The sequence below is a fragment of the Elusimicrobiota bacterium genome, assembly GCA_016182905.1.
Classification (GTDB): Bacteria; Elusimicrobiota; Elusimicrobia; order UBA1565; family UBA9628; genus GWA2-66-18.
The window spans coordinates 1-56,758 of the sequence record JACPFR010000051.1 but is presented as its reverse complement, the minus strand read 5'-3'; the positions used below and the strand labels follow the sequence as shown (position 1 = coordinate 56,758).

At 68.3% G+C, this 56,758-nt stretch carries 50 protein-coding genes, 3 tRNA genes and 1 pseudogene (1 of these 54 cut by a window edge); 22 read left to right on the top strand and 32 right to left on the bottom strand.

The features are described 5' to 3' along the window. On the top strand, positions 1 to 439 hold the 3' end of the coding sequence (locus tag HYV14_15470) for a hypothetical protein (protein MBI2387388.1). It extends 605 nt beyond the left edge of the window; the window shows 439 of its 1,044 coding nt (coding positions 606–1,044); the start codon falls outside the window, past its left edge; it ends in the stop codon at positions 437 to 439. Here HYV14_15470 and HYV14_15465 read toward each other — a convergent pair. From HYV14_15465 to HYV14_15400, 14 genes are all read right to left on the bottom strand, one after another. Further along, complete coding sequence (locus HYV14_15465) at positions 436 to 2,877, bottom strand: M1 family metallopeptidase (GenBank protein MBI2387387.1); 2,442 nt, start codon at positions 2,875 to 2,877, stop codon at positions 436 to 438. The genes HYV14_15470 and HYV14_15465 overlap by 4 nt on opposite strands. Further along, the gene (locus HYV14_15460; GenBank protein MBI2387386.1) at positions 2,878 to 4,131 is read right to left on the bottom strand and encodes an acyl-CoA dehydrogenase family protein; all 1,254 of its coding nucleotides are present in this window, start codon (positions 4,129 to 4,131) and stop codon (positions 2,878 to 2,880) included. After that, entirely contained in the window at positions 4,128 to 4,802 is a 675-nt protein-coding gene (rnc, locus tag HYV14_15455) for a ribonuclease III (protein MBI2387385.1), read from the bottom strand. The genes HYV14_15460 and rnc overlap by 4 nt, the downstream gene beginning before the upstream one ends. Before the next feature lie 14 nt (positions 4,803 to 4,816). Then, positions 4,817 to 5,062 (bottom strand): acyl carrier protein, encoded by a 246-nt coding sequence (acpP, locus tag HYV14_15450; GenBank protein ID MBI2387384.1) that lies wholly within the window; start codon positions 5,060 to 5,062, stop codon positions 4,817 to 4,819. 16 nt (positions 5,063 to 5,078) lie between these two features. Further along, positions 5,079 to 5,870: a 3-oxoacyl-[acyl-carrier-protein] reductase gene (gene fabG, locus HYV14_15445; protein ID MBI2387383.1), complete on the bottom strand. Its 792-nt coding sequence runs from the start codon at positions 5,868 to 5,870 to the stop codon at positions 5,079 to 5,081. Continuing rightward, on the bottom strand, positions 5,867 to 6,889 hold the full coding sequence (plsX, locus tag HYV14_15440; protein MBI2387382.1) for a phosphate acyltransferase PlsX: 1,023 nt from the start codon (positions 6,887 to 6,889) through the stop codon (positions 5,867 to 5,869). Before plsX ends, fabG begins: the two co-directional genes overlap by 4 nt. Before the next feature lie 19 nt (positions 6,890 to 6,908). Further along, on the bottom strand, positions 6,909 to 7,130 hold the full coding sequence (rpmF, locus tag HYV14_15435) for a 50S ribosomal protein L32 (protein ID MBI2387381.1): 222 nt from the start codon (positions 7,128 to 7,130) through the stop codon (positions 6,909 to 6,911). Positions 7,131 to 7,161: 31 nt separating this feature from the next. Continuing rightward, positions 7,162 to 7,662: a DUF177 domain-containing protein gene (locus tag HYV14_15430; GenBank protein MBI2387380.1), complete on the bottom strand. Its 501-nt coding sequence runs from the start codon at positions 7,660 to 7,662 to the stop codon at positions 7,162 to 7,164. 75 nt (positions 7,663 to 7,737) lie between these two features. Next, on the bottom strand, positions 7,738 to 8,385 hold the full coding sequence (locus tag HYV14_15425) for a hypothetical protein (GenBank protein ID MBI2387379.1): 648 nt from the start codon (positions 8,383 to 8,385) through the stop codon (positions 7,738 to 7,740). A 45-nt stretch (positions 8,386 to 8,430) separates the two neighbouring features. Beyond that, on the bottom strand, positions 8,431 to 8,922 hold the full coding sequence (locus HYV14_15420; GenBank protein ID MBI2387378.1) for a hypothetical protein: 492 nt from the start codon (positions 8,920 to 8,922) through the stop codon (positions 8,431 to 8,433). Between the two features lie 4 nt (positions 8,923 to 8,926). Further along, positions 8,927 to 9,253 (bottom strand): hypothetical protein, encoded by a 327-nt coding sequence (locus HYV14_15415; protein MBI2387377.1) that lies wholly within the window; start codon positions 9,251 to 9,253, stop codon positions 8,927 to 8,929. Between the two features lie 70 nt (positions 9,254 to 9,323). Next, positions 9,324 to 12,299, bottom strand: coding sequence for a hypothetical protein (locus tag HYV14_15410; protein ID MBI2387376.1), 2,976 nt, complete (start codon positions 12,297 to 12,299; stop codon positions 9,324 to 9,326). Between the two features lie 75 nt (positions 12,300 to 12,374). Then, a complete protein-coding gene (locus HYV14_15405; protein ID MBI2387375.1) occupies positions 12,375 to 12,701 on the bottom strand; it encodes a hypothetical protein in 327 nt (108 codons plus the stop codon). Positions 12,702 to 12,766: 65 nt separating this feature from the next. Continuing rightward, entirely contained in the window at positions 12,767 to 13,720 is a 954-nt protein-coding gene (locus tag HYV14_15400; GenBank protein ID MBI2387374.1) for a glycosyltransferase family 2 protein, read from the bottom strand. A 149-nt stretch (positions 13,721 to 13,869) separates the two neighbouring features. On the opposite strand from HYV14_15400, the gene HYV14_15395 reads away from it, so the two are divergent. Both HYV14_15395 and HYV14_15390 read left to right on the top strand, forming a co-directional pair. After that, on the top strand, positions 13,870 to 14,118 hold the full coding sequence (locus tag HYV14_15395; protein ID MBI2387373.1) for a type II toxin-antitoxin system HicB family antitoxin: 249 nt from the start codon (positions 13,870 to 13,872) through the stop codon (positions 14,116 to 14,118). Next, positions 14,111 to 14,314 (top strand): type II toxin-antitoxin system HicA family toxin, encoded by a 204-nt coding sequence (locus tag HYV14_15390; GenBank protein ID MBI2387372.1) that lies wholly within the window; start codon positions 14,111 to 14,113, stop codon positions 14,312 to 14,314. Before HYV14_15395 ends, HYV14_15390 begins: the two co-directional genes overlap by 8 nt. Before the next feature lie 66 nt (positions 14,315 to 14,380). Here HYV14_15390 and icd read toward each other — a convergent pair whose 3' ends face one another. The 8 genes from icd to HYV14_15350 are packed head-to-tail and all read right to left on the bottom strand — an operon-like array spanning position 14,381 to position 24,217. Continuing rightward, complete coding sequence (gene icd, locus HYV14_15385; protein ID MBI2387371.1) at positions 14,381 to 15,730, bottom strand: NADP-dependent isocitrate dehydrogenase; 1,350 nt, start codon at positions 15,728 to 15,730, stop codon at positions 14,381 to 14,383. Positions 15,731 to 15,779: 49 nt separating this feature from the next. Continuing rightward, entirely contained in the window at positions 15,780 to 17,288 is a 1,509-nt protein-coding gene (locus HYV14_15380) for an FAD-dependent oxidoreductase (protein MBI2387370.1), read from the bottom strand. Between the two features lie 19 nt (positions 17,289 to 17,307). Beyond that, entirely contained in the window at positions 17,308 to 18,135 is an 828-nt protein-coding gene (locus HYV14_15375) for a patatin-like phospholipase family protein (protein ID MBI2387369.1), read from the bottom strand. Between the two features lie 10 nt (positions 18,136 to 18,145). After that, positions 18,146 to 19,285: a glycosyltransferase family 4 protein gene (locus tag HYV14_15370; GenBank protein MBI2387368.1), complete on the bottom strand. Its 1,140-nt coding sequence runs from the start codon at positions 19,283 to 19,285 to the stop codon at positions 18,146 to 18,148. A gap of 13 nt (positions 19,286 to 19,298) precedes the next feature. After that, complete coding sequence (locus HYV14_15365; protein MBI2387367.1) at positions 19,299 to 21,470, bottom strand: SpoIID/LytB domain-containing protein; 2,172 nt, start codon at positions 21,468 to 21,470, stop codon at positions 19,299 to 19,301. Next, positions 21,467 to 21,928 carry a hypothetical protein gene (locus HYV14_15360; GenBank protein ID MBI2387366.1) on the bottom strand — a complete coding sequence of 154 codons (462 nt, stop codon included), beginning with the start codon at positions 21,926 to 21,928 and terminating at the stop codon, positions 21,467 to 21,469. The genes HYV14_15365 and HYV14_15360 overlap by 4 nt, the downstream gene beginning before the upstream one ends. A 5-nt stretch (positions 21,929 to 21,933) precedes the next feature. Continuing rightward, the gene (locus HYV14_15355; protein MBI2387365.1) at positions 21,934 to 22,485 is read right to left on the bottom strand and encodes a hypothetical protein; all 552 of its coding nucleotides are present in this window, start codon (positions 22,483 to 22,485) and stop codon (positions 21,934 to 21,936) included. A gap of 1 nt (position 22,486) precedes the next feature. Beyond that, positions 22,487 to 24,217, bottom strand: coding sequence for a hypothetical protein (locus HYV14_15350; protein ID MBI2387364.1), 1,731 nt, complete (start codon positions 24,215 to 24,217; stop codon positions 22,487 to 22,489). A 142-nt stretch (positions 24,218 to 24,359) separates the two neighbouring features. On the opposite strand from HYV14_15350, the gene HYV14_15345 reads away from it, so the two are divergent. The 8 genes from HYV14_15345 to HYV14_15310 all read left to right on the top strand — a co-directional run bounded on the left by HYV14_15345 (position 24,360) and on the right by HYV14_15310 (position 32,599). After that, positions 24,360 to 24,431 (top strand) — tRNA-Lys (locus HYV14_15345). A gap of 56 nt (positions 24,432 to 24,487) precedes the next feature. Then, positions 24,488 to 24,568 (top strand) — tRNA-Leu (locus HYV14_15340). Positions 24,569 to 24,592: 24 nt separating this feature from the next. Beyond that, a complete protein-coding gene (tig, locus tag HYV14_15335; GenBank protein MBI2387363.1) occupies positions 24,593 to 25,873 on the top strand; it encodes a trigger factor in 1,281 nt (426 codons plus the stop codon). A gap of 162 nt (positions 25,874 to 26,035) precedes the next feature. After that, entirely contained in the window at positions 26,036 to 26,662 is a 627-nt protein-coding gene (locus HYV14_15330) for an ATP-dependent Clp protease proteolytic subunit (protein ID MBI2387362.1), read from the top strand. A gap of 80 nt (positions 26,663 to 26,742) precedes the next feature. Beyond that, positions 26,743 to 29,085, top strand: a complete 2,343-nt coding sequence (gene lon / locus HYV14_15325) for an endopeptidase La (GenBank protein MBI2387361.1) — start codon at positions 26,743 to 26,745, stop codon at positions 29,083 to 29,085. Continuing rightward, the gene (locus HYV14_15320) at positions 29,082 to 30,170 is read left to right on the top strand and encodes an alanine--glyoxylate aminotransferase family protein (GenBank protein ID MBI2387360.1); all 1,089 of its coding nucleotides are present in this window, start codon (positions 29,082 to 29,084) and stop codon (positions 30,168 to 30,170) included. Before lon ends, HYV14_15320 begins: the two co-directional genes overlap by 4 nt. Position 30,171: 1 nt before the next feature. After that, positions 30,172 to 31,767 carry a phosphoglycerate dehydrogenase gene (locus HYV14_15315; GenBank protein MBI2387359.1) on the top strand — a complete coding sequence of 532 codons (1,596 nt, stop codon included), beginning with the start codon at positions 30,172 to 30,174 and terminating at the stop codon, positions 31,765 to 31,767. 13 nt (positions 31,768 to 31,780) lie between these two features. Further along, entirely contained in the window at positions 31,781 to 32,599 is an 819-nt protein-coding gene (locus tag HYV14_15310; protein ID MBI2387358.1) for a hypothetical protein, read from the top strand. 12 nt (positions 32,600 to 32,611) lie between these two features. Here the strand turns inward: HYV14_15310 and HYV14_15305 are convergent, their stop codons facing one another. From HYV14_15305 to HYV14_15295, 3 genes are read right to left on the bottom strand one after another with little or no spacing between them, the layout of a single operon-like run. Next, positions 32,612 to 34,168, bottom strand: a complete 1,557-nt coding sequence (locus HYV14_15305; protein MBI2387357.1) for a hypothetical protein — start codon at positions 34,166 to 34,168, stop codon at positions 32,612 to 32,614. Further along, entirely contained in the window at positions 34,152 to 35,261 is a 1,110-nt protein-coding gene (gene ald, locus HYV14_15300; protein MBI2387356.1) for an alanine dehydrogenase, read from the bottom strand. The genes HYV14_15305 and ald overlap by 17 nt, the downstream gene beginning before the upstream one ends. A gap of 28 nt (positions 35,262 to 35,289) precedes the next feature. Beyond that, positions 35,290 to 35,757, bottom strand: coding sequence for a hypothetical protein (locus HYV14_15295; GenBank protein MBI2387355.1), 468 nt, complete (start codon positions 35,755 to 35,757; stop codon positions 35,290 to 35,292). Positions 35,758 to 35,818: 61 nt separating this feature from the next. Between HYV14_15295 and HYV14_15290 the strand changes: the two genes are divergently transcribed. The 4 genes from HYV14_15290 to HYV14_15275 all read left to right on the top strand — a co-directional run bounded on the left by HYV14_15290 (position 35,819) and on the right by HYV14_15275 (position 40,687). Beyond that, the gene (locus HYV14_15290; GenBank protein MBI2387354.1) at positions 35,819 to 37,579 is read left to right on the top strand and encodes an OPT/YSL family transporter; all 1,761 of its coding nucleotides are present in this window, start codon (positions 35,819 to 35,821) and stop codon (positions 37,577 to 37,579) included. Positions 37,580 to 37,622: 43 nt separating this feature from the next. Then, a complete protein-coding gene (locus HYV14_15285) occupies positions 37,623 to 39,044 on the top strand; it encodes a tetratricopeptide repeat protein (protein MBI2387353.1) in 1,422 nt (473 codons plus the stop codon). 88 nt (positions 39,045 to 39,132) lie between these two features. Further along, on the top strand, positions 39,133 to 40,224 hold the full coding sequence (locus tag HYV14_15280) for a Fic family protein (GenBank protein MBI2387352.1): 1,092 nt from the start codon (positions 39,133 to 39,135) through the stop codon (positions 40,222 to 40,224). Positions 40,225 to 40,339: 115 nt separating this feature from the next. Next, entirely contained in the window at positions 40,340 to 40,687 is a 348-nt protein-coding gene (locus HYV14_15275) for a hypothetical protein (GenBank protein ID MBI2387351.1), read from the top strand. Positions 40,688 to 40,933: 246 nt separating this feature from the next. On the opposite strand, the pseudogene HYV14_15270 reads toward HYV14_15275, so the two are convergent. From HYV14_15270 to HYV14_15250, 5 genes and pseudogenes are all read right to left on the bottom strand, one after another. Next, positions 40,934 to 42,321 (bottom strand): annotated as a pseudogene (locus HYV14_15270) (putative DNA binding domain-containing protein). Then, positions 42,318 to 42,905 carry a plasmid pRiA4b ORF-3 family protein gene (locus tag HYV14_15265; GenBank protein ID MBI2387350.1) on the bottom strand — a complete coding sequence of 196 codons (588 nt, stop codon included), beginning with the start codon at positions 42,903 to 42,905 and terminating at the stop codon, positions 42,318 to 42,320. Before HYV14_15265 ends, HYV14_15270 begins: the two are co-directional and overlap by 4 nt. 295 nt (positions 42,906 to 43,200) lie before the next feature. After that, a complete protein-coding gene (locus HYV14_15260; GenBank protein ID MBI2387349.1) occupies positions 43,201 to 43,521 on the bottom strand; it encodes a helix-turn-helix domain-containing protein in 321 nt (106 codons plus the stop codon). Beyond that, on the bottom strand, positions 43,518 to 43,853 hold the full coding sequence (locus HYV14_15255; GenBank protein MBI2387348.1) for a type II toxin-antitoxin system RelE/ParE family toxin: 336 nt from the start codon (positions 43,851 to 43,853) through the stop codon (positions 43,518 to 43,520). The genes HYV14_15260 and HYV14_15255 overlap by 4 nt, the downstream gene beginning before the upstream one ends. Before the next feature lie 112 nt (positions 43,854 to 43,965). Then, positions 43,966 to 44,037 (bottom strand) — tRNA-Asn (locus HYV14_15250). A 107-nt stretch (positions 44,038 to 44,144) separates the two neighbouring features. Here HYV14_15250 and HYV14_15245 point away from each other — a divergent pair. The 5 genes from HYV14_15245 to HYV14_15225 are packed head-to-tail and all read left to right on the top strand — an operon-like array spanning position 44,145 to position 48,127. Beyond that, positions 44,145 to 45,203, top strand: a complete 1,059-nt coding sequence (locus HYV14_15245) for a PilT/PilU family type 4a pilus ATPase (GenBank protein ID MBI2387347.1) — start codon at positions 44,145 to 44,147, stop codon at positions 45,201 to 45,203. Positions 45,204 to 45,205: 2 nt separating this feature from the next. After that, positions 45,206 to 45,652, top strand: coding sequence for a cyclic nucleotide-binding domain-containing protein (locus HYV14_15240; GenBank protein ID MBI2387346.1), 447 nt, complete (start codon positions 45,206 to 45,208; stop codon positions 45,650 to 45,652). Next, the gene (locus HYV14_15235; GenBank protein MBI2387345.1) at positions 45,652 to 46,536 is read left to right on the top strand and encodes a hypothetical protein; all 885 of its coding nucleotides are present in this window, start codon (positions 45,652 to 45,654) and stop codon (positions 46,534 to 46,536) included. The genes HYV14_15240 and HYV14_15235 overlap by 1 nt, the downstream gene beginning before the upstream one ends. After that, positions 46,533 to 47,300, top strand: coding sequence for an enoyl-CoA hydratase/isomerase family protein (locus HYV14_15230; GenBank protein MBI2387344.1), 768 nt, complete (start codon positions 46,533 to 46,535; stop codon positions 47,298 to 47,300). Before HYV14_15235 ends, HYV14_15230 begins: the two co-directional genes overlap by 4 nt. Next, complete coding sequence (locus HYV14_15225; GenBank protein MBI2387343.1) at positions 47,300 to 48,127, top strand: SDR family oxidoreductase; 828 nt, start codon at positions 47,300 to 47,302, stop codon at positions 48,125 to 48,127. Before HYV14_15230 ends, HYV14_15225 begins: the two co-directional genes overlap by 1 nt. A gap of 51 nt (positions 48,128 to 48,178) precedes the next feature. On the opposite strand, the gene HYV14_15220 is transcribed toward HYV14_15225, so the two are convergent. Next, positions 48,179 to 48,454 (bottom strand): YtxH domain-containing protein, encoded by a 276-nt coding sequence (locus HYV14_15220; protein MBI2387342.1) that lies wholly within the window; start codon positions 48,452 to 48,454, stop codon positions 48,179 to 48,181. Between the two features lie 83 nt (positions 48,455 to 48,537). Then, a complete protein-coding gene (locus HYV14_15215) occupies positions 48,538 to 51,015 on the bottom strand; it encodes a hypothetical protein (protein MBI2387341.1) in 2,478 nt (825 codons plus the stop codon). 142 nt (positions 51,016 to 51,157) lie between these two features. Here HYV14_15215 and HYV14_15210 point away from each other — a divergent pair, with 142 nt between their 5' ends. Continuing rightward, positions 51,158 to 52,063, top strand: a complete 906-nt coding sequence (locus HYV14_15210; GenBank protein MBI2387340.1) for a hypothetical protein — start codon at positions 51,158 to 51,160, stop codon at positions 52,061 to 52,063. Between the two features lie 142 nt (positions 52,064 to 52,205). Next, on the top strand, positions 52,206 to 56,758 hold a 4,553-nt coding region (locus HYV14_15205), incomplete at its 3' end, for a hypothetical protein (protein MBI2387339.1).

Below are 56,758 nucleotides of genomic sequence, written 5' to 3'. Positions count from 1 at the left end.
CGGCGGCGTGGTCTACCGGCCCTCGACGCGGCCCGCTCTGGCCCTGGCCTGGGCCTTCCGCAACGCCGGAGGCAAGCTGCGCTTCATCGGCCAGTCGGAGCCCCTGCCGTTCGAGCTCTCCCTGGCGGCGGCGCACGACTGGGAGCCCGAGCGTGGGCGCGTCGTGACGGCGCTCGAGGCGGTGGCGCCGCTGCACGCCCGTCCGTACGCGAAGCTGGGCGCCGAATGGGACCGCGCGGTGTCCAAGGGCGTGCATGCCGTCGGCCGCGTCGGCTTCCAGGGGCGCTCCGTCCCCGATCTCGGCGTCCTGTCGGGGCTGACGGTCGGCGCGGGCGCGCGCGTCAACGGCTTCTCCTTCGACCTCGCGTTCCAGCCGCTCGGCCAGCTCGGCGAGGCGTTCCGCCTGAGCCTCGGGTGGCGCTTCGGACGGAAGAGCTAGACGAGCTTGGACTTGGTCTTGGCGCCGGCCTTGATGCGCGCGACGGCTTCCGTCGCGTAGACCCGGATGCGGGGGTTCCCCGCGGACTTCGCGGCCTTCTCGAGGGCGGGCAGGGCGCGCTCGTCGTTCGTCCGGCCCAGGGCGGCGCAGGCGATGAGGCTGACGCGCTCGTCGGATTCCGTCAGCAGCCCGACCAGGGCGGGCACGGCGTCCGGCGTCGCCGGCGCGTACTCGGCCAGCGCGCGGATCGCGGCGACGCGCGCGCCGAAACGGTGCGCGGGCTTCACGATCGCGAGGAGCTTCTTCGCCGCGCCCGGGTCGCGGGACGCGGCGATCGCGGCGACGGCCGCCGCGGCGACGCCGTCGCGGTAGGTCTTCGCCTTGAGGTTCGTCTCGATGATCCCGCGGTACCGGCGGTAGTCGAGGCGGCCGAGGGCCCGGGTGGCCTCGGCGCGCACGAGCAGGCTGCGGCCGGAGCGCGCGAGCGGCGCGAACAGGGCGGCGTCGGCGGGCCCGCCCCGGCGTCCGAGCTGGTCGACGATCACGCGGCGGACCTTGGGGTTCGCGGGCCCCGAAGCCAGGAGGCGCCGCAGCGCCGGGGCCGTGCGCGGGCCGGCGACGGAGCCCAGGGCCTCGACGATCTCGGCCGCGGCGCCCCAGAACTTCTCGCGCTTGGCGGCGGCCTCGAGCTCGGCGACGGCCTTCTCCCCGCCCCAGGCGGCGACGGCGGAGGCCGCCTGCGCGCGGGAGGCCGAGGTCTTGCCTGCGCGCAGCTGGCGGAGCCACATCGCCTGCGGCTTGGCGAACTTTATGGAAGATAACAGTTCCAGCTCTGGATCGAACTCCACGTCGAGCGGCTCGCCGGGCAAGGTCCAGACGAAGCGGTGCTCCTTCGCTTCGACCGTCTCGGTGAAGTCCCGGGACCAGCCCCGGCCCGTCACCCGGATCTTCGCCTTGAGCTTGTACGCGGGGTGGGCGTCGGAGACGTCCTGCGTCTGCGTGAGGTGGAGTTCCCCGCGCTTGCTCTTCTCGTCCCAGGACCAGCGCAGGCGCAGGGCAGGATGGCCGCCGCGGTACACCCATTGATCGAAGAAACCCTGCAGGTTTCTTCCAGTCGCTTCCTCGAACGCGGCGACCAGGTCCTGGGTTTCCGCGATTCCGTCCTTGTGCTTTTTGAGCCAGTGCCCGACGCCCTTCCAGAACAGCTTGTCGCCGAGCTCGAGGTGGAGCATGCGCAGGACCCAGCAGCCCTTCTCGTACAGGTGCCGGTCGAAGATCGTCCACGGGTCCGTGTAGGTGCGGCACACGATCGGCCGGCGATAGCGTCCCGAGTCCTCGTCGAGGTACACGCGCCGGTTCAGGAGGAGCTCGTACAGGGCCTCGTCATGGCCGCGGTCGGCCTCGAGGAATACGACCTCGGAGTAGGTCGCGAAGCCCTCGTTGAGCCAGGCGTGAGGCCACTCGGCGCAGGTGACGAGGTCGCCGAACCACTGATGGGCGAGCTCGTGCGCGACCAAGGTGTCGAGGTCGTGGTCGGCGAACGCCTGCTCGTCGATGAGGCAGGCGTCGGTCTGCGTCGTGGCCGTCGTGTGCTCCATCCCGCCCGGATACTCGGCCACAGCGACCTGCGCGTAGCGCGCGTACGGGTAGCGCACGCCGGTCTTCTCGGAGAAGATCCTCATCGCCGCGGCGGTCTTGCCGAAGCCGCGGCGGGCGTCGCCCTCGCGCCCCTTCTCGCAGTAGTAGACGACGGGGATCCCGTCCCAGTCCTCCACGACCTCGGCGAAGCGCGCGACGGCGAGCGTGATCAGGTAGATCGAGTGCGGCCGGTCCAGCTTCCAGTGATAAACGTGCTTCGTCCCGCCTTTCGACTCGTCGATCAGGATCCCGTTGGAGACCGCCCGGAAGCCCGCGGGCACCGTGGCCCGCACTTCCGAGGTGGCCTTCTCTCCCGGGGTGTCGTGGCAGGGGAACCATCGGCGCGCGTCCTCCGGCTGGCTCTGGGACCACATCTGCTCGGGGCTCTTCACGAAATGGAGGCCGGCCTCGGGGTTCGTGACCGAGTAATGCACTTCGACGTCGTGCGCCTCGTCCTCGGCGAGGATCTTCGGCGAGGTGACGACGAGCTTCTTGTCGGCGTTCTTGAAGCGGGCGGGCTTGCCGTCGAAGAGGACCTTCGTGACCTTGAGATCGATCGCGTCGAACGACAGGGACCGCAGCCCGGCGCGGCGCGCGCTGACGGTCGTACGGCAGAATCCCGAAAGACGGCGGCGATCGAAGTCGACGCTCAGATCGAGATAGATATGGCGCGTGTCGAAAGGCCGGTCCGGCGCGTAGACCGGCGGCGCGCCCAGGAGGGCGGCCTGCACCCCCGGGCCGGAGCCCCCGGCCGCGATTCTTCTTCCGCAGCCGAGGAACTCCCGGTCCAGGTTCGGCATTTAGGCGGCCACGGCTTCCGGCTTCGTCGCGGAGGCGGCTTCCTTGATCATCATCGCGGCGATCTCGTTGCGCTGGATCTGGTTGGTGCCTTCGTAGATCTGCGTGATCTTCGCGTCGCGCATGTACTTCTCCACCGGGAAGTCCCTCATATACCCGATGCCGCCGCACATCTGGACGCACTCGTTGGTGACGAACATCGCGGTATCCGAGCAGGAGAGCTTGCACATAGCCGACTCCTTCGTCCAGCGCTTGCCGTCGCCGGCCTGCAGGACGTCGTAGACGATCGCGTTCTCGTCGATCGCCTTCTTGTAGACGGGGAGCATGTACTTGTCCATCGCGTTCGCCGTGGTGTACAGCAGCGCGCGGCTCATCTCGATCTGCGTGGCGCAGTTGGCCATCATGTGCTGGATCGCCTGGAAGCTCGAGATCGGCTGGCCGAACTGGCGGCGCTGGCGGATGTAGGCCACCGTCTCGTCGAGCGCGCCCTGCGCGATGCCGAGGGCCTGCGCCGCCACGCCGGGGCGCGAGCAGTCGAAGGTGGTCTGCGCCGTGAACAGGCCGTAGCCTTCCTTGTACAGGCGGTTCTTCACCGGGACGCGGCAGTTGACGAAGTCGATCTGATAGGTCGGGTTGGCCCGGATGCCCATCTTGTGCTCCTTCTTGCCGAAGCCGAAGCCCGGCGTGCCTTTCTCGACGACGAAGGCGGTGACGCCGCGGGCGCCGCGGGAGCGGTTGGTGGTCGCGAAGACGACGTAGGTCTCGGCGACCTCGCCGTTGGAGACGAAGATCTTCGAGCCGTTCAAGACGTAGTGGTCGCCGTCGAGCTTCGCCGTGCACTCCGTCGCCGTCGCGTCGGAGCCGGCGTTGGCCTCGGTGATGGAGAAGGCGGCGAGCTTCTTGCCGGACGCGAGGTCGGGGATGAAGCGGGCGCGCTGCTCGGGGTTGCCCAGCAGCAGGATCGGGAGCACGCCGAGGCCGGAGGCCGCGAAGGCGAGGGCGATGCCGCCGCACGCGCGGGAGAGCTGCTCGATGACGAGCACCTGCTCCTTCAGGCCGCCGCCCATGCCGCCGTACGCCTCGGGCAGGTAGACCGAGTACAGGTCGGCCGCGGCCATCTTCTTGACCACGTCCCAGGGGAACTTCTCCTGCTCATCGAACGACTCGCGGACCGGCTTGATGTCGCGGAGCGCGATCTGCCACGCCAAATCCTGGATCTCCTTCTGCTGCTCGGTCAATTCGTAGATGTAGCTCATGACTCCCCCCTGTCCATCTTCCGGAGCGCGTCGCTTGCCGCGGCCTGCTCCGCTTCCTTCTTGCTCTTGCCGGCGCCCCGGCCGAGCTCTCGCTCGCCGAGCCGGACCGAGATCTGGAAGACCTTGTCGTGGTCCGGGCCCGTCGACGAGGTCGTTTCGTACGTCGGCGGCGACTTGTGCCGCTTCTGAAGGAGCTCCTGAAGCCGGCTCTTGTGATCGGTCTCGAGCAGGCTCCCGTGCCGGTCCGCGTACCACTTGCGGATGAACTTCGCCGCCGTCTCGTAGCCGCCGTCGAGGTAGATCGCCCCGATCAGGGCCTCGACGGCGTTCGCGAGAAGGCTTTGCCGCGTGCGTCCGCCGGTGTTCTCCTCGCCGACGCCGAGGTGGAGATAAGCTCCGATGCCCAGCTCCTCGCCCCACAGGGCGAGGCTTGGCCTCGAGACGAGCAGGGACTTCTTCTTAGAGAGGTTCCCCTCGGGCTCGTCCGGATAGCCCTCGTAGACCGCGTGCGCGACGACCGAAGCCAGCACGCTGTCGCCCAGGAACTCCAAGCGCTCGTTGTAGACCCCGGACCCGCTCTCGCTGGCGTAAGACTTATGCGTCAGCGCCTTCTTGAGCAGCCCGGCGTCCTTGAACCGGTACCCGACGACCTCTTCGAGAGGTCGAGGCATCGGAGCTATCGCCCTTACTTCTTGGCGTGAGCCGAGATGTAGTCGATCGCCTGGCCGACCGTCTGGATCTTCTCGGCCTGCTCGTCGGGGATCTCGGTGTCGAACTCTTCCTCGAGCGCCATGACGAGCTCGACGGTGTCGAGCGAGTCCGCGCCGAGGTCGTTGACGAAATGAGCCGTCGGGGTCACTTCAGCGGCGTCCACGCCGAGCTGCTCGACGATGATCTGCTTCACGCGGTCCGCGATGTTGGCATCAGCCATGATGTCTGTCTCCTTGTTACATGTATCCGCCGCCGTTCACGTTCAGCACGTGGCCGGTGACGTACGACGCTTCGTCCGACGACAAGAACAGGACCGCGCGAGCGACGTCCGAGGGCTCGCCCATCCGTCCGAGAAGGATCTTCTCGATGAGCTTCGCCTTCATCTCCTCGGGGATGACCTCGGTCATCCGCGTCTTGATGAATCCCGGAGCGACCGCGTTCGCCGTGATGCTGCGGGAGGCGAACTCCCGTGCGACCGACTTCGTCATCGAGATCAGGCCGCCCTTCGAGGCCGAGTAGTTGGCCTGTCCGGCGTTGCCTTCCTGCCCGATCACGGACGCGATGTTGACGATGCGTCCGTAGTGGGCCTTCATCATCGGCCGGATGCAGGCCTTGATGAAGTTGAAGGCGCCCTTCAAGTTCACGTTCATCACCACGTCCCAGTCCGACTCGGACATCCGCATCAGCAGGTTGTCCTTGGTGATTCCCGCGTTGTTGACCAATATATCAATTTTCCCGAATTTTTCAACCGCGGCCTTCACGACGGCCTCGCACTGGTCGAACTTGGTGACGTCGCAGGCGACGCCGAGGGTCTTGGACGCGTCCCCTCCGGCGAGCGCGGCGGCGGACTTGGCGGTCAGCTCGGCGTTGACGTCGACGACGACGACCTTGGCGCCTTCGGCGATGAAGAGCTCGGCCGTGGTGTAGCCGATGCCTTGCGCGGAGCCGGTGATGATCGCGACCTTGTCCTTCAGGCGGATCCCCGTCGTCGGGACGGGGCGCGGAGCGGTTTCGGTGGTCGTATTCATAGAGTCACTTTCTCCTCGGGCGCGCCCGTCCGGGCCACGACCTCCTTCAAAGCTGCCGGCACGCCGGCCTCGGCGATCTTGGCGGCGACGCGGATCGCGTTGGCGATCGCGCGCGCGTTCGACGACCCGTGGCTGACGATGGCGACGCCGTTGACTCCGACCAGGGGCGCGCCGCCGTACTCATCGTAGCTCATTTTCCGCTTCAGGCGCGAAAACGGACCGCGCAGGAAGAGCAGCGGCAGGCGGTAGGCCCAGGACGCCATCAGCTCGGTCTTGAGCTGGGCCATCATGGCCATCGCGGTGCCTTCCATCGTCTTGATCAGGACGTTGCCGACGAACCCGTCGCAGACCACGACGTCGGTCTTGCCGGCGGGCACGTCCCGTCCCTCGACGCAGCCGTAAAAGTTCACTCCAGCGCCTCTAAGCAACGGAAAGGCCTCTTTGGCCAGATCGTTGCCCTTCCCCTCCTCTTCGCCGATGGACAGCAGGCCGACGGTGGGCTCCTTGATCCCGTAGACGTGGCGGGCGAGCAGGGATCCCATCATCGCGAACTGCACGAGGTGCCAGGGCTTGCAGTCCACGTTGGCGCCGGCGTCGAGCATGACGGTCACGCCCTTCGCCGTCGGGATGGGGCACGCGATCGCGGGCCGCAGGACGCCGGGCACGCGCTTGAAATGGAACAGGGCCGCGACCATCGTCGCGCCGGAGTTGCCCGCCGACACGAAGCCGGCGGCGCGTCCTTCGGCCGCCATCTTCGCGGCGATCATGATGGACGCGCCGGGCTTGGCCCGGCAGGCCGCCGCGGGGTCCTCGTCCATGCCGACCGTCGACGGAGCGTCGACGATCTCGAACCGAGGGTCGCCCTCGGCGATGCCGCGCGCGGAGAGCTCCGCGCGGATCTTGTCGGCCGGTCCCGTGAGAAGCAGCTCGACGCCGAAGGCGTTCGCGGCCTGGATCGCCCCTTCGATGTTGGGGGGCAGTCCGAAGTCGCCGCCGACGGCGTCGAGCGCTATCCTCACGCGAGGTCTGTGTAAAGTCTTACTGCTTTCCTTCTTCGCCGCCTTCGGGCTGCGCGCCCTTCTTCTTCGTCTTCGGCGGGCGCACGAGCACGCCGTTGTAGTAGCCGTCGGCGCTGATCGTGTGCGGGCGGTGCCAGCGGCCGTCCTTGTCCTTGCTCAGAGGCACGGCCTCGAGCTTCCAGTTGGCGGAGCGGCGGCTGTCGCGGCGGGAACGCGTGTGTTTACGTTTCGGATTGGGCATTGTATTCCTCTATTTGTGGAGAAGGCTGATTTTAGCCTTTATGAGGGCGAGGGGTCAATCGGGGCTTTCGCGTATTGGAGAATCCCCCTCCCGGGACGCCGTCCCCGGCGCCGCCCTCGGGGTGGCCGCATTCCGCCACGTTGCGGTCCTTCCTGCAGACCTCGCACAGCCCCTTGCAGTCGGGCTTGCACAGGATCTTCATCGGCTGGATGAGGGCGATGGACTGGCGCACCTCGTCGGTGAGGTCCATCGGGCCGCCGTCGATGGGCACCATCACCTCGATCGGCGTGCTCCAGGCCTGCTCGACGGGCTTGAGGCAGCGCGTGCACTCGAACTTCCATTTCCCCTTCGCGGTGCCGGTGAACGCGGCCTCGTCGTCGACGGCGAGGATCTCGCCTTCGAGCTTGACCGGGCCCACGAGGGCCCCTTCGCTCAGGGCGTCGGGGAAGGTCTCCGGCGGCGTCTTGGCGTTCACGGCCAGGCGGCCGTTCTCCTTCACGTCCGTCAGCGGGAACTTGAAATCCGAGCTCATGAGCCCATGTTATCACTTATCTACGGGGATAGATATTCGCTCGTCCCGGGAAGAGCGAATATCACCGAGAATAGATCAGGGGAGAGGGGGCGGGCACTTGAGCGTCTGCCCGAGCGGGATCCAGGTGAGCCCCGAGGGCTCGCGCCGGCGCGGCAGCGCCCGCAGGCCGAAGCAGCGCGTCGTCCCGGGGGCGTCGCTCTCCAGGCGGTAGGTCAGCACCCACTCGAGCCAGTTGCGCTTGTCCTCGGGGCCGTCGAGGAGGTAATCGAAGACCTCGGTTGTGACGGGCAGGCCGAAGTAGGAGTCGGCGCCGGGCGCGAGCCTTTGTCCGGGGCCGCTCTCGGCGCGCTCCATGACCTCGCCCTTCACTCGGGCGGCCACGGTCAGCCGCACGCCCTCGGCGCGGACCTCGGCGTGGTTCTTGCGCAGCACCGAGACGACGTAGCTCTCCCCCTCCACGGGGAACATCGAGCGCGAGCGGTAGGTCGCGATCGTCACCGGCGACAGCGGGACCGCGGCGCGAGCGGGGGCCGGAGCGGGTTCGGCGACGGGCGCGGCGACGGGCGCGGCGACGGGCGCGGGCGCCGTCACGGTGGACGCGACGGGCGCGGCCGGAGCAGCGGGGACCGGCAACGTGGACAGGTCGGACGGCAGGTCCGCGCACATCGGCGCGAGCCAGACGACGGTGACGACGGCGATCACGAGCGCGAAAAATTTACCCATAACGCGCCGAGTATAGCCGATTTGGGACGGGCGCGATAGAACGGGTTACAGCTCCGCCGCGAGAAGGCCGGTTTGCTCTGCCAGGTCGTCGTCGGAAGTCCACTCCAAGGGGCGAAGGCCCAGGCGCGCGACGGCGGTCAGGTAGCGGCTTCGGCTTCCAGTTTCCAATACTTTGAACTCGTCTTTCGTGATCGTCGCGACGGACGAGTGGTGCAGCGCCCAAAGCCGAATCTTCTCTTTCTTCAGGAAATCTCGCCGGTCGCAAAGCAGGATCAACTCATCGTAGGTCGTCTGCATCTTGGCCAAGGGCGGCCAGTAGAGGACGACGTCCGTCACTTTATGGCGCAAGAGCCGGTCGAACTTCTCGATGAGATCTTCACCGATGCGGTCAGGATCATCCTCCATCAAAACGACTTGATGACCGTTCGCCCCGAGAGTCTTCGCGATAGAGCGGCGGACCAGCAGCGGGCTCTGATCGTCAGACGTCCGCTTCCCTCCGTCCCACATGCCCGGCCCGAGAAGGTAGACGACGGCCATAGGCTCAGCGGCAGCAGTCCTGAAGCTCGGCTACGGCTGCCGCGCCGAGTTCGGCCTTATGACGGACCGCGCTAGCGCTGAAGTCCCTGAGCGTTTCCAGGAATGCCTTTCCCCGCTTTCCCAGTTCGTATTCGACGAGCATGCGCCCTTTGGCTGAGGCCGCGACGCGGGGAACGATCCACAGCCCTTTGCGCAGGAATTTGACGGCGCGGTCCACCTGCGCGGGATTAAGGGCGAGGCTTCTCTGCAACTCCCCGAACCGCATGGGTTTGTGCCGGATCGCCTGCAAGATCCGGAGATAGTCCTTGTGCGCCATCAATTCCATGATCATGCCGATAGTATGCTTACATAATGTAAGTATGTCAATGGCCTCCCACCTATCATACGAATGAGGCCTCCATTTAGTTCCCTCCTATGGGCGGGAAAAAGACGTTCGCGGCGGAGCGCGCGCGCAGGGCGCGGGGCGGAAGGCCGAGCGCGCGGGCGACGATCGCCGCCGCCTTCTCGGCGAGGCCCGCGATCTTCCCGATGCGCGTCTCGGTGAGGTCGGTGCGCCGGGGGCCGGTCATCACGTCGGACACCAGGTAATCGATCGTGAGCGCCGCGCCGGGGTGGGCCGCGAAGGCATCGACGATGTGGGCGTGCTCCATGTCCACGGTGCGCACGCCGCGCGCGGTCATCTCCGCGACCCAGGCCAAAGTCTGCGTGTTGGAGGTCGGCATGGTCAGGTGCGAGCCGGCCTTCGGCTCGAACCAGTCGCCGAGGTTCGCCTCCGGGTCGAGCGAGCCGGCCGCGCTCATGACCGCGACGTTCCGGGCGCCGTGCTCGAGCACGGCCTCCATCAGGTCCCCCGCCAACTCGCCGAACAGGGGCATGAAGAACCAGACCTTGCGCCCGTCCTCGAGCTCGATGACCTTCATCGGCCTTCGCGAGATGTCGTTCTCGGGCGCCGGCTCGGTCTTCTTGGCGTTGAAGTCCTTCCAGAACGCGGCCATCTCCGGCGTCTCCTCGATCAGAGACCGCACCGCCGGCCTGGTCAGGCCGTACACGACGAGGTCGGGCACGTGCCCCAGCGCCTCGAAGGCCGCCTTGTACTCCGGCTTCCACGAGCGGAACCCGCGCCGGGTGAGCACGTCCGCAGCCGGGACTCCGGCGAGCTTCAAAAAGCTCTGCAGGTGGACGACCCGGCTCGCGCCGTTGACGCCGAGGATGAGGTTCACGGCTTCGCCGTTGGGCGTCGTCGCGTCGTAAACCATGTGAAAGCCGGTCTCTTTCGCGTAAGGCTCCCGCAAGGTCCACCCGTCCGTCTCCAGCGTCCGCCGCGCTTCCTGAGAGTCTCCCTCGACCACGAAATACCGTTTGCCGTTCGTCGTCCCGATGTTGTCCTTCACCCACTTCGGAAGATCCTTGACCGTGTGCGCCTGTCCAGGTTCGAGGCCGTTCAACTCCGGGTCGTAGCCCTCGGTGAAGCCGCCGGGCGGCAGCGGCCTGTCGTCGAGTCCCGCCGGGATGGGCCGCGCCACCGGCTTCCAGTCGTACTCGAACAGAGGGTTGTGGGTGTCGCCCTCGCTGTCGTACTGCTTCTTGCTGAACTCGACGCGGATGAAGGTGCGCATGAAGTCCGCTTTCGCGACGTCGGCGCGGTGCACCGAGTAGGAGTCCCAGAAGGCGATGTCGAAATCGGGCGTCGCGCGCGCGTTCGCCTCCTTCGCCTGGCGCTCGAGCTCGGCGTGGACGTGCTGCTTGGCCGGGTCGAGGGCGGTCAGGTCGAAGGGCTGGTCATAGAACACGGTCCCCAGGCGGTCGCTCGCCGAGTACAGATGCTCCGGAGGAAGCTTCACCTTATACCGGACGCCCTGCACGCCGTCGATGTGCACCCCGGGCCGTCGATGCGTGGTCCCCGCCTTCACCGCGTGCTGGTCCACGGTCAGGTACATGTAGAACTCGTCGAAGTCGGGGTTGACCGCCTTCTCGTGGTCGATGATCTTCCGTAAAAACTCCCGGAACTGGGCCAGCTCCTCGGGAACCTTGATCTCGGAGCCCGGCATCTTCACCGGCATGTTCAGCACCGAGGTCACGGGCTTGGAGAACGCGGCGCGGTCCTCGATCTCCCCGATCTTGACCGGCTTGTGCGGGACGAGAAGGTGCTTGAGGCTCCACGGCTCGAGCAGGCTCCCGTAGATCGGCGAGCGTCGGTCCGCGACCGCCGTCTCCCGGGGCGTCAGGACGAAGCCCTTCCCCGACAGCTTGGCCTCGCGCAGGTCGGTCCGCAGCGAGCGCTCCCGTTCGGTCCGTTCCGCGAAGGCGTTCTGCAGCTGGGTCGCGAGCTTCTCGTCCTTGTGCACGACGAAGGAGATCTTCTCGAGCGAGGTCCGCGCCCCGGCGAGGAAGCGCTCGACGCCGCGGCGGATCTCGGCGGCCACCTCCAGGTAGGTGCGCTCGACGGCGCCGAACACGGAGCCGGCGCGCAGGGCGGGCACGGCGAGCGACTTCAGGCCGTTCGCGTCGGCGGCGCGCAGGCCTTCGTAGACGATGTCGGACAGCGGCTTCTCGTACTTGTCGGCGACGAACAGGACGTTCTCGATCGGGCCTTTCCCGTCGCCGCGCGCGAGCAGGGACTTACCGTCCTCGAGCCTGGGGGCTTTCGCGAGCCGGGCGGCGAAGCAGCCGTCGGCGGCCTTGATCGCGGCGTTGACGCCGCCGTTGCAGAGCTTCTTGCGCTGGACCGTGGTGAGGACGGCGTCGGCCCGGGCCTCTCGGATATCCCCCGTCAGGACCTCGACGGCGAGGTCGGGCCCGGGGCCGGCGACGGGCGCGGGCTCGTCCGCGAAGGCCGGGCGCTCGGCGCCGAGCTCCTTGGCGATCGCCGCGATGGTCTTGTCGAGGCTTCGCTTGCGCGCGACCCAGCGGTCGCTGCTCTTGGTCCAGATGTTCCGGCTGATGGCCCACGACGCGGCGCCGACCTTGCTCTGCTGCTCCTCGCTGAGCAACGCGCGGACTGCGGGATAGTTGAGCACCTCGAACTTGAGGTCGGCGGCCTCGAGGTCCTGCCGGGTCGACTTGGCGTGGACGGGGCGGGCGAGGATCGGGGCGACGGCGGCCTGCAGGGCTTGGGCGAGAGGCGCGAGCCGCGGGTCCCGGGGATCGGCGGTCTCGAGAAGGCGCGAGACGGCCCTGACCGCGTCGGCGTTCGGGGCCGGAGCCGCGAGGAAGGCGTCGAACGCGGCCGTCCACTGGGGCACCTGGATCGCGTAGGAGGCCGCGGAGGCGCCGACGGCCGAGGCGCCGAGGGCGGCGGGGCCGGGCCGCACGACGAGGGCGGCGTCCGCCGTCTGGGCGGCGACGAGGAGCGCGGCGAGAAGGGACCAGGAGCGCATGAACCCTTATTCTATGGGGTAATCGGGCCTTGCGCCTGAGGCATTCAGCCTACGCAGGCCGGGCCGTTCGGCCCTTCAGTGCCGCCAGGCGCGGATGTCGGACAAGTACTCGTCTCCTAGGCGAGACCGGCGGCGATTGAGGGCTATGATGAAGGCCATGAGAACCTCGGTCATCGCTTCGCCGCGGTCCGTGAGGACATAGATGGGGACGTATATCCCCGTGGCGGTGTCGGCGGCCGTAAGCTCGACCATCTTGGACTTCGTCAAGAACCTGAGGGCTCGCGCGATCTGCGGCGGATGCAGCTCGAGTTCCTTCTGCAGCGCGCCGAATCGCATCGGACGGCGTTCGAGCGCGCTCAGGACCCGGACATAGTCGCTGTGGGCCAGCAGTTCCCGGATCATGTCCTTGAGGCTACTAACAATCCGTTAGTCGGTCAATCGGGAGAGTCCTGGCGGCGGCGGGGCGTTCAGAAGCCCGCGGTCTCGCGGACGAAGTACGGCCTCATGTCCTTGAGGTCGTAGTAGATGCGCACGAGGATCTCGGCCAGGAGGCCGATGAGCACCATCTGGAAGCCGATGAGCAGGCAGAAGATCGCGACCTGGAACAGGGGCTGGTCCTTGACGAAGATGCCCAGGTAGAACTTCTTGTACAGGGTGTCGAGGCCGAAGGCCACGCCGAGCAGGCCCATCAGCACTCCCCCGCCGCCGAACAGGTAGATCGGCTTGCCGAGGTAGGAGTCCATGAACTTGACCGTCATGAGGTCGAGCAGGACCTTGAAGGTGCGCGAGATGCCGTACTTAGAGACGCCGCGCGTGCGGGCGCGGTGGTTGACCGGGACCTCGGCCACGCGCGCGCCGAGGAAGCCGGCCAAGGCGGGCACGAAGCGGTGCATCTCGCCGTACAGGCGCAGCGGCTTGAGGTACTGGGCCCGGTAGAGCTTGAGCGTGCAGCCGTAGTCGTGCAGGTGCACGCCGGTCACGTAGGAGATGAAGTTGTTCGCGATGATCGACGGCAGCTTCCGGTCGAGGAAGCGGTCCTGTCGGTCCTTGCGCCAGCCGGAGACGCAGTCGTAACCCTCGTTGAGCTTGGCGATGAGCTTCGGCACGTCGCGCGCGTCGTTCTGCATGTCGGCGTCGAGGCAGACGATCAACTCGCCCGAGGCGTGCTGGATGCCGGCGAGCATCGCGGCGGTCTGGCCGGCGTTGCGGCCGAGGCGGACGGCCTTGAAATCGGGGTATTTCTCGACGAGCTTGAGAAGCTCGTCGTAGGACCGGTCCTTGGAGCCGTCGTCGACGAGGATGACCTCGTAGGGCTTGCCCAGGGCGTTGAGCGCGGCTGAGACCTCCTCCCCCAACGCGGGCAGGTTCTCCTCTTCATTGTAGACCGGGATCAGGGCCGACAGGTAGGGCTTGGCGCTCACCGCGGCGATTCTACCGTTTTTTATGGAGCGATGGAACTTTTTGGGCGCCTCGATCGTATGATAATGGAGGTCCGCGAAGTCAGCGGCTGATCATGAGCGGGATTCTAAGGATGCTTGAATTCAGAGAACGGCCCTGTTACACTGGAGGCATGGGCCTTTCCTCGTATATCGACGCTGCGGTGGCCAGCGCACGCTTCAAAACCCTGGAAGACAAGACTTGCTTCGGCGAGATCCCTGGTTTCAAGGGCGTTTGGGCCAGCGCCAAGACGGCGAAGAAGTGCCGGGAAGCCCTGCGGGAAGTGCTTGAAGACTGGATCGTCCTCAAGCTGAGAAGCGATGAGGCCCTGCCGGCCGTACGCGGCAAGCGCTTGACACTTCCCGAACTCACGCGTGCCTAAGCCGCTCAAACGGCGCGAACTCGTCGAGAAGCTGCGCGAGCACGGGTTCGACGGGCCATATGCGGGCGCCAAGCATCAGTTCATGGTCAAGGGCGGACTGAAGCTTCGTGTCCCCAATCCTCACAGGGGCGACATCGGTGAACCCCTGCTTCGAGAAATCCTGCGTCAGGCGGAGATCGATCCGAAGACTTGGTAGGTTCATCCCCGATAAAGCGTAAGGCCGGCGCTCGTGCGAGCGCCGGCCTCTTTTGTCGATCGGACTTTAGGCGGCGACGGCCGTCTTGTCCATGTTCTTGACGATCGCCTGGCCGAACTCGGAGCACTTGATCTTCGTCGCGCCCTGCATCTGGCGCTCGAAGTCGTAGGTCACGGTCTTGGCCTGGATGGTCGCCTCGAGGCCCTTGATGATCAGGTCCGCGGCTTCCTGCCAGCCCATGTGCTCGAGCATCATCACGCCGGAGAGGATGAGGGAGCCCGGGTTGACCATGTCCTTGTTGGTGTACTTCGGGGCCGTGCCGTGCGTCGCCTCGAAGATCGCCACGCCGTCGCCGATGTTGGCGCCCGGTCCGATGCCGAGGCCGCCGACCTGCGCGACCGCCGCGTCCGACAGGTAGTCGCCGTTCAGGTTCGGGGTCGCGATGACCGAGTACTCGTCCGGGCGGAGCAGCAGCTGCTGGAAGGTCTGGTCGGCGATGCGGTCCTTGATGAGGATCTTGCCGGCCGGCATCTTCCCGTTGAGGTCGTCCCACAGCTCGGCCTCGGTCACGATCTGGTCGCGGAACTCGGCCTTGGCCACTTCATAGCCCCAGTCGCGGAACGCGCCTTCGGTGAACTTCTGGATGTTCCCCTTGTGCACGAGGGTGACGGAGGTGCGCTTGTGGGCGATGGCGTACTTGATCGCCATGCGGATGAGTCTCTGCGATCCGGTCTTGGAGATCGGCTTGATGCCGATGCCGCTGTCGGGGAACGGGATCTTGACCTTCATCTCGTTGGTCAGGAAGTCGTAGACCTTCTTGTTCTCCGGCGTGCCCTGCTGGAACTCGATGCCGGCGTAGATGTCCTCGGTGTTCTCGCGGAAGATCACGATGTCGAGCTTCGACGGGTCCTTGACGGGGCACGGGACGCCTTTGAACCAGCGCACGGGGCGCACGCAGGCGTACAGGTCGAGCTTCTGGCGCAGGCCGACGTTGACCGAGCGGAAGCGGGGCGTGATCCACTCCGACTTGCACTTCGGGCAGGCGGCCGGGCGGTCCATCAGCTCGGCGGCGCAGTCGAGGCAGACGAACTTGAAGGAGCCGGCGGGCGTGGTCAGCGGTCCCTTGAGGCCGACGCGGAACTCCTTGAACGCGGCGACCGTCTCCTCGGGGAGGACGGTGTCCTTGTCGTAGGCCTTCAGCGCGGTGAGGCCGGCGTAGACCTCCATCCAGGCGATCTTGCGCTTGCCGCCGTAGGCCTTGTCGACGGCGCCGTCGAGGACGATCTTGGTGGCCTTCCAGAGGTCGAGGCCGGTGCCGTCTCCCGGGAAGAAGGGGATGATCGGGTTGTCGGGGACTTCGAGCTTGCCGTTCTTGTAGCCGATCTTGGTTCCGGCGGGGACGGTGTACTTGGGCATGTGATCCTCTCTAGGTGACGCTGTTGTGATGGAAATAAGACTATTAAGCTCACACGTGTTGCAACGCTTTGGCCGCCGCCTTGATGGCGCCGAGCGCGGCCTCGTACATGTCGGAAACGGTGCCGCTGTTGTCCGAGTGCGAGAAGTAGATCGGGGCCATGTCGCGCCGGGTCACGGGCTGCAGGCGCGAGAAGGAGCCGGGGGCCGACATCGGCATGGGGTGGCCGCGGCGGTAGACGCGGACCTCGCGCAGGTGGTCGGCCCAGCCCGGGAACATGGTCAGGAGCTCGTCGGCGGTCGCGTGCGCCTCCCCGAGGACCTCCTCGTCGTCGAGCAGGTCGGCGCGCGCGGCCTCGGTCTTGGGGGCGTACACGGTGACGACCTGCTTGCGGTCCAGGTCCCCCCCGTCGGCGTGAGTGACCCAGTCGGCGGGGATGAAGTCGGTGAAGTGGCGGGCGCCGACGGCCCAGTTGTCGTAGTTGAGGTTCCAGACGACCTTGTCGAAGCAGAGGTTGTAGACGAGGTAGGGCGCGTAGCGCATCGCCTTCATGGCCTTGGCCTGCTCCTCGGGGATGTCCGCGACGACGTGGCGGGCCATGTACTTGGGGATGGCCATGACGACGGCCTTGGCGCGCACCGTCTCCGGGCGGCCGTCCTTCATGAAGGAGACGAGCGCCCGTTTGCCCTCGCGGCGGACGGCGAACACGGCCGCGCCGGTGACGAAGCGCTTCTTCTGGTCCTCGGGGAAGCCGGCGAACAGCTGGCGGGTGACCATGCCCAGGCCGCCCTCGAAGGTGCGGCGCTCGCAGGGGGCCCACTCGTGCACGGCGTGCAGGCCGACCAAGGCGGAGGTGTCCTTCGTGGCCGCGCCCCAGTTGGACGGGCCGAAGTAGTCCCAGTACTTCTGGACGCGGCCGTCGTAGCCGGAGAACAGGTCGGCGAAGGTCATCGCGTCGAGCTTCGCGGCGTCCTTGACTCGGTCGAGCTTGGCGGTGTCGCGGATGAAGCGGCGGAAGTCGTCCTGCACGGGCTTGGGATAGGGGAGCTGGGCGTAGCTCGGATAGTCGGGGTCGCTGTTCCAGAAGTCCTTGATCCACTTCCCGTCCCAGTGGGCGGAGTCGTTGCCCTTGATGATCGGCGGGTTGACGTTCCAGCGCTTGAACAGGGCCTTGACCTCCTCGTTCTCCAGGGAGAGCCAGGCCGAGCCGGTGCAGTAGTTCAGGCCTTCCCAGGTCTCGGTCCAGCAGTTGCCGCCGACGTGGTCGTCCTTCTCGAGCATGAGGAAGTCCGAGCCGAAGCAGCGCTCGGCGGCGGCGAGGCCGGAGGAGCCGCCGCCGACGACGACGACGTCGAGGTCTCGCGAGGGCGGCGGCAGGGACTTGAGCAGGCCGTCGCGGACGTCGTGGCAGACCTTGTTGCTCTCGCTGCCGAGCCGGGCCCCGGGGATGGAGGCGGAGCCGGGGCCTTCGACCTTGCCTTGGGGCGCGCAGCCGAACGGCGAGGCCGAGGCGGCGCCGGCGATGACCCACTTGATGAAGGAACGCCGCGAGATATCCATTCCGCGAATTAAAGCAATTTTAGCGGACCTGGAATGAGGAGGGGTCGTCGAGGAAGGAGGCGGCGTCCTCGGCGCCGTGGGCGAGCATCTTGGCGAGGCCGGCGGCCCGGAAATCGAGCATCATCGGCTCGAGGCGCCGGGAGGGCGCGAGGCGATGCACGCGCGGCGGGCGGTCCGAGAGGAGGAGGGGCTGAAGGCCCTCGTCGACGAGGCCGCGGCCCGCGTCGCGGCAGCGCTGGTCGAGGCCGCGCCACGGAGTCCACCAGCGCCTGCCGACCTCGTCGGCGCGGACCATCTCGAGGACGAGCACGTCGGCGCAGGCGGCGAGCGGCGAGAGGTCGAGCGGCAGCGGCATCGGCACGCCCCCGTCGATGAGGCGGCGGCGGCGGCCGCGGTACTCGAGGTCCACGGGCGGGAAGGCGAGAGGGATCGCGCAGCTGCCCGCGGCGTGCTCGATCAGCGGCCCGTCCCATCCGTCCCGGCCGCCGGGCGTGAAGCGGGCGTTGAGCGGGGAGCCCTCGGCCGGGCAGGCGGTGACGATGGTGAAGTCCGCGCGCAGGGCGGCCATGGCCGCCGCCTCGTCGCGCGCGGCGCCGAGGAAGGCGCGCAGGGGCTCGGCGGAGAACAGGGAGAAAGGGCTCAGCCGCGGGCTCAGGCGCAAGGCGCCGGCGCCGAGGGAGCGCCAGCGGGACATCGCCTCGGGCAGGCGCTCGAAGGCGAGCGCGGAGCCGTTGATCGCCCCGATGCTGTAGCCCATGACGACGTCGAAGCGCAGGCCCCGGGCGACCAGCGCCTCGAGCGCCGCGGCCTGCCAGGCGCCGAGCGCTCCCCCTCCCTGAAGGAAGATGCCGAACGGCTCAGCGAAGGAGGCGGGCGTAAAGCGCCTCCTGGGAGCGGACCATCCCGTCGATGTCGAACTCCGGGCCGATCGCGGCCGCCGCCGCGGCGCCGAGGCGCTCGCGCAGGGACTCGTCCTTCAGCAGCTCCGTCACGCGCCGCGCGAGCGCGGCGTGGTCCCCGGGCTCGACCATGAACCCGTTCTCGCCGTCCTTGATGAGATCCGTGACGCCGTCGGTCGCGTAGCACACCGCGGGCAGGCCCGACCTCATCGCCTCGACGAGCGCGCGGGGCAGCCCCTCCCAGAGCGAGGTCATGACGAAGACGTCCGCCGCCGCCAGCCATTGCGCCGCGTCGCGGCGCCAGCCGAGGAACAGGACCTTGCCCTCGAGGCCGAGCGCGAAGGCGCGGGCCTCGAGCGCGCGGCGCTGGGGGCCGTCGCCGAGGAAGACGAAGCGCGCCTCGGGCGCCTCGGCGAGGACCTTCGCCGCGGCGGCCACGAAGTCCCCCGCGTTCTTTTGGGGCTTGAGGTTCCCGACCGATACGACGAGGAGCTTGTGCATTCCGACGCCGGCGGACATCTTGAGCTTGGCCGCGTCCACGGGCGCCGGCAGGCCCGCCAGCGCGACGCCGGAGCGGATGAGGACGGCGTCCTTCGGCCGCACGATGTCGTGGGCGGCCGCATAGTCGACGTTCGCCTTGGAGACGAAGACCAGCGCGTCCGTGAACCGGGCGCAGAGCCGCTCCAGGAAGACGTAGAGGTTCTTGACGAACGCCGGCTGGCGGTCGTGGAAGCCGAAGCCGTGGTAGGTGTGCACGACGACGGGGACGCCCGCGAGCACGGCGGCGAGGCGGCCGAGTATGCCGGCCTTGGAGCTGTGCGTGTGCAGGACGGCGGGCCGCTCCGCGAGGAAGATCCTGGCGAGCTCGAGCAGGGCCAGAAGGTCGTAGAACGGAGAGATGTCCCGGAGCAGCGAGTCCACCCAGACGACCTTGATCGAGGGATCGGAGAGGACTTCTTCATCCAGGATCCCGCCGCGGCCGCAAACGAGGAGGGGCTCATAGGCGTCGCGGTCCAGGTTCCGGACGGTATGCAGCGTGTTCTGCTGGGCGCCGCCGAGATCGAGGCGGGTGACGAGGTGGACGACCTTGACGGGCATGGGGCCCATGATACTACTTGCTCTTGGGCTTCTTGTGGAAGTCGAGCGTGCGCTTGTAGGGGCCGACGGCGGCGGGAACGGCCGCCTTCGGGGCCTCGGGATGGAGGAAGTCCTTCACCTCGAGGCGCGGGAAGTAGTGGCGGACGATCTCCCTCCAGGGCGCGCCGAGGGCGGCCTGACCGAGGGCGCCGCCGCGCGGGAAGCCGAGCCCGGCGCCGGTTCCGGCGCCCCAGAGGATCAGGCGCGAGAGGCGCTTGCCGTCCATCAAGGGCTGCACGGTGAAGAGCGTGGAGCGCAGCGAGTTCGGCCCCAGGAGCTCGTCGATCTCCTTGCGGCCGGAGTACAGCGCGGCGCCGTCCGTCCCGATCACCTCGAGCGCGCGCACGCGCCCGGACCGGGTGCGTCCCGCCACGCGCACGCGGCGGATCGTGCCCAGGTCCTTGCGGCGCTCGACGCGCAGGCGCATCTCGCGCGCGTCGATGACGCGCATCCAGCGCGTGGCGTTCGGCGTCGCCACGGCCGCGGCCTCGCTGAAGAGGCCTTGAGGCGGCGACTCGTGAGTGTAGCGCTCGAGCTCGACGGGCGTGCGCCAGGGGATGCTCGGATGGGCGGAGTCCTGCACCGAGACGAGGTGCTCGAGGCCCGGCTCGCCGGTCTCGGCGCCGTCCTCCGTGGTGCCGCCGCTGTCGACGTGCTGGAGGACGCGGGCAGCGCGTCCTTTGAGCGCGAGCGCGATGCCCTCGGTGTCGACCACGGCCTCGGCGGCGGAGGTCATCTCGCCGCTGACGCCGATGGTGCGCTGGGTGGAGTCGTCGTCGAGCAGGTCGCAGCGCTCGAGCGTCTCCTCCCGGTTCTCCGCCGCCCAGTACGCTGCGGTCCGGGAGACGACGGCCTGGGCGCGCAGCGCCTGCGGAGGGCTGTCGATCGGCAGGAGCAGGGAGACGACGCCGATCAGGTACTGCTCGACGGGCGCGACCTGCACGAGCCGGAAGCCCCAGGGATTGGGTACGACCTCGACCGAGCCGCGCACCTCCCGGTCTCCGGGGTCCACGCCGATCTGGTCCGTGATCTTGGCGGTCTTGATGAGGACGGACCCGCGCTTGGCGTCGGGCACGAAGGAGAACGGCGTCTTCGAGGTGAAGAGGATGTTCCTCGAGGCGTCGCGCACCTCGACGAGGCCGTTCTCGGGGCGGAAATCGATCTCCCACTGGTCGAACGGGCGGCCGTTGTCGCGCAGGACGCCGTGGGACACGGAGTTCACCTTGAAAGGGCTGTTCGACATGACGTACGCGCGCGTCATCACCGCCGGCCGCCCGTCGGGCGCGCCGTACAATCCGACCCGGATCGGGCGGGTGTCGGCCGGCACGGGCGTGTCGGTGCGCTCGGGGTCGAGCACGGGCCGCGCGATGCGGCGCACGCCGGCGGCGGCGTCGAGGTCGCCGGTGATGAAGCGGCCGGCCTTGTCGTAGGCCTTGCGCGCGTCGGCGTCCTTCGCGTCGAGCGAGAGGACCTTCTTGTAGGCGCGCCAGGCCGCGCGGTTGTCCCCCGCCGCGGCCAGCGCCTTGGCGAGGCCGCGCAGCGCCTCGTTGTTCGCCGGGTCCACGTCGACTGCCTGGCGCAGGTAGGTGAGCGCCGTCTGGCGGTCGCCGCTCATCAAGGCCGCCTCGGCGGTGAGCTGGGCGGAGACGGAGATCGCGTACGGCCCGGAGATGCCCGCGCGCCGCAGCGGGGCCTCCGCGGCCTTGGGCTTGGCGTCGAGGATGTATGACAGCCCGAGCCCGACGTTGGCCTCGGCCTGCATGGCCGTCGTCGACGACCGGTCGATGGCCCTCGTGAAGGCGTCCCGCGCCTCGCGCTGGCGGCCCGTCGCGAGGTAGGACCAGGCGCGCTGGTTCCAGGAGAACCCGTCGGCGCCTTCCAGGAGCGAGGCTTTCAGCCACTGGGCGGTGGCCGCCTCGTGCTGGCCCAGGTCGCGCAAAGTCAGGGCGAGGTTGATCTCGGGCTCGGGCGCGGCGACGCCGAGCTCGGACAGGTACCGCCACGCGCTCTCGGCGTCCTCGTGGCGCCCGGCGAGGAAGGCTCCTCTCGCCGTGGAGACGGCCTCGGCGGCGTCGGCGGCCGCGCGGGCGGCCGGCGGGAGAAGGGCGCCGGAGAGCGCCAGGAGGACCGCCGCCGCTTTCCTCATCGGCGCGCGGCCTTGCCTTTCGGCCGGGGCGTGTCGAACACGTCGGGGTTCATGTCCTCGGCCGCGGCGGGCCGGAATGACTCCTTCTTCTGGGGTATGGCGAGGCGCAGTTTATTGAGGCGCTCGACGGCCGCGGAGCGGTACGCCGGCGTGTCGAGGCCGAGCGCGTTGTCGGCGAGGCGCTGGAACTTGTCGACGTTGAAGCCGTTGGCCTTGGCGGCCGCGATCTCGGCGCTGACGGCGCGGTGCAGCCCTTTGAGCTTCGCCGACTCGCGGGCCTCGGACGTCTTGATGATGTCGGCGGCCAGCGGCGAGGAGGCCTCGGCGGGCGGGTGCATCATGAGGTCGGCCCGGCCCTGCGCGTAGCCTCCCCAGCGCCCGCCGGCCCAGACGGCGGCCAGGATGACCGAGCCGACGATGATGACGCGGCGCTCGAGCAGGCGGAGCAGGAGGTCCATGGGCCTTAGGCCGGCTTCGTCGGCGGCGGCTCGGGAGCGGGGCTCTCCGGCGGCTTCGCTCCCGGCTTCTCCGTCGTGGTCAGGATGACGATCTTGTTGGCGATCGCGGGCAGGCCCGCGCACTTCTGCATCATCTCCTCGATCTCCTGGGCGATGTACCAGGCGAGGATCTTCTGGTCGTTCTGGCGGATGTGCTGATGCGCGAGCAAGGACATGTCGTGCAGGGTCTTCATCGAGTTGGAGACGCGCGAGGAGGCGCGCATCACGCCCGTGGCGAACTTCCCGGCGGCGACGTCGTACTCGGCGATGCGCTCCATCCCGGCCAGCAGCCCGGTCAGGCCCGAGAGGTCCATGCCGAACGTGCGCAGGTCCCGGCGGAAGTTCTGAAGGTCGTAGCCGTACATCGTGTCGTTGTCCTTCATGTTGTTCTTCGCCGCGGCGGAGATCTTCTGGGCGCGGAACAGCAGGTCCTCGAGCTTGGACTTGACGATGCTGATGCGGTCGGCCGTCAGGGACAGCGTGCCTTCGAGCTGCTTGAGTCCTGGGACTAGGTCCATGTCACTCCTTCAACAGGTCGTCCAAAAGCGTCTCGTCGGCCGGCGCCGAGTCGGCCGGGGACTTGGCACCCCTCGCCTTCGCCGCGCGCTTTGCGGGGCTGGGACGGGCGGGCTTGGCCGGCTCTTCGGCGGACTCCTCGAGGGCGGGCTCGGACGGAGGCGCGTCTCCGAGCATCGAGTCGAGCGTGTCCTCCTCCGGCGCCTTCACCGGCGCCTTCGGCTTGACCTTCACGGGCTTGGGCTTCGGCGGCGCGGGCGGCGCCGCGGCCTTGCCGGTCAGCACCGACTTGGCGGCGGCGTTGCGGCCGATCAAGGTCTTGCCGTCGAGGTCCACCTCGAACTCGTAGGCGATCGTAGGCGCGCCCGGAGCCGAGCTGCGGGCGAAGTAATTGACCTGGACGCGGCTGCCGGCGAGCGGATCCGCCATCCACGGCGAGAGGTTCCCCGCGGACGGGGCGAGGTCCTCGAGCGCGCGCTCGAGCGTGCGCTCGCCGGGCAGCGGCCAGGCCTTGGCGAACGCGACGGCGAGTTCGCGGGGGTCGGGCGCGGCGGCCGGCGCGGGCGCCGGCTCGGGCGGAGGCAGAGGCGCCGGCTCGAGCACCTCGGGGGGCGCCTTCGGCTTGCGCAGGCCGGGCACGAACCCGCCCATGACGGCGAGGACTCCCAGCGCGGCCGCGCCGAGGACGGCTCCGATCATCAGCGCTTTCTTCCCCTTGGCGGGAGGAGGAGGGGCCGAGACGCCGGGCGGCTCCGCCTCGGCGGACGGCAGAGGCGCCGCGTCGGGCGCGAGCGCGCCGCCGGACGCGTCCGCGAACGCCGTCGGATCGAAGTTCGGAGCGGAGCCCGGGGCCTCGGCGGCGGCCGGGGGCATCGAGGCTTCGAAGGAGGGCAGCGGCGAGACCTCGTTCGTCGGGAACTCCATGGCCGGCACGGGAACGGGCTGAGCGCTCGCGGCGGGCGGAGGCGGCGGCGCGATGTCGGTGAACGGCGTCGGCGCCGGGCCCGGCTTGGGCGCGGACATAGGCGACATCGGCGGCTGCTGCGCCTTCGCCGCGACCGCGGCGGACGCGGCGGCGGAGGCGGCCTCGGCCGCCAGTTCCGCTTGGCGGGCCTTGGATTCCTCGAGCTGGCGGCGGAGCTCCTCGACGTCCTTGGCGAGGCCGGTCAAGGTCTGGCCCTGCTTCTCCACGTCGCTCTCGACGCGCTTCTCCTCCTCCACGGCCTTGTCGAGCGTCTCGCTCAGCAGGCGCACGGAGGCGAGGCGCTCCTCGAGCCCGGCGATCTGGCGCTTGAGCTCCTCGGACTCGCGCAGGCGAGCCACGGCCTCGCTGCGGATCTCGCTGGCCTCGCGGCTCTTGCCGGCGAGCTCCTGATGCACGGAGGAGAGCTCGGCGTCCTTCGCGCGCAGCCCTTCCTGCAGCTGGAGCACGACCTCCTCGAGCACGGCTACCTTCTCCTGGATGCTCCCGAGCTGGGCGAGATCCTTGAGCGTCGGCTCCGGGGGCAGGCCAGCGATCGAGAGCACCGAGGTCTTGCCCCCGTGAGCGCTCGCGCGCACCAGCGCCACCGAGAGATCGGGCACCATGCCGGCGCGCTGCCAATCGCCCATGCTGGTCCCGCGTCTTCCTTCCGGGCAGACGAGGCTCTCGGGGGAGAAGACCGAGATCTTCTCCATCTCGTCGGGCGCGTAAGGGCCCAGCACCTGATTGTTCTGGAAGATCCAATATTTCATGGGTCCTACGATTATAAAGGAGGGACGCGTCCGCTCGGTGTCGGAATTGTTAACCCTCGCATCCCTTCAAGAGTACCCTCCCGAGGCCCCGGCGTCAAGAGTTGGATTTATTTTACGGATTTTGCTATCATCCTCTTCCGACGGATCGGTAGCTCAGCGGTAGAGCAAACGCCTCTTAAGCGTAAGGTCGTGGGTTCGATCCCCACCCGGTCCAAAATTTATCTCACGACGGGCGGGACCGAGCGTTCCTCGGTCCTTTCTTTTAATAACGGGCGAGTGGCGGAACGGCAGACGCGCACGGCTTAGGACCGTGTGCCGAAAGGCGTGGGGGTTCGAGTCCCCCCTCGCCCATTCCAGACCCTCGCCGGAGGCAACATGGGGATCTTCTCAGCGCTGAAGTCGGACAAGCCGAAGTTCAAGAAGCTCAAGGAGGAGGGCTGCGTCGTCACGCTCTCCGTCGAGGTCGCTCCGCAGGAAGTGACCGACCAGTCCCAGACCGCGCTGATGCGCCTGCAGTCCCTGGCCCGCATCCCCGGCTTCCGCGCCGGCAAGGCGCCGCTCGACATCGTCAAGCAGCACTTCGCCGGCCGCGCGCGGGAGGAGGCCATCGACGCCCTGATCCGCAAGCACGTGCCCGCCGCCCTCGAGGACCTGAAGCTGCGCGTCGTCGAGACCCCGACGGTCTCCGACGTGAAGTGGAAGGACGGCGAGCCCCTGGTCATCACGGTCCAGGCGGAGATCGCTCCGACCCCCGTCGCCAAGGACTACCTCAAGATCCCCGTGACCCGCAAGCCTCAGGCGGCCGACGCGGCCGCCCTCGACAAGCGCATCGAGGAGCTCCGCGACGCGCAGGCGCGGCTCGACGTCGCCAAGGACGAGACGGTCGGCGAGAAGAACTTCGTCGTCATCGACTATTCCGCCTCCCAGGGCGGCAAGGCCCTGCCGAACGCGAAGGGGACCTCCGAGCTCGTGGATATGTCGTCCGAGCAGAGCGTCGAGGGCCTGAGCCAAGGCCTCAAGGGCATGAAGCGCGGCGAGACGAAGACGATCAAGGTGAAGCTCGGCGGCAAGGAGACGGACCTCACGGTCACCGTCACCGAGATCAAGACCAAGGTGCTTCCGGCCCTCGACGCCGAGTTCGCCAAGGACATGGGCATGGAGAGCCTCGACGAGCTCAAGGGCAAGCTGAAGGAAGTCCTCGACCGCGAGGTCAAGTCCGCCTCCGAGTCCGACGTGGTGCGCCAGATCGAGGAGGCGCTGGTGAAGGCGAACGTGTTCGCCCTGCCTCCCTCCATGGTCGAGCGCCAGCTCGAGGGCATGATGGACCGCATGCGCCGCCAACTGATGGGCGCCACCCAGCTCTCCGACAAGGTGCTCAACGACCTTCGCGCGAAGCTCCAGCCGAAGGCCGAAGACGAGGTCCGCCTCGCCTTCGTGATGTCCGCGATCGCCGAGAAGGAGAAGATCGAGGTCACCGACGCCGAGCTCGCCTCCGAGCTCGAGGCCGGCCTCAAGGACGCCGAGAACGAGGCGAAGAAGAAAGAGCTGACCGAGATATTCTCCAAGCGCAAGGACCAGATCTCCCACATGATCCGCGAGCGCAAGACGCTCAACCTGCTCAAGGAGAAGGCCGTCTACACCGAAGCCAAGGCTTAAGGCCCGGGGACGGCCCACAGGCGCCGGCGAGAGCTCGCCGGCGCCTTTTTTGTGCCTTGAAGAGCACGCGAACTCGCACCGGGAATAGTCGGCGTGCCGTTGGCGGCACGCCGTCGCTTGCCCGCACTTGAGCCCGATTCCCAGAAAAGCTATCGTGTAGATATGCCCGCCATCCTCCCCCAAGTCCTCGAGAAGTGGAACCAAGGCTCCGCCGTCGGCTACGACATCTTCTCCCGCCTGCTGAAGGAGCGGATCATCTTCGTCGGTGGTGATGGTGGAGCAGTGACCACCGACTCCGCGAACCTCCTGATCTCCCAGCTCCTGTACCTCGACGGCGAGGACTCCGAGAAGGACATCCACATCTACATCAACTCCCCCGGCGGCATGGTCACCGCGGGCCTCGCGGTGTACGACACGATGCAGTTCATCCGCGCCCCCATCTCGACCTTATGCATGGGCATGGCGATGAGCTTCGGCGCGGTGCTGCTGGCGGCCGGCACGAAGGGCAAGCGCCTGATCCTTCCTCATGCGCGAGTGATGATCCACCAGCCGTTGATCCGCGGCGGGATGCAGGGCCAGGAGACCGACATCCGCATCGAGGGCGAGGAGATGGGCCACACCCGCAAGCGCCTCTCGGAGATCCTCGCCAAGCACACCGGCCAGCCCTACGAGAAGCTCGACAAGGACGTCGAGCGCAACTTCTACCTGTCGGCCGAGGAAGCCGTCGCGTACGGCCTCGTCGACAAGGTCGTGCCCGTCAGCAAGATCCTCCCGGGGTTCAAGCCTTGAGCGAAGCCAAGAAGACGCCTCCCGCCCGCCCGACGCGCCTGCCGCTGCTCGCGGTCCGCGACGTCGTGGTCTTCCCGCACATGGTCCTGCCGCTGTCCGTCGGCCGCCCCAAGTCGGTGAAGGCGATCGAGGCGGCCATGAAGGACCACGCGAAGTTCCTGTGCGTCGTCGCCCAGAAGGACGTGACCGTCGAGGACCCGAAGACCGAGGACGTGTACGGCATCGGCGTGCTCGTGGAGGTCGTGCAGTACCTGAAGATGCCCGACGGCACCCTCAAGGTCTTCCTGCAGGCGCACGCGCGCGCCGCCGTCAAGTCGATGGAGTTCGACGAGGCGGGCGGGCACTGGAACGCGGTCCTGACGTACCCCGAGCCCGCCGCGAGGCTCTCTGCCGAGACGAAGGCCCTGATGCGCCACGCCATCGAGGTCGGCGAGGAGCACTCGAAGTTCGCCCGCCGCGCCCCCGCCGAGATGCCCGCGCTGGGCGCCATCGAGGACCCCTCCGAGCTCGCCGACAAGCTCGCGGCGGCGTCCGTCATGAAGGCCGCCGACCGGCAGGCGCTGCTCGAGGTCCTCGACGCGAAGGCCCGCCTCGAGAAGCTGATCGTCGTGCTCAAGGCCGACATCGAGATCCTGACGCTCGAGAGGAAGATCCATACCCGGGTCAAGACGCAGATCGAGAAGACCCAGAAGGAGTACTACCTCAACGAGCAGATGAAGGCGATCCAGAAGGAGCTCCGGCAGAAGGACGACTTCGCCCAGGAGATGGAGGAGCTCAAGAAGGCGATCAAGGACGCCAAGATGCCCGAGGACGCCGAGGCCGCGTCGCTCAAGGAATTAGGGCGTTTAGAAAAAATGGCGCCGTTCTCCCCCGAGTCCACGGTCTCCCGCACCTACCTCGACTGGATGACCCACCTGCCCTGGTCGAAGCGCACCAAGGACGTCATCGACCTCGAGAAGGCCCAGGCCGTGCTCGACGAGGACCACAGCGGCCTGCCCAAGATCAAGGAGCGCGTCCTGGAGTACCTCGCCGTCACCAAGCTGACGAAAGGCCTGAAGGGCCCCATCCTGTGCTTCGTCGGCCCTCCCGGCGTCGGCAAGACGTCTCTCGGCAAGTCCATCGCCCGCTCGCTCGGCCGCAAGTTCGTGCGCATGTCGCTCGGCGGCGTGCGCGACGAGGCCGAGATCCGAGGGCATCGCCGCACCTACATCGGCTCCCTGCCCGGCCGCCTCATCCAGCATCTTCGCAAGGCCGGCACGCGCAACCCCGTCATCCTGCTCGACGAGGTCGACAAGATGGGCTCGGACTGGCGCGGCGACCCGTCGGCCGCCCTGCTCGAGGTGCTCGACCCGGAGCAGAACGCGTCGTTCCTCGATCATTACCTCGACATCGAGTTCGACCTGTCCCAGGTGATGTTCATCTGCACGGCCAACGACCTCGCCGGCATCCCGGTCACGCTGCGCGACCGCCTCGAGGTCATGACCTTCTCCGGCTACACCCTGTCCGAGAAGGTCTCGATCGCGAAGTCGCACCTGCTCGCCAAGGCGCTCGAGGCCCACGGCCTCAAGCCCGGCCAGCTCGTCGTAGAAGACGACGCCCTGGAGCGCGTCATCGAGGAGTACACGCGCGAGTCCGGCGTCCGCCATCTCGAGCGCGAGATCGCCTCGCTGTGCCGCAAGGCCGCGCGCAAGGTCCTCGCCGAGAAGGCGGAGACCGTGGCGATCGCCCCCGCGGACATCCCCAAGCTCCTCGGCCCCGCCAAGTTCCCGCGCGAGAGGAACTCGTTCAACACCGTCGGCGTCTCCACGGGCCTCGCCTGGAGCGAGGTCGGCGGCTCGACGATGGCCATCGAGGTCGTGGCGGTCCCCGGCAAGGGCGACGTCAAGATCACCGGGCGGCTCGGCGAGGTCATGACCGAGTCCGCGCAGGCCGCGCTCTCCCACGTGAAGTCGGTCGCCGTCGAGCTCGGCATCCCCGACGACGCCTTCAAGCGCCGCGACTTCCACATCCACGTGCCCGAGGGCGCGACCCCCAAGGACGGCCCCTCCGCGGGCATCGCGCTGGCGACCGCGCTGGCGAGCCTGCTGTCCGGCCGCGCCGTCGTGGACGGACTGGCGATGACCGGCGAGATCACCTTGCGCGGCCGCGTGCTCCCGATCGGCGGCCTGAAGGAGAAGGTGCTCGCCGCGGACCGCGAGGGCCTGAAGACCGTGCTCTTCCCCGACGGGAACGTCAAGGACCTCGAGGAGATCCCGGCCGAGGTCCTCAAGCGCGTCAAGATGGTCCCGGTGAAGCACTTCCGCGACGTCGCCGCGCTGGCCCTCGGGCCCCTACCCGCTTCCGCGCCGGAGGCCAAGCCCTCGTGGCTGGCTCCCGGCGCCGTCGTCCCGAAACCCAACCCCAGCACCCAGAGACCTTCATGACCAAGAACATCATGCTCACGCCGGGCCCGACGCCTCTTCCCCCCTCCGTGCTCGAGGCGATGTCCCGCCCGTTGATCCACCACCGGACCGCGGAGTTCGGCAGATTGTTCGTCTCCGTCATCGAGGACATGCAGTTCGTGTACCGGACGAAGAGCTCCGTGCTGATGATGACGGCCTCCGGCACCGGCGCGATGGAGTCGGCGGTGATCAACCTCCTTTCCCCCGGAGACCTCACCATCGTCTGCACGACCGGCGCGTTCGGCGACCGCTTCGTGAACATCCACAAGGCCTTCGGCCTCAAGCCGCTGGTCCTGCCGTTCGAGTGGGGCACCGCCGTCGACGGCGAGGTGCTGCGCAAGGCGCTCAAGGAGAACAAGGGCGTCAAGGCCGTGTTCCTGCAGCATACGGACACCTCGACGGGCGTGCTCAACGACATCAAGACGCTCGCGAAGATCGTCCATGAGGAGTCCGACGCCCTCGTCGTCGTGGACTCCGTGTCGGGCCTCGCCTGCGAGCCTTTGGAGACGGACGCCTGGGGACTCGACTGCGTGGTGACCGGATCGCAGAAAGGTCTGATGAACGCTCCGGGCCTCGCCTTCGCGGCCGTCTCCGAGAAGGCGTGGAAGGCCGTCGAGACCTCCAAGCTGCCCAAGTTCAATTTCGACTACAAGCTCATCCGCAAGTCGCTCGCCGACAAGGAGACGCCCTGGACGCCCGCGATCTCGATCGTGGCCGGCCAGGCCGCGGCTCTCAAGATGCTCCGGGCCGAGGGCATGGAAGCCTGCTGGAAGCGGCACGACGACCTGGCCGCCCACGCGCGCAAGCTGCTCACGGACAAGCTCGGCCTTCCCTTCTACTCGAAGAACCCCGCCAACATCCTGACCGGCGTCGTCCTCCCGGCGGGCGTCGACGGCACGAAGCTGCTCGGCGACATCCTGAAGGAAGAGGGCATCTCCATCGCGGGCGGCCAGCTCCACCTGAAGGGCAAGATCTTCCGTCTCGCGCACATGGGCTACATCTCCAAGTCCGACATCGAGGCGGGCGTGGACGCGCTGGCCAAGCGCCTGGTCGGGGTCAAGGCCTAGAGTGCTCAAGCTCAAGGTCCTCGTCACCGACAAGATCGACCCGGCGGGCCTCAAGCCCCTCGAGACGCATCCCGGCATCGAGCTCGTCTACCTGATCGCCCCGAAGCCCGACGACCTCGAGAAGGCCCTGCCCGGCGTCGGCGCCTGGCTCGTGCGCTCGGAGACGAAGATCACCGCGGACTGGATCGCGAAGGCGCCGGACCTGCGCCTGATCGGCCGCGCCGGCGTCGGGGTCGACAATATCGACCTCCCCGCGGCGACGCGCCGCGGCATCGCCGTCGTCAACGCGCCCGCGGCCAACACCTTGGCCGCGGCCGAGCACGCGGTGGCCCTCATGCTGTCTCTCGCGCGTCACGTCCCCAGGGCCGACGCCTCGACGCAGGCCGGCAAGTGGGAGCGCGGCAAGTTCATGGGCGTCGAGCTGTTCGGCAAGACCCTCGGCGTCGTGGGCCTGGGCCGCATCGGCCGCGAGGTCGCCAAGCGCGCGCAGTCCTTCGGGATGAAGATCGTGGGATTCGATCCGTTCGTGACCGACGCCCAGGCGCGCGAGATCGGCATCGAGCCGATGACCTTTCTCGACGTGCTGGCCTGCTCCGACTTCGTCACGCTCCACGTGCCAGGAGGAGAGAAGACCAACGGCATGGTCAACGCGGCGGCGCTGGCGAAAGCGAAGAAGGGCCTGCGGATCATCAACTGCGCGCGCGGCGAGCTGATCGAGGACCAGGCTCTGGCCGAGGCGCTGAAGTCCGGACAGGTCGGCGGCGCCGCCCTCGACGTGTTCCACTCCGAGCCGCTGCCCGCGGACAACCCCCTGCGCGGCTGCCCGAACCTCATCCTGACCCCCCACCTCGGCGCCTCCACGGCCGAGGCCCAGAGCCGGGTGGCGACCGAGCTCGCCTCCGCCGTCATCGACTTCCACGACAAGGGCATCGCGCCCAACGCCCTGAACATGCCCGGCTTCGACCCGCTGACGCTCGCCTCTCTCGGCGAGTGGGTGCCCCTGGCGGAGTCGATGGGCCGCTTCCTCGCCCAGACGCTCGAGGGCGGCGTCAGCGAGTTCACCTGCTCCTTCGAGGGCGAGTTCAAGGGCGCCGAGCGCCGGCCGCTGGGCGTCTCGGCCCTCAAAGGATTCCTGACGCCCATCATGGGCCCGGGCGTCAGCTGGATCTCCGCGCCCGCCGTCGCCGCCGACCGGGGCATCAAGGTCGGCGAATCGACCGACCCGAAGTGCTCCGAGGGCGTGCGCCGCATGCTGACGCTCACCGCCGCGACGGACAAGGGCCCGGTCTCCGTCTCGGGCGCCGTTCTCGCCCCCGGCGAGCCCCGTATTTTAAAGCTCGGCGGCCTGCGCATCGACGTGCGGCCGCAGGGCAAGATGATCGTCATCGCCAACACCGACGCGCCCGGCGTGATCGGCCGCGTGGGGACCTGCCTCGGGAAGGCGGGCGTGAACATCGCCGACATGCGCGTCGGCCGCCGCTCCGCCCACGGCGAGGCCGTCATGGTGCTCAACGTGGACGAGGACGCCTCCCCGGCCGTGCGCGGGGAGCTCACCCGCGTCGAGGGCATACGCCGCGTGCACTGGGTGGAGCTATGACGGCGGTCCGCCCGTGAGCGCGCCGGCGAAGTGCCCTCTGTGCGGCACCAAGCTTCAGCCGGAATGGGAGTCGTGCCCCAATTGCCCGATGTCGTTCCTGGACGCGGCGCCCGAGAAGGGGGCGCTGCAGAACGACACCTTCCGCAGCTTCGGCATCCCCATCCTGTTCTTCGGCGCGCTCGCCTACGGGATCTGGGCGTTCAGCCAGTACCTGTGGCGCACCGCCGAAGCGGGCGCGAAGGGCGCCGTCGTCGAGGCGCTGAAGCCGACGGGCGCCTCCTCCCCCCTCATCAAGGGCGGCGGCGTCGTGCCCAGCGACAGCGCCGGCATCCAGGGCCTCGTCAACGAGCAGAGGACGGGCCGGTACGACCCGACGGGCCGGGACCCAATGCCGGAGACGAAGCCCGTCGAGGAGGAAGGTCCCGGGATCGTCTCCATCATGGCCGAGAAGGGCGCGCGCCCCAAGGCCGTCACCGAGTGGAAGATGCGCGGGACGATCTACGACCTGATCACGCTGAAGCCGGTGCCCGGCGTGCACATGATCTTCACCGACAACGAGACGAACTCCCGCGCGCAGATCAAGACCGACGAGCAGGGCCGCTATCGGGCCATCCTGCCGGCGCTTGCCGGCCGCGGCTACCTCGTGACCCTGTCGAAGACGGGCTACCAGAAGTCCTATCTCGATCCGGGCACCGAGGGCGTCGCCGACATGCCGCTCGAGCGGCGCAAGGAGATCGTCTCGGAGCTGTCGTCGCTGATCGCCGAGCCCGCCGCGCTGCAGCCGAACTCCGGCGATCCTCTCTTGACCGACTTCCACATGGCGCCCAAGTAAGCCCGGGCGCCGCTACTCCTCGTATTCCTTCCTCCCCGCTTCCTTGATCTTCGCCAGGACCGCGTCCCGGTAGCGCCGCTTGGCCGATTCCTTCCCGGTCTGGCTCTCGTAGCTGATCGTGTACACGGCGCGGTCCTCCTCCGGATGGAGGTTGGCCAGCCCGCCGAGGACGGCGCCGATGCCGCACTCGACGGCGTGGTCGGGGATGCGGGCCCAGGCCCCGGCCTCCTCGGCCAGCCGCGCCATCTCGCCGTCGAACGCGACGACGCCGTGGCGGCGCGCGTCCTTGAGCCACTCCACGGTCGCGAACAGGGGCGACGGCAGCGCGGCGAACAGGGCGGGCCTGCGCTTGCGGCCGGAGAGCGCGTTCTCGAAGGGGACGGCGCGGCCGCTGAACATCATGAACTGCGTGGGGACGATGAGGTCGTAGGCGTCGAGCTTCGCGTCGACCTGCGCGGCCGGCCCGGCGTAGTAGACCCGGCGCGCGCCGCGGCGGACCAGCGGCGTCAGGGAGGCGGCCAGGATCTCCCCGAAGTTGGTGCGGCGGGCCACGACCGTCGCGGTGATCGTCGGCCCGGTCTTGTAGTAGGCCAGGCGCCAGTAGTCGTTCTCGTAGGTCCCGAGGACGTTCTCCTTCCACAGCGGCTCGAAGAGGTAGTCGTAGCCGGCGATGACGGTGTCCGCGGCGTACGGCACCGTCGCGAGCAGGGATCTCATCGCGCGCACGCCGGGCAGGACGTAATTGCAGTCCGGGCACGTCAAGGTTCGGACCGTCGGGCCTTCTTCTTTCGCCCGGTCCGTGAGGATGGCCCACTGCGCGCGGGTGTGGAGGAACAGGTCCTGGCCGTAGAAGTCGGAATAGACGAGGCGCGGCCGCAGGCCGGGCTCGGGCGCCAGCACCCACGCCGCCTTGCCGTAGCTGACGTAGGGCGAGCGGAGGCGGTAGATGCGGCGGTAGCCGAGCTTCTTGTAGTGCTGCAGCAGGTCGCCGAAGGAGCCCAGGTAGAAGTCGAGGTTCCACTTGCGGCGGCGCAGGAAGGGCCCGGTCGTGCCGAAGCGCCGCTCGGCGTAGGCGACGGGCTCGTCCATGGCCGGCGTGCCCTTGAGGGACGCGCTCGCGTCGGCGCCGATCCCGTCCTCCTCGAGGAACCGCATCACCGGGCCCGGCGGCGGCGGCCAGGGCAGCCGCACCATCGGCTTGCCCGGAAGGAGGTCGTGATAGCGCCGGATCTCGGCGACGAGCCTGTCGGCCTCGCCGATCGCCGTCGGGTCGACCTTGAGGATCTGCTCCCGGTAGTCCTCGAGGATGTCCGAGTCGGCCGTCAGCCCCGCGGCGACGTTGCGGGCGAACACGTCGACCTTCTCGGCGAGCATGACCTGCATCGCGCCGAGCTCGAGCCACTCGGCCTGGCGCACGAGCTCCTCCTTCAGCAGCACGACGCTCTGCTTCTGGATCGTCAGGACGAGCAGCGCGACCTCGGGGTCGTACGACGCCCCCGGCGGCTTCGCCGCCCGGGCGTTCGCCGCGAGGAGGAGCGCTGCCGCCAGCGCCTTAAACGAGGGTCGCAATCTCGACGGGCTTCTCTCCGACGGAGGAAGCGACGGCCGCGTGCGTGACCTTGCCGCGGTAGACGTTGACGCCCTTGCGCAGGGCCTCGTCGCGGCGCACCGCCTCCTCGAGCCCGAACCGGGCGATGTCGCGCGCGTACTTGAGGGTGACGTTGGTCAGCGCGTACGTCGAGGTGTGGCTGACCGCTCCGGGGATGTTGGGCACGGCGTAGTGCAGGACGCCGTGCTTGACGATCACGGGCTTGTCGTGGCTGGTGACCTCCGCGGTCTCGACGCAGCCGCCCTGGTCGACGGCGACGTCGACGATGACCGAGCCGGGCTTCATCTTCTTGACCATCTCCTCGGTGACGAGCGAAGGGGCCTTCGCGCCGGGGATCAGCACGGCCCCGATCAGCAGGTCGGAGCGGACGACGGAGTTGTAGATGTTCTCGTCGTGGCTCATCAAGGTGGACACGGAGTTGCCGAACACGTCGTCGAGGTAGGCGAGGCGCTGGGCGGAGACGTCGAGTATGTTCACGCGCGCGCCCATGCCGATGGCGATCTTCGCCGCGTTGATGCCCACGACGCCGCCGCCGATGATGGTGACGATGCCGCGCGCGACGCCGGGGACGCCGCCGAGGAGCACGCCGCGCCCGCCGTGGTGCTTCTCGAGGAACTGCGCGCCGAGCTGGACCGACATCTTGCCGGCGACCTCGCTCATCGGCGTCAGCAGCGGGAGGCTGCCGTCCTTGAGCTGGATCGTCTCGTAGGCGACGCCCTTGATCTTGGCCTTGATCAGGGCCTTCGTGAGCGCCGGGGCCGGGGCCAGGTGGAGGTAGGTGTAGAGGATCTGGTCGGGGCGGAACATCCCGTACTCCTCCTCGAGCGGCTCCTTGACCTTGATGATCATCTCCGCGTCCGCGAAGAGGCGCTTCTTGTCGACGATGGCCGCTCCGGCGCTCTTGTACTCGTCGTCGGTGATGCCGGAGCCGATGCCGGCGCTCTTCTCGATGAGGACCTTGTGTCCGTCCTTGACGAGGGCGCGCACGCCGCCGGGGACGAGGCCGACGCGGTGCTCGCGGTTCTTGATTTCCTTGGGCACTCCGATGATCATGGTCTTTCTCCTGTAAAGTCGCGCGTCTTCATGGAAGTCCGAAAAACGAGGCGAGCTCCTCCGGGGAGGACAGCCCGCGCGGGAAGCCGCTGACGCGCTTGACGACCGCGCCCGCGCGGTCGGTCACGATGAACAAGGGGACGCCGCGGGCCGTCACGGCCCCGCCCGGGTCGAGCAGGGCGTCCGAGCCGAAGAGGGCGGCCATCTCCTTGATCGGCTCGAGGTCGTCGAGGCCGACGACGACGCGGCTGCCGACGCCCGCCTTGTCGAGGTAGCGGCGCAGGCGGACGATGTCGGGGGTCACCTGATGACAGATGCCGCACCACGGGGCGACGACGACGGTCAAGCAGCGCTCCGTGACGCAGGACGCGAGCGAGGGACCGAGCGGGCCGCCCAACGTGGGCAGGCGCACGTCCGGGAGCTTGGACGCGGTCTCCGAGCCGCCGCAGGCGGCCAATAGGAGCGCGGCGGCCGCGACGAAGGCGTAGGCTCTCATCCCCCGGATTCTAGCAAAGGGAAAGGACGGAAAATGAACACGCCAATGCTAGAATCCCTGCATGAGCTCCCCCTCGAAGACCCAGCTGACGGTCCGCGCCTGCGCGGCCGGGATGCTGCTGGGAGGCCTGATGAGCCTCTCCAACCTCTACGTCGCGCTCAAGACCGGCTGGAGCATCGGCGTCTCGATCACGGCCGGCATACTCGCCTACGCGATCTTCACCATCCTCCTGAAGCTGAAGTTCGTCCGCACCGCCTTCGGCATGCTCGAGAACAACGCGATGCAGTCGGTGGCCAGCGCCGCGGGCTACATGACGGGCGGCGGCACGGTCGCCGCCATCCCCGCGCTGATGATGATCACCGGCCAGCCGATGGCCGGCTGGCCGATGTTCTTCTGGATATCCTCGATCGCGATGCTCGGCGTGGTCATGGCCATCCCGATGAAGATGCAGATGATCAACGTCGAGCAGCTCCGCTTCCCCACCGGCATCGCGGCCGCCGAGACCCTGAAGGCCCTCCACGGCGAGGAGGGCAGCGAGGGCGCCGCCAAGGCCAAGCTCCTCGGCTGGGGCGCCGCCGCGGGCGCCGTCGTCGCGTTCGCGCGCGACGCCAAGGCGCCCTGGATGCCCTGGAACCTGCCGGAGAAGATCAAGGTCCCCTTCGCGACCTTGGCCGGCCGCCCCCTGGCCGACTACACCCTCTCCTTCGAGGGCAGCCTCATCATGCTGGGCGCCGGCGCGATCATGGGCTTCCGCGCGGCTTGGAGCATGCTCCTCGGCGCTTTCATCAACTTCGGCATCATCGCGCCGATGCTGTACACGCGCGGGATCATCGACCCCAAGCTCGGCTACAAGAACATCGTGGCCTGGAGCGTGTGGTTCGGCTCGGCGATGATCCTGACCAGCGGCCTGCTCGCCTTCGCCTTCGAGTGGCGCACGGTGGCCCGCGCCTTCAAGAGCGTGACCGGGGCGTTCGACGCCGCCGACGGCGAGGCCGCCAAGGAGGTCCCCATGCTCTGGTTCTTCGCCGGGCTCGTCCTCCTGACCCCCGTCGTCGTCTTCCTCGAGTGGTTCCTCTTCGGCATCAAGATCTGGATGGGCCTGCTCTCGGTCGTGATGAGCTTCTTCATCGCCATCGTCGCCTGCCGGGCCACGGGCGAGACCGACACGACGCCCACGGGCGCGCTGGGCAAGATCACGCAGATCACTTTCGGCGCCCTCGACCCGGGCAACATGACCACCAACCTGATGACGGCCAACGTGACCGGCGGCGTCGGCCTGCACGCCGCCGACCTGCTCACCGACCTCAAGAGCGGCTACCTGCTCGGCGCGGACCCGCGCCAGCAGTTCTGGGCGCAGTTCTTCGGCGTCGTGGCCGGCTCGGTCTTCGTCGTGCCGGCCTACCGCCTGCTCATCCCGACGGCGGACCTCCTCGGCACCGACAAGTGGCCCGCGCCCGGAGCGCAGACCTGGAAGGGTGTGGCCGTCCTCCTGGCGCAAGGCTTCAACACCCTGCATCCGACCGCGCAGTACGCGCTGGCCGCCGGCGCGGTCCTCGGCATCCTCCTCGTCCTCGTCGAGAAGGCCTTCCCGAAGCACCGCGGGATGATCCCCTCTCCGACGGGCCTGGGGCTGGCGTTCACGACCCCGGCCTTCAACACCATCTCCATGTTCCTCGGCGCGCTCATCGCCCTGACCATGGAGCGCAAGCGGCCCGTGCTCGCGGAGAAGACCATCGTGCCGGTCAGCTCCGGGTTCATCGCGGGCGAGAGCCTCATCGGCGTCCTGATCGCGGCGCTCGTCGTCCTGGGGTTCCTCTCTTAGATGTCGGAACAGCTCAACGACTTCGCGCGGCTTCTCACCGAACTTGTTTAAGCTGACCCTCGCCGTTTCCCTCGCGTTCCTCCCGACGTTCGCGCCGGCGGCGGGCGAGCCCCGCTCCGGCGAGGTCGAGCTGACGGCCGCCCAGTACCACGCGGGCCTGAAGACCCTGCGCGGCTACCTCGAGAAGCGCGACCTCGAGCCCGAGGCGGCCGAGCGCTTCATAGCCGTCATGGCGACGGCGCTCCCCTCCTCCGGAGGGCAGCGCGTGCCCGTGACTCAGGACGTGTTCTCCTCGTTCCTCCGCTACCAGGCGGCCTGGGCGCGCAAGACGCGCGACGCGAAGAACCCGAAGGTGACCCCCGTGCAGCTCGCGGCCGAGGCCGCGCGGGCCGTGCGTCTCAAGGAGGAGTTCCGGCTCAAGGCGGCCGCCGACTCCCCCGTCTTCTACCGCGTATTCCAGGCCGCGGTCCGCGAGGTGCGCAAGGCGCCTCGCCGCGCCGGCAAGGCTTACACGGGCAGCTCGACGGTATTCTTCGCCGACCAGGTGGACCCCTCCTACACTCACGTCGACGCCGGCGACGTCGCGCTCGAGAACGGCGACGCGGCCGCGGCGATAGAGGAGGCCGGCAAGGCCCTGACCCTCAACCCCGGCAACGCCGACGCCCTCGTGCTGCGCGCGGGCGCGGAGTACGAGAGCGGCGACGTCGAGTCCGCCGTCAAGGACGCGCAGAGCGCCCTGGTCCTCGACCCGGAGAACCGGCAGGCGAAGGCGATCCTGAGCCTGACGGGCATGGACGCGGGCCGGACCGCTTTGGCGAAGGCCGCCGCGGGCGGCGCCGGCCTCGACGGCGAGGACCTGCGCGAGGGACGCCCCTCCCTGGGCGGGACCACGGGCGAGGCGCCGGGATCCGCAAACGCGGCCGGTGCTCCTTCCGCGACGCCGGCCGTCGGCGCTTTGCTCTCCCGGGACCTCACCGCGCGCGCGGTCGGTGCGGCGAAGGCGGACGCGCGCTCCTCGATCGACGAGCTCGACCAGGCGCTCCGCCTCGATCCGCGCAACGCCTCGGCGCGGGGCTGGCGCACGGCGATCCTCAACCGGATCGGCGACTATTCCTCCGCCCTGGCCTCGGCGCAGTCGACCTTGGACGCCAGCCCCGAGGACGCGCCCGCCTACTTCCACAAGGCCTACGCTCTGGCCGGCGCGGGCGATAAGGCCGGCGCGCTCGACGCGGTCGGCCGTGCGGCGGCCCTCGACCGGGCCTACCAGCCGATCCGGGAGAAGGCCCTGCAGCTCCCTGGCCCCGAGGACATGGCTTTGGCCTTCGGCGACTGGGCGGAGAACCACCCGCAGGCGCTCCCCCCGTCGCGGCGCTCGCGGTATCCTCTTCCGCTGCTGGCGCTCGGCGCCGTCGGCGGCCTGCTGGCGCTCGCCGGCGTGGCGCAGCTGTTCCGCAAGGGCCGCTGAGCGCCGGGAAGAAAGCGAGAGGAAGGGGTTATACCCTTGAATTAAAGACGGTTTAACGGCATAATAATGGCATGGTAATGCCATTATTATGCCCCTGAACTTCACTCCGAAGTACACGATCACCAACAACCTGGCTGGGGCTCTTTCGAAGCTCGAGGGTGCCAAAGAGCGGATCAACGGCCTTCCCATCACCCCCTCCGTTCTCGCCAGCCTCCGGGAAACCGCTCGCCTTTTCTCGACCCATTACTCCACGATGATCGAGGGCAATCGTCTTACCGAGAAAGACGTGCAGCTAGTCATCGTCGAGAATCAGCACTTCCCTGGTCGGACGCGTGATGAAAAGGAAGTCAAAGGCTACTACCGAGCCCTTGCCGGAATTGAAGACCTGGCAAGACGCGAGGCTCGGATCACCGAGGATCATATCCGCAGCATTCACGGTCAAGTCATGGGTTCGGGAGAAAAGAGGCGCGCCGCGACGCCTTACAGGGACGGCCAGAACGTCATCAAGGACAGCTTGAGCGGACGGATCGTCTATATGCCGCCGGAAGCCAAGGACGTGCCCCCCCTCATGAAAGAACTCGTTGAGTGGCTGTCGCGCAGCGCCGACGTCGTCCCGTGCCCCTTGCGCGCGGCGATCGCGCATTACCAGTTCGCGACCATCCACCCCTACTATGACGGCAACGGCCGAACGGCTCGGCTTCTGACCAACCTGGTCCTGCACTTGGGCGGCTATGGGCTGAAGGGCATCTACTCGCTTGAAGAGTACTATGCGCGAGATCTCCAGGCCTATTATGCCGCCATCGCGGCAGGCCCTTCACACAACTATTATCAGGGACGGGCGGAAGCGGACATCACGGCCTGGCTGGAATATTTCGTCGCCGGCATGGGTGAGGCGTTTGCTAAGGTCGAGGGGCAGGCGAAGGCGGCGGAAACGCGCTGGGAGACCGACAAATCTCCCGTACTCCGCAAACTCGATCCTCGGCAGAGGAGGGCTCTCGCCTTGTTCGCCCGGCAACAGGCCATTACAAGCCGCGACATATCGATGCTCTTCTCGTTCGCACCCCGGACCGCGCGCCTGCTTCTCCAAAAATGGACCGAGCAGGGATTCCTCGCGATAGCCGATCCGTCCAAGAAGGCCCGCAAGTATAAGCTGGCGCCGGAATTCGAAAAGCTGTTCTAACCGCGCGCGGGCGAATCCTCGACGGGAAAAAGAGCCGCGGCGGTCGAACGGACCCGCCGCGGCTGCGCTGCATCTCAGAGTTGCTCGGGAGTTGGCTGCGAAACAACGGCCACGCTTGGACGCCGCGAAAGCGCAATCCCAGCTTCTTGATGTTGTCCCGGTCGGCTTTCTCCAGCTCCTCGCGGTCCGCGAACTGGGCCATCAGGCAGTTCTGCGCCGCGAAGGACTCGTCTTCCGGGATTTCGTCGTTCTTCAGGCGTTGATAGATGTTGAAGCCTTCGGCTCCCCGGTAGACCGCGAGCGCCAGGAAAGTCCCCATCTCGCCCAACACGCAGCCGTACCCCAGTTGCCCGGAAGCCGGGTCCTGGACGCCGAAAAACGATTCTTCACAGAGGATGTTCCAGGGCTTTATGGACTCGTAGCGCATGGCTTCCGCATACAGGTCCTTCCAAACATCCAATGATACGGCGGGAATTTTAGCCATGATCTTGTGTCTCTCTTACGGGTCACGCGCTTCAACCGTTCCCTCTGAGCGTTTCGGGAGCCCTCTTTTTGAACTATGCGGAATTTCCTAACAGTTGTAGCCCGGGCGAGCTCTAGCGTATAAGTCTTTAAAATGCATTTCTTTTTTGTCAATGAGACGGAATGGGACGGGATTAGACATGATTGGACAGAATTGGACATGAATAGCCAGAATCGGGCGGAATCGTCATTTCAAATGCCATCGCGCCCCCTGGCCGTGGCCCCGGGAATCGACTAAACCGAGTTTCCTGAGCAAATCCAAATCGACCCGAAGATTTCGAAGGGAAACCCCATCACTCATGCGGGAATAAATGGCCGACAATCGCATGGATTCCTCCGCCAGCAATGAGAGAACCATTCTCTGCCGGGCGGTCAAATCATGGCCGACCTTTTGGGGCGGCAGATAGCGGCTCGGCCGGAAACGGACGACGACGGCTCCCGGGATCGTCTCGATCTCCGGGCGGGGCAGTCCGGCGCGCTCGGCCAGTTCTGCCATCTTCAGCGTGCCGCGGCCCCAAGTCTCGATGATGCCGCGCCGGAAGAGAACGTCGGCGATGAGCGGGTTCCACGGCAACGACTCGTGCGGTTGGTAGAGGTCCGCGGCCTTCAGGCCGAAATGCAGTTCGCCGGAAGAACTGATCTCCAGGCGATCATCGAAGATCGCCACTCCCACCGAGCCGCCGCCGATCGAGTAGTCGCGGTGGCAGAAGGCGTTGGCCAGGGCCTCGCGCAAGGCCAGCGGCGGATAAAGCGGATCGTCTTCTCTTTCAAATAGATTCGGAACGACGCGTCCGGCCACGGGAATATGGTCGCGGATGAAGCGTTCTGCTCGCAGTAATAGCTCAAAGACGTTGCCGTTGAACTTCCGGTTGTCCAGGAACTCGGTCTTGTCCGTGCCGCGGAAGCGCGCCAGCCGCAGTTGGCATTGCGGATAGTCCAATGCCAGGCGCTGCTCGCGTCCGAAGAGCATGACGGCGGCGCGAAAGAGAGCCCCGTCCTTGGCCAGCTTCAGACCGCGCAGGATATGCTGCGGATCGCGCGTACCCGGGTCCTCCGCGCGGCCGCGGCGGATGGCCTCTTCCAAAGTGCGGACGATCTCGGTCTCATCGAGATCCTTGACCGTCCAGCCTTCGGCCGCCTGGTTCTCCCAGCGAGAGACGCCGTGAAGCTGTTCCAGGAGCAGACGGTTGTACTCGTCTCTATCCAGTTCCTGATTCGAGGCGCCGACTCGGCGATAGGCCTTGCCGCGGTAGGTGTAAGGGCGGCGCGCGCCCTTCTCGGCGGCCACGACGATGGCCTCGTTGCCGTTGCCCGCCGGAATCCTCTCGATGGACGGGAGCGCCGGGGATCGATCTGTCGAAGTTCCTGGCTGACATCCTCGACCGTCTTGTCCGTGACGTTTTGGCCGACGACGCGGCCTTTCGGATCGACGCCGAAGATCACGCGTCCGCCCTTGTGATTGAGCATGGCGCAGACCGTCTTCGCGGCCTCGCTGCGCTGGCCGGTGGTCAGCTTGAACTCCTGGGTCTCGGATTCGCCCTTGGCGGCCCAGGCGGAAAGTTGGTCGAGGGTCATCGCGGTCCTTTGAGCCTGCTCAGAGCCTTGTTCGTCTCCTTTAAATCAAAAGCCTCGGGGTCGAACTCCCCGCCGATCCATTCGAGCATTTCCTCATGACTCTCATGCTTCGGATCGCGGATGGCCTTCAGAAAGTCCTCGTAGCCGTAGACGCCGCCGCAGTCCTCGGGCGGACAGGCCCAGGCTCCGGCCAAACAGATGGCCGCGCCCTTGAGCGGCGGGGCTGCCGGGTCGATCTTCTCGACGAAAATCTCATGCAGCCAGGTGTCGCCCATGTCGTACTCCCAGACGAAACGCTTCTTCGCCTTGGGTGCGACATCGCAGAGACGAACTTCCCACTGATCCTCGACGTGTTCCAGCTCCGGATGGGTCTCGCCGTAGTCCGTCTTGCCGAGATGGAACAGGTGCATGTGTCCGCCGTCCCAACCCATCGCTTGCAAAAGGACGCCATGCAGATGCCCCAGGCTGATCCCCCCTGAGACCGCGATTCTTCGCCAAATGGGTGGATTCGTTCCCAGGAGCGTCACCCTGAGCTGATACGTTGTCGTCTTTGCCCTGTCCAACTCCTTCTTGACGTCGGGCACCCTCCCGCTGTTCATGAGCCTCCCGGTTTGCACCATCTCGTCCTCCCTGGCGTCGATGGGATTATAACTTTCTCATGCGGGTCGATCGCGAGGGCGTTTTGCAGGCTCAAAAAAAGGAGAGGCCCCCGGGGGTTAACGGTTCGTCAACCTGCGGGGGCCCCTTTCAACGCCGTCGAAAAATTCTCCGCGAGTCGGACGCTCCTCAAAACGACGACGGCTTATTTGATGAGTTCTTCTTCAGGCGACACAACGGGCCAAGAGGCGCTAAGCGGATGCGAATCCTAGCGTGACAGCGCTACCGCGTCGGCAGACGCTGGAAAACGCTCGGATCGCTGTCCGCGACCTGGAGCAGGCGTTCCGCCGCGCCGGAAGGCTCTTTGCGCCCTTGTTCCCAGGCGCGGATGGTGGAGGCCGTGACGTTGAGGACGGCGGCGAAGGCAGGCTGGCTCATGTGGAAGCGATCCTTGCGCAGGGTCGCGATCTTGGTCTTGCCCCAATGGGGAGCCGCTTTCGGGAGCTCGAGAGCGGTCGCGCGAAGCTTCTTCGCGCCGCGCGCGTGCTCAACGGCGTCCTGAAGACCCGCGATCAGCTCCTGGCCCATCTTGGTCTTCTTCATCTTGCTCCTCCTTTCAACCGTGCGGCGAGTCCCCTCAGGATCGCCTTCTCATCGGCAGAGATGTCGGTCCGTTCGCCTTTATCGTACAGATACAGCAAATACGTCGTCTCATGCGCCGGCAAATCCAGATAGATGACGCGGAATCCTCCCCGCTTTCCCTTTCCTCGGCCCGCATCGCCTACGCGAATCTTCTGGAGCCCTCCGGTCCCCTGGATGAACTCCCCGGACTCAAGCCTTTCAAGAAGTTCGTCTTGGATCCTGCGAAGCGCCTCGGGTCCTTCTTTGTCGACGCGTTTGCTGAACGGCGGGGCTTCGACAAAGAGGCGTCTCATGCTACTCGGTAGTATATGCGACTTAGTAGTATATGTCAAGAGGGCGGGTCGGGACAAAAAAGATGAGGCCCTTCCGCGAAAGGGCCTCATTTTGACGAGCGTCTGAAATCTGCTCCGGGTCTAGGACTCGAACCTAGAACCTTGCCGTTAACAGCGGCCTGCTCCACCATTGAGCTAACCCGGATCGAGGGACAGTATAGCAAAGCTCTCCGCGCGTTTGCATTCGGCTTTACCGTCAATTAACCGTCATGGGCTTGACGCGGAGCCGCTATCCTTATATCCTCCCCCCGTATGGCAGATACGATCGACCTCCCGACCTTGCTCGCGGACGTGGTCTCTCGCGGAGGCTCCGACCTCCACCTGATCCACGGCATCCCCCCGATCGCGCGCATCGCCGGGGAGATCGGCGCCCTTCCGTATCCGGCGATGAGCTCCGAGTCGATCCTGAAGATCCTCGATCCCTACCTGCAGGACTTCCACCGCGACACCTTCAAGCGCGAGCTGCGCGTCAACTTCTCGCACACGATCACGGAGACCGGCCGCTTCCGCTTCAACCTGTACATGGCGACGGGCACGGCGGGCGCGACGATCCGCGTGATCCCGACGAAGACCTATCCCCTCTCCTCGCTGGGCCTGCCCCCCATCGTCGGCAACCTCGCGCACAAGAAGTCCGGCATCATCTTCGTCACCGGCTCGACCGGCTCCGGCAAGAGCACGACGATGGCCGCGATGCTCGAGTGGATCAACCAGACCGGCAAGCCCGGCAAGGTCATCACGATCGAGGACCCGATCGAGAGCCTGTTCAAGCCCTGCCGCTCGATCTTCGTCCAGCGCGAGGTCGGCGTCGACACCCCGACCTTCGACATCGGCATCCTCGACTCGCTGCGCCAGGACCCCGACATCATCTGCGTCGGCGAGATGCGCGACGCCGAGTCCATCCGCGCGGCCCTGCTCGCCGCCGAGACGGGCCACCTCGTCGTGACCACCCTGCACACGCGCGACGCCTCGAAGACCGCGCAGCGCATCCTGAGCGCGGTCCCGAACGCCGACCAGGACAGCCTGCGCGAGCAGCTGGCGATGACGCTCGAGGCCGTGATCTCCCAGGAGCTCCTCCCCCGCGCCGACGGCAAGGGGCTGGTCCTCGCCTGCGAGATCCTCATCGCGACCTCCGCGGTGCGCCAGCTCATCCGCGAGAACAAGCTCGAGGCCATCAACGACGCGATCCAGGCCGGCTCCCAGGTCGGCATGGTCTCGAAGGACTCGTTCATCAAGAACCTTTATTCGAAGAAGATGATCACCAAGGAGGTCGCCCTCGAGCACATGCGCAACCCCGACCTCCTCAACCGCTGAGGATGGCGTCCGCCAATCCCGCCCGGGCCGTCCCGAGCGATCCCGAGGCCGCGGTCGTGGCGCGGGTGCTGCGCCTCGAGAACTTCTTCCCGGAGTTCAACGGCGAGCTGTGCGCCAAGATCTTCCCGCGCAGCGGCGTCTGCGCCTACGCCCCGGACGACTTCGTCATCGAGCAGGGCGAGAGCGGGCGCGACCTGTTCGTCCTCCTCGCCGGGTCCGTCTCGGTGACGATCAGCATGGGCTCGGCGGGCGCCGAGGTGGCGACGCTCGGGGAGGAGGCGCTGCTGGGCGAGATGGCCCTGCTCCGCGACGGCCTGCGCACGGCGTCGGCGCGGGCGATCGTCCCGACGCGGGCCTTCCGCCTGATGTTCGAGGACATGGGCTACATCCTCCAGAACAACCCCGAGCTGGCCTCCCATCTTCAGGGCCTGGCCAAGGCGAGGGCCTGATGAGGGCCTTCCTGCTCCTGCTGCTCCTCTCGTCCGCCGCGCGCGCCGCGGAGACTCCCTCCGAATGCCCGAAGGGCACGCACCGGACCTTGACGAGCAACCCCTATCAGCCGTTCGAGTGCGTGAAGGAGGACGCGAAGAAGGGCTTCGACGCGGTCTCCGGCCCCAAGGGCTTCAAGGTCCGTCCGAAGTGCCCGCGCGGCACGCGCGCCGCGGTCTCGACCAACGGCCTGCAGCAGTACCGCTGCGTGCGCATGCTCGCCGGCGAGACGGACCCGGACCTCGCGCCGATCACGAACGACGAGGAGGCCCCCGCGCTCGAGGCGGGCCAGGTGGACGAGGATCCCCTGACGCGCGGCTGCCCCCCCGGCAAGCGCAAGGTCCGCACCAGCAACCCCCTCAACCCCTTCCAGTGCGTGGCGCAATCCTCGCGCATCAAGACGATCAGCGAGGACGCGTACCGCCGCTACACCGTGCCCGCGGAGCTGTCCTTCGAGTACCCGCGCATGCTCCAGCCGCGCGACGGGTGGAAGGAGGACGTGCCCACGCTCTCCTTCACCCTCGACGACGGCTCTCCGGGCAAGCCGGTGACGATCACGATCACGAAGGTGGAGCCTTCCCAGCCGACCTTCATCGACATCGAGGCGGCGGCCGCCAAGGACAAGGAGTGGGCGAGCGCGAAGGACGGCGGCCTGGTGCCGGTGGCCGGGGTCAGGGCGCGCGTCACCTTCGTCTCGGGCGAGTCCAAGACCGCCTACATCCCCCTCCCGGCCGACGCCTACTACGCCGTCGTCTACAGCGCCCCGGTCGAGTCCTACGACCTCTATCTCGGGGCGTTCAACCGCCTGCTGAAGACGATGAAGATCACGAGGCGCGGCAAGTGACGCTCGCGGTGCGCGACGAGGGCTCCGTCCGCGTCCTCACCTTGACCCGCCCTCCCGGAAACACGCTCGGCCTGTCCGTGCTCGCGGAGCTGCGCGCCGGGATCGAGGCCGCCGCCGCCGACCCGAAGGTCCGGGCTCTCGTCCTCGCGTCGGGCCTGCCGAAGTACTTCTCGAGCGGCCTCGATCTGGGCGAGATCACGGCCCTGCCCGAGGACCAGCGGCCCCGGGCGTTCGAGTCCCTCCTCGGGTGCTATCGCGCCCTCCTCCTCGCCCCGAAGCCGGTGGTCGGATCCCTGAGCGGGGCCGCCATCCTCGGCGGCTGGATCGTCGCGATGGGCTGCGACTGGCGCGTGATGGCGGAGGAGTCCGGGAAGGCCGCGCTCTCCGAGATCCGCCTCGGCCTGACGCCCACGCCCGCGCTGGCGACGCGCCTGTCCGCGCTGGCCAACGACCAGCGCGTGGTCAAGGAGATGGTCCTGCGCGGCAAGACGCTGCGCGCCGCCGAGGCGCTGGCGGCCGGCCTCGTCGACGAGGTCGTGCCCGAGGCCGAGGTGGCGGAGCGCGCGCTCGCGCTGGCCAAGCGCCTCGCGAAGTCCGCCCCCGCGGCCTTCGCCTCGCTCAAGAAGGGCCTCAACGCTCCGTTCCTCGACGAGGCGCTGTGGAGCCGCTCGCTGGCGGAGTTCGGCGTCCTCATCGGGGGGGCCGAGGCGCGCGAGGGCATGGCGGCGATGCGCGACAAGCGCCGCCCCCGCTGGGAGGACTGATGTACGAGAAGAATCTGCTCGCCGGGAAGATCGCGGTCGTGACGGGCGGCGGCACGGGCATCGGCAAGGCCGTCGCGCTGGCCTTCGCCGAGCACGGCGCCGACGTGGCCCTCGCCGCGCGCGACGGGGAGCGGCTGGAGGCGGCGGCCGCCGAGATATGCAAGGCCACCGGCCGCCGGGCGATCGGCGTCGCGACCGACGTGTCCGACGCCAAGGCCGTCGCGGCGCTGTTCGACAGGGTCGAGGCCGAGCTCGGCCCCGTCTCCATACTGGTCAACGGCGCGGCGGCCAACTTCGTGCGGCCGAGCGAGATGCTGACCTCGGTGCGCTTTCGCAAGGTCGTCGACATCGTCCTGCACGGCAGCTTCAACTGCGCGATCGAGGCCGGCCGGCGCATGCTGCCCCGCGGCGAGGGCGCGATCGTGAGCCTGCTCGCGACGTACGCGTGGACAGGCGCCCCGGGCTTCCTTCCGTCGGCCGCGGCCAAGGCCGGCGTGCAGGCGATGACGAAGACGCTCGGCGTCGAGTGGATCGGCCGCGGCGTGCGCGTCAACGCCGTCTGCCCGGGGCTCATCGACACGGAGCAGTCCCGCGAGCGCCTGTGGCCGGAGCCCTGGATGCGCGAGGCCCTTCTCGAGGGCGTCCCCAACCGGAAGTTCGGGACCGAGGAGGACGTCGCCAACGCCGTGCTCTTCCTGTGCGCGCCGCAGACGACCTACGCGGCCGGCGAGACGCTCGTCATCGACGCGGGGACCGCCGTCGGCGGCCTGCCCTACCTGCGCTTCGTCGAGAAGGCCGGCGTCGTGCGCAGGGCTCGCCCGAAATAGCGAGGGCCCCCCTCGCGGGGAGCCCTCGACTTCTTCGAGACCGCCGTTCTCTTAGGCGTGCTCGTGATGCTTGGAGTTGGTGTCGACGTAGGCCTGCTTCGCGGCCTTGGCGGCGGCGACGATGGCTTCCTTCTTCGCGAGCGACTCGTCCTTCACGGTGTGCAGAAGGTCCGCGCCCTTCTCGCGGCGCTCCTTGAGCCAGTCCGCCAACTGCTCCCGGGTCTCGTTGCCCGAGCGCGGCGCGAACAGCACGCCCAAAGCGGCGCCGACCGCGGCGCCGGTCACGAACAGCAAAGCCCCGCCAAGCCCGTCGTTATCTCTACCCATGGTGTTTCGCCCTCTCAAATTAAGTCTCGGTGCGCCGACTTTTATCGCCGGCTCGCCGAGTATACATCGGGTCCCCCCCGCCGTCAAGTGGGCTTTTTCAGACGGGCGGCTTCGGCGGCGGCGCGGGCTTCCTCGAGGCGCAGGGCCTCGTCCTCGAGGCGGCGCTCCTTGTCGTCCAGCACGCGGGCGCGCTCGGAGAGGGCGCCTTCCAGCGCGCGGCCCCGCGAGGCGTGCGCCTTCTCGAGCTCGACGCGGCGCTCGTCGAGGGCCTTCGCGCGCTCGCGCTCGGCCTCCTCGAGGGCGCGGGCGAGGCCCGCGGCCGCGATCAGCTTCGCCTCCTCGGCCAGCCGCGTGCGCTCGACGTCGCGCATGCGGTCGCGCTCGGCGATCGCGTCGCGCAGCGACGCGGCCTCGAGCTCGACGGCCGACAGCGAGCGGGTCAGCGCGGCGCGGTCGGCCTCGAGGGCGCCGATCCTCGACTGGAGCTCCTTGGCGCGCGAGGCGTCGACGATGCGGGCGCGGTCGTTCTCCGACTGCGCCTGCGCGAGCCGCTCCTGGAGGCCGGCGAGGTCCTGCTGGAGGCCGGCGCGCTCGCGCGCCAGGTCCTCGAAGGCCTTCTCTCGCACCACGCGCAGGGCCTCGTCGTGGGCGAGGCGCAGCTCGGAGAGGCGCGCCTCGTGGGCGGCCTGGCGCTCGCTCTGCTCGCGGTAGTGGCGGGCGAGCGCCTCGGCCTCGCGGCGGTCGCTCTCGGCGCGGTGGTGCTGCTCGCGCGCGAGCGACTCGCCCTCGATGCGGGCGCGCTGCTTCTCCAGGCGCGCGCGCGCCTCCAGGGCCTCGGCCGTGAACGCGCGGCGCTGGTCCTCGAGCGCGGTCTCGTAGCGGCTGACGAACTCCCCCTCGCGCAGGGCCCAGCGGGCGTCGAGGTCCTTCTCCTTGAGCAGGTACTCCTCGCGCAGCGCCTCCTTCCAGGCCTGGTGCTGGTCGGCCAGCGCGCGGGCGGCGCGCTCCGTCTCGGCGACCTTGGCGCGGTAGGACTCGTCGAGGCCGCGCTGGCGCTGGTCGTACTGCGCCGACAGCGAGAACTTCTCCGCCTCGACCGTCTTGCGGTGCTCCTCGAGCAGCTCGCCGCGGCGCAGCTCGTGCTGGGCCTCGAGCGCGGCGACGCGCGACAGGTATTCGTTCTGCCGGGCCTCCTCGCGGCGCTTGGCCTCCTCCTCCAGCGCCCGGGCGCGCTCGGCCAGGATGATCAGCTTCTCCTGGTGGGCCTTCTCGAGCTCGGCGTCCTTGCGCGCGACGAAGTCGTCCTGCGCGCGCACGCGCTCGGCATCCTTGCGCGCGCCTTCCTCGAGCAGGCGCGAGCGGTCGCGGCGCCCCGTCGCCTCGAGCTCCTCGATCTTCGCGGCGACCTGGCGCAGGCGCTCGGCGTGCTCGGCGTCGAGCAGCTTGCTGCGGTCGGCCCAGGCGGCCTGCATCGAGGCGTGCTCCGCGACGAGCTGCTCGTCGAGCTTGACGATCAGGCGCCGCTCCTTCTCGGCCCACGAGGCCAGCAGGCGGCGCTCGTCGGCCGCGTAGTGGGCCTCTGCCTCGGCGCAGCGCTTCTCGTGGTCGTCGTTGAGCTCGCGCGTCCGGCGGGCGAGCAGGGCCTCGACCTCGGCGGCGCGGTCGGCGATCGCGCGGGCGCGCTCCTCGAACTGCTTCTGCACGGCCTCGTCGAGCTTCGCGCGGCTCTCCTTCGTCTTCGCCCAAAGGCCGGTCTCGAGCTCGGACCAGCGGGCCTGGAGCTCGGCCTCGCGCTTCTGATAGCGCGCGACGAGGTCGGCCTCCTTGAGCTGGAACGCCTTGACGAGCTCCTCCTCTCGCGTCTTGACGCCGAGCTCGCGGTCCTGGGCGAGCGCGGCCAAAGCCATCTTGTTCTCGGCGAGCTCGCGCTTGAGGGCGGCGATCTCGCGGTCGTTGTCGGCGATCTCGAGCTCGCGCTGGCGGTTGGCCGCGGTCATCTCGCGGTCCCGCGCGTCGCGCAGCATCTCGAGCTGCTCGGCGTCGAGCTTCACCTTCGCGAGGATGTCCTGCTTCTCGCGCTTGAGGCCGATGATGTCGGCGTCGCGCAGGTCGAGCATGCGGCGCAGCTCGCCCCACGCCTCCTCCTTGCCCTTGATCGCCTTGGACATCGAGACGAGGTCGGCGCGCAGGCGGGCCAAGGTCTCCTCGGTCCGGGCCTGGTCGGCGTCGACGCGCGCGCGCTCCTCGGCGCGGACCTCCATGCGGGCCTCGGTCTTCCAGCGCTGCATCATCTGCTCGCGCTGGCCGGCCTCCCGCTCCCACTTCTGGGCCTGCTCCTGCCACTCGGCCAGGCGCGCGTCCATCTCGGCGATGCGGCTCTCGAGGGCCTTGCGCTTGGACGAATCGTCCTGCACCTGGCCCTTCAGGACGGCGTTCTGGTCCTGGAGGTCGCGGATGGTCGCGAGCGCGCCGCGGATGGCCAGGCGCGCGGCGTCGAGGCTGTTGATCTCGCGCAGGGCGCGGTCATCCCATTGGTTGTCGGGCGGCTCGTCCATGGCCATTGCCCCCCAACTATAGGGAAACCCTGTTACGAGGTTATTGCCTGCGCGGCCGCCCGACGACGGCGTTCCGTTTTGAGTCTGGACGGGAGGACGGGAATCGGCTACAATGGACGGAAGAGGCCCCATTATTCGGGAGGACACGGTGACCACTAAATCCGAACCGCAGAAGCTTGAAGTCGCGACCGTCGCCGACGGCGTCGTGAAGGTCAAGGTCCCCCAGGGCAAGGGCTTCTTCAAGATCGCCATCGAGAAGCGCCACGGCGAGTCGAACTCCCTCTACCTCGAGGTCAACGGCGCCCGCAAGTTCGAGGTCGGCAACGACTGCAACACTTGCCATTTCTGGTTCAAGATGCTGCAGGACCCGCATCTTCCGACGAACAAGAAGATCGCCAACCTCCCCAAGACGATCCAGCTGCCGCGTCCGGTCGACGAGTCCCTCGTCCAGGAGCTGGCCCCCCTCCTCGAGCTGATGGAGAAGGGCGAATACCTGGTCTTCGAGACCTCGGTGAACCTGACCGGCCCGTACGACTCCGACGACGAGGCGTCCTACTTCTTCCAGAGCGAGTTCATGGAGCTCTGGGACATCGAGGACCCGAAGGAGGAGGGCCTGCTGTCCGGCTGGGAGCACTACGAGGGCGGCCGCCCGCGCGTGTTCCGCCACCCCGAGTCCGGCGTCGTGGAGAAGCAGTTCGATTTCGTGATCCCCCTCGTGCCCCGCGCGGCGCTGAAGGAGGAGTACATCAAGATCTATCAGCAGATGATCCAGAACGGCGACCGGCCGCGCGTGCTCATGCTCGGCATGTACCAGCGCGGCATCCCGGAGGCCGTGAAGAAGGGCGCGATCAAGAACCTCCATTCCTTCATGGCCGGCTTCATGCTCGACGGCCACCACAAGGTCGCGGCGTACCGGCGCGCCGGCGTCCCCGCGAAGTTCCTGGTCATCCTCGCCCCCAAGGCGAGCAAGTACCACCTCCTCAAGGACGAGGGCCCCGCCGGGAAGGCTCAGGCCCGCCTCGAGGAGCGCCTGGCCACGCTGAAGCCGTCCTGAGCCGTTAAGAGGAAAGCCTTGACGCGCCGCGGGTCCCGGCTATACTATCGGCGTCCGACGCGCCTCATAGGTCTTAAGGCCTAGATGTGAGTGGGACTGAGTGCCCTGATGATTTAGGCCTTTCAGGGCTACGCTGAAGTCAATGAGGACCCGAAGCCGCCGAGCCCCCCTCCTCGCCGCGTGCGCCCTTGCGCTCGCCGTCCCCTCGTCGGCTCCCGCCGGCGACACCCAGCCCGCCGTGGCCGTCCCCGTCGTCCAGCCGATCCTCCCGCGCATCAGCGGCTCGCTGACCACCCCCGCGGGACGGCAGATGGCCGAGCAGTTGGGCGAGCTCGAGATGACTTTGGTCAAGCACCTGAAGGGCGAGCAGCCGTCCTCGTTCGACGCGCTCGACAAGAAGCGCAAGGAGCTCAAGGCGCGCATCGACGCCGCCCCGCTCGCGCCGGCGGACCGGAAGATCCTCGACGAGCGCCTGGGCCGCACGGCGAGCGTCATCCTCCGCAGCCTGCGCCTCACCGGCGGCGCCGCGGGACTCGACGCCGAGACGTCGAAGGCCGTCGCGAACGCCGGGGCCGCGCCGGACCCCTCGACGGCCAAGGACCCCCTCTTCCACATCGACGCCCTGCTCGGCGACCTCGAGAAGGCCTCCGCGAATCCCGCCAGCGCCGAGGAGATCTTCGAGCGGCTGAACCGCCGCTACGGCGGCGTCTCCGGCCCCTCCGCCTCCGGCGTGCGCGTGGATTTCGGCGCCATCCGCAAGACCCTCGAGGTCACCTACACGCCGGACGGCGCGCCGGGCACGAACGCGGCGAAGGCCCGCGACCTGGCCCGCCCGACGCCCCCGCCGTCGCAGGAGCTCGTGGAGGTGCGCGGGGAGAGGGTCCCCTTCCTCGCCTTGATGGCCGACGCGGGCCAGAGGGCGCTCGCCGAGGTCGGCAAGCGGACCCCCGGCGTCGGAGCCCCGGACTTCGTCGGCGAGCGGGGTGAGATGCTCAAGACGCTCCAGGCTCTCGGCCGCAAGACGGTCTCGGCGATGCTCGGCAACCCCGACGGCTTCACGACCCTCGACGCGCTGGTCGACCACCTCGTCCGGGAGGAGGCGCGCCTGGCGCGCTCGTTCGGCGAGCCGGCCGAGTGGCCGACCGACGAGGACGCTATCTCCCGCCGCTTCGACCGGATCGCCAAGCTCAACCCCGAGCTCGCCGAGTTCTCGGCGGCGCTGTGGACGTACCGCGAGTTCCTCCGCGACGGGCTGCGCGGCGCGCCCGCCGGAACGCCCTTCGCCGCGTGGGAGATCCCCTTCCAGGGCGGCGGCGCGCGCGGCGGCGTGGTCGTGTCGGAGACGCACGGCGGGACCGAGTTCATCGGGCTGCGGGTCCCCCAGCCCGACGGGGCCTCGGTGTTCACGGCCTTCTCCGCGGACGACAAGAGCGCCATCCGCGTCGCGCGCGCGAAGAACGGCGCGAAGGAGATCGTCCGGCAGGACTTCGACGGCGCGCGCAACGTCGTCACGCAGGTCACCGAGAAGTACGGCTCCAACGGGGCCCGCCTCGAGCGGCAGAAGTACGAGCCCGCCCGCCACCGGACCGAGCTGACGACCTACTCGCCGGACGGCAAGGTGCTGCGCCGCGAGACCGGGAACTCCGAGACGGGCGAGGCGGTCATCCAGCAGCTGGGGGGCGCGGGCCCCCGCTTCGAGGCGACGATCACCAAGGACCGCCGCGAGGTCAAGTTCACCGACCAGAACACCGCGCCCTACCGGATGCAGGTGGACCGGGTCAACCCCGACGGCAGCATCGAGCTCGATTTCCGCGTCCTCAAGGACGGGCGCACGCTGAAGCAGGTCACGAAGCACGTCCAGCAGGTGCTCAAGGGGCACGCCGTGGAGAGCTGGGACGTGGCCGTCGGCGACCTGACCTCCCCCGCCCTGCCGGAGAAGCGCAAGGCGCAGGCGCTGGCGCTCTCCAAGGAGATCCTGGCCGCGATCGGCGAGGCCGATCCGACCGGGCGCAAGACGGCGGCGTTCGCCGACTTCCTTAACTTCAACGCCGTCACGGACATGCTGGCCGCGCACGACGACGAGCCCGCGATCCGGCTCTCCATCGCCCCGGGCGCGCGGAAGGTCTTCACCCTCATCCTGCAGAAGGCGAACGGCGAGCGCACCGTGCTGACCGGCTTCTTCGGCGAGAAGACCGCGCAGCCGGGCCAGCCGGCGGGGCCGGCCTACCTCGTCCAGAACGCCGTCGAGTTCGACGCCGCGTGGAACATGCGCAACGCCCACGACCAGGCGTCCCAGCTGCGCGCCTCGCGCGTGGCGCACGAGTACCTGGGAGACGGGACCCGCATCTTCCGCGAGGACGTGCGCACCGAGCTGCGGGACGCCTACCGGGGCGGCGGCTGGAACCCCGCGAACTACGTCGCCAACAAGAACGAGGTGCGGCGGTTCTTCTACCAGCGCCAGACCTTCAGCGCGGGCCGGCCCGATCCGTGGCCGAAGACGGGCGAATGGGAAGGGGCTGCGGACGTCCGCGAGAAGCCGGGCTCGGCTCCGGCGCTCTCCCTCGCGCAGGGCATCGTCAGCCTCCCGGTCCTCAAGCAGACGCTCGAGGCCTCGAACTGGGTCAGCAACATCGCCTACACGGGCATCGTCAACGTCGTCGAGAGCAGCGTCTCCGGAGACCTGGCCCAGCTGAACTCCATCGCCACGCGCTCGCGCAACCCGGCGTGGGCCCGCTCGATGGCCGGCCCGCAGCCCGACGGCGAGAAGGAGCCGGAGAAGTTCGAGGAGTGGGCGAAGAAGATCCTGGCGAAGCTGACCCCGGGCGCGCGGGCGATCCTGAACAAACGGGTGATGGAGCTGCGCCCGGAGCGCCTGGCGGCGATGGGCGTCACCGCGGTCGATTCCCCCCTCTACTACGAGCAGGCGATGAGCATGGCGCCGACGGACATGGAGGCCTACTTCGCGCTCGCCGAGTTCGGCGCCGGCACCTACGGCAAGCAGCTGGCCCGCAACGGTCACGGCTTCCTGGGCGCCATCGCCTCCGGCGGCGAGGCCCTCGGCCAGATGGCGACGAACCCCCTGACCTGGGCCATGCCGTACGCGTTCTCGGCCCTCGGCAAGCTCTCGACCTCGCTCGGCACGAAGGCGGCGGTGGCCGCCGAGGCGGGCGCGACGGGCACGAGCCGCGCGCTGACCCTCGCGAAGTTCGGCGTGAACACCTTCAGGGGCACGGTCGTCGGCAGCATCGGCGTGCCGTTCGTCCTGGACACCGGCCACAACATCCACGAGGCGATCTCCAAGTTCGGCACCCCGGACGGGGCCGACGCGATGGGCAAGGCGATCGTCGACCTCGGCTTCATCTACGGCATGAGCCGTTCGATGGCCAAGGACCTCGCCGGGACCAAGGTCGGCAAGCGCCTCATGGACCGCTTCCGCTCGAAGCCCGAGGCGGCGGCGCCCGAGCCCGTCGTCGCGAAGCCCTCCGCCCCGCTCGTCGAGCCGAACGGCCAGCTGCTCCTGGATTTCGGAGGCGACAGGGCGGTGCGGCCGGCTCAGGCGGTCAAGCCGGCCGGTCCCGTGAGCTCCGCGACCCCGGTGAAGCCCGCGACCCCGGCCGCGCAGGCGGCGCCCGCCGCCGTCGAGGCGGTCGTCGCGAAGGGCCCTCCGCCCGGCAAGATGGCGCGGATGGCGGAGTTCGTGAGCACGAAGTGGCGCGAGTTCCGCCAGCCCAGCGAGGCCTTCGCCGGCAAGGGCGGCCTGGAGCCTCTCAAGGCCGCCGACGTCAAGGTCAACACCCGCGCCGAGGCGAACGGGCCCGCGAGCGCGACGACCCTCGACGCGAAGAGCGCGGAGATCCTGACGCCCGCCGCCGCCAAGCCCGCCGTCCTGGAGGCCGTCGGCCCGAAGACCGTCGCTCCCGAGCCCCTCCTGGCGGAGACCGGCGGCGGCGCCGGCGTCAAGCAGGGGACGGCCAAGACGGCCGCTCCCAAGACCGGCGAGCAGCTCCAGTTCGAGTTCATGAAGGGCAACCCCGAGCCCAAGACGGTGAAGATCGCGCGGGAGCCGCTGCAGCTCAGCCGGGGCCTGGAGTTCGAGGCCCGGAAGGGGAAGGCGTCCCTCGCGGAGCCGCGCTACAAGCAGCTCGAGCTCGACTTCGGGGCGAAGGACGCCGCGCCCGAGGCGAAGGCCCGCGCCGCGAAGAAGGGAGGCCCGAAGCCCGGCGAGCAGCTGGAGTTCGCCTTCATGAAGGAGAAGGTCGACCCCCTGCGGACCGCCAAGCAGCCGGCCGGCGCCGGCCCGATGGAGTTCCGCGCCAAGTCCACGAAGGCCGAGAAGCCCCGCGCCGCGGCGGAAAAGGTCAAGGTCCGGGAGAAGGTGAAGCCCCAAGGGCGCGCGGCCGTCAAGGAAGGCGTCTTCCGCCGCGCCGGGAAATATCTCCTGGCCAGCGGCTACGTCGGCCTGGCGTCCCGGGTCGTCCCGACGCCGCCCCCCTCTTACCCGCGCCGCAAGGAGATCCCCTGGGTGGTGCACAACCAGCCGCCCCAGCAGCCGGCCCAGGGTCCGCCGGCCGGCGAGGACCCCGCCCCGGAGGAGACTCCCACCGAAACTCCCAAGGAGCCTACGACGGACACGGACTCCACCCCCGAGCGCCGCGAGGCTTCCGGCCCGGCCGCTGCGCCCTCGGACGGCCCGGC

Bases quoted from the DNA above. Each gene is read 5' to 3' on its own strand.
- HYV14_15465 (MBI2387387.1), bottom strand. From the start codon at position 2,877: ATGCCGAACCTGGACCGGGAGTTCCTCGGCTGCGGAAGAAGAATCGCG.
- HYV14_15460 (MBI2387386.1), bottom strand. From the start codon at position 4,131: ATGAGCTACATCTACGAATTGACCGAGCAGCAGAAGGAGATCCAGGAT.
- rnc (MBI2387385.1), bottom strand. From the start codon at position 4,802: ATGCCTCGACCTCTCGAAGAGGTCGTCGGGTACCGGTTCAAGGACGCC.
- acpP (MBI2387384.1), bottom strand. From the start codon at position 5,062: ATGGCTGATGCCAACATCGCGGACCGCGTGAAGCAGATCATCGTCGAG.
- fabG (MBI2387383.1), bottom strand. From the start codon at position 5,870: ATGAATACGACCACCGAAACCGCTCCGCGCCCCGTCCCGACGACGGGG.
- rpmF (MBI2387381.1), bottom strand. From the start codon at position 7,130: ATGCCCAATCCGAAACGTAAACACACGCGTTCCCGCCGCGACAGCCGC.
- HYV14_15430 (MBI2387380.1), bottom strand. From the start codon at position 7,662: ATGAGCTCGGATTTCAAGTTCCCGCTGACGGACGTGAAGGAGAACGGC.
- HYV14_15425 (MBI2387379.1), bottom strand. From the start codon at position 8,385: ATGGGTAAATTTTTCGCGCTCGTGATCGCCGTCGTCACCGTCGTCTGG.
- HYV14_15420 (MBI2387378.1), bottom strand. From the start codon at position 8,922: ATGGCCGTCGTCTACCTTCTCGGGCCGGGCATGTGGGACGGAGGGAAG.
- HYV14_15415 (MBI2387377.1), bottom strand. From the start codon at position 9,253: ATGATCATGGAATTGATGGCGCACAAGGACTATCTCCGGATCTTGCAG.
- HYV14_15410 (MBI2387376.1), bottom strand. From the start codon at position 12,299: ATGCGCTCCTGGTCCCTTCTCGCCGCGCTCCTCGTCGCCGCCCAGACG.
- HYV14_15405 (MBI2387375.1), bottom strand. From the start codon at position 12,701: ATGATCCGGGAACTGCTGGCCCACAGCGACTATGTCCGGGTCCTGAGC.
- HYV14_15395 (MBI2387373.1), top strand. From the start codon at position 13,870: ATGGGCCTTTCCTCGTATATCGACGCTGCGGTGGCCAGCGCACGCTTC.
- icd (MBI2387371.1), bottom strand. From the start codon at position 15,730: ATGCCCAAGTACACCGTCCCCGCCGGAACCAAGATCGGCTACAAGAAC.
- HYV14_15380 (MBI2387370.1), bottom strand. From the start codon at position 17,288: ATGGATATCTCGCGGCGTTCCTTCATCAAGTGGGTCATCGCCGGCGCC.
- HYV14_15370 (MBI2387368.1), bottom strand. From the start codon at position 19,285: ATGCCCGTCAAGGTCGTCCACCTCGTCACCCGCCTCGATCTCGGCGGC.
- HYV14_15365 (MBI2387367.1), bottom strand. From the start codon at position 21,470: ATGAGGAAAGCGGCGGCGGTCCTCCTGGCGCTCTCCGGCGCCCTTCTC.
- HYV14_15360 (MBI2387366.1), bottom strand. From the start codon at position 21,928: ATGGACCTCCTGCTCCGCCTGCTCGAGCGCCGCGTCATCATCGTCGGC.
- HYV14_15355 (MBI2387365.1), bottom strand. From the start codon at position 22,485: ATGGACCTAGTCCCAGGACTCAAGCAGCTCGAAGGCACGCTGTCCCTG.
- HYV14_15350 (MBI2387364.1), bottom strand. From the start codon at position 24,217: ATGAAATATTGGATCTTCCAGAACAATCAGGTGCTGGGCCCTTACGCG.
- tig (MBI2387363.1), top strand. From the start codon at position 24,593: ATGGGGATCTTCTCAGCGCTGAAGTCGGACAAGCCGAAGTTCAAGAAG.
- HYV14_15330 (MBI2387362.1), top strand. From the start codon at position 26,036: ATGCCCGCCATCCTCCCCCAAGTCCTCGAGAAGTGGAACCAAGGCTCC.
- lon (MBI2387361.1), top strand. From the start codon at position 26,743: ATGGTCCTGCCGCTGTCCGTCGGCCGCCCCAAGTCGGTGAAGGCGATC.
- HYV14_15320 (MBI2387360.1), top strand. From the start codon at position 29,082: ATGACCAAGAACATCATGCTCACGCCGGGCCCGACGCCTCTTCCCCCC.
- ald (MBI2387356.1), bottom strand. From the start codon at position 35,261: ATGATCATCGGAGTGCCCAAGGAAATCAAGAACCGCGAGCACCGCGTC.
- HYV14_15295 (MBI2387355.1), bottom strand. From the start codon at position 35,757: ATGAGAGCCTACGCCTTCGTCGCGGCCGCCGCGCTCCTATTGGCCGCC.
- HYV14_15290 (MBI2387354.1), top strand. From the start codon at position 35,819: ATGAGCTCCCCCTCGAAGACCCAGCTGACGGTCCGCGCCTGCGCGGCC.
- HYV14_15280 (MBI2387352.1), top strand. From the start codon at position 39,133: ATGCCCCTGAACTTCACTCCGAAGTACACGATCACCAACAACCTGGCT.
- HYV14_15260 (MBI2387349.1), bottom strand. From the start codon at position 43,521: ATGAAGAAGACCAAGATGGGCCAGGAGCTGATCGCGGGTCTTCAGGAC.
- HYV14_15255 (MBI2387348.1), bottom strand. From the start codon at position 43,853: ATGAGACGCCTCTTTGTCGAAGCCCCGCCGTTCAGCAAACGCGTCGAC.
- HYV14_15245 (MBI2387347.1), top strand. From the start codon at position 44,145: ATGGCAGATACGATCGACCTCCCGACCTTGCTCGCGGACGTGGTCTCT.
- HYV14_15240 (MBI2387346.1), top strand. From the start codon at position 45,206: ATGGCGTCCGCCAATCCCGCCCGGGCCGTCCCGAGCGATCCCGAGGCC.
- HYV14_15235 (MBI2387345.1), top strand. From the start codon at position 45,652: ATGAGGGCCTTCCTGCTCCTGCTGCTCCTCTCGTCCGCCGCGCGCGCC.
- HYV14_15225 (MBI2387343.1), top strand. From the start codon at position 47,300: ATGTACGAGAAGAATCTGCTCGCCGGGAAGATCGCGGTCGTGACGGGC.
- HYV14_15220 (MBI2387342.1), bottom strand. From the start codon at position 48,454: ATGGGTAGAGATAACGACGGGCTTGGCGGGGCTTTGCTGTTCGTGACC.
- HYV14_15215 (MBI2387341.1), bottom strand. From the start codon at position 51,015: ATGGCCATGGACGAGCCGCCCGACAACCAATGGGATGACCGCGCCCTG.